General features: G+C 62.6%; 45 protein-coding genes and 3 tRNA genes (1 of these 48 running past the window's edge). 38 read left to right on the forward strand and 10 right to left on the reverse strand.

Annotated features, from left to right (window positions below; translation table 11 throughout):
- Positions 1 to 242: 242 nt before the first annotated feature.
- A tRNA-Lys gene (locus QRN04_RS05705) sits at positions 243 to 318 on the reverse strand.
- 130 nt (positions 319 to 448) lie between these two features.
- Positions 449 to 1,231, reverse strand: a complete 783-nt coding sequence (locus QRN04_RS05710; protein WP_284975195.1) for a sunset domain-containing protein — start codon at positions 1,229 to 1,231, stop codon at positions 449 to 451.
- Between the two features lie 190 nt (positions 1,232 to 1,421).
- Between QRN04_RS05710 and ilvD the strand changes: the two genes are divergently transcribed.
- The 16 genes from ilvD to QRN04_RS05790 all read left to right on the forward strand — a co-directional run bounded on the left by ilvD (position 1,422) and on the right by QRN04_RS05790 (position 21,153).
- Entirely contained in the window at positions 1,422 to 3,143 is a 1,722-nt protein-coding gene (gene ilvD / locus QRN04_RS05715) for a dihydroxy-acid dehydratase (protein ID WP_284975196.1), read from the forward strand.
- A 298-nt stretch (positions 3,144 to 3,441) separates the two neighbouring features.
- The gene (locus QRN04_RS05720; protein WP_284975197.1) at positions 3,442 to 5,349 is read left to right on the forward strand and encodes an acetolactate synthase large subunit; all 1,908 of its coding nucleotides are present in this window, start codon (positions 3,442 to 3,444) and stop codon (positions 5,347 to 5,349) included.
- A gap of 2 nt (positions 5,350 to 5,351) precedes the next feature.
- Complete coding sequence (ilvN, locus tag QRN04_RS05725) at positions 5,352 to 5,864, forward strand: acetolactate synthase small subunit (RefSeq protein ID WP_284975198.1); 513 nt, start codon at positions 5,352 to 5,354, stop codon at positions 5,862 to 5,864.
- Positions 5,865 to 5,971: 107 nt separating this feature from the next.
- Positions 5,972 to 6,997 (forward strand): ketol-acid reductoisomerase, encoded by a 1,026-nt coding sequence (ilvC, locus tag QRN04_RS05730; RefSeq protein WP_284975199.1) that lies wholly within the window; start codon positions 5,972 to 5,974, stop codon positions 6,995 to 6,997.
- 249 nt (positions 6,998 to 7,246) lie between these two features.
- The gene (serA, locus tag QRN04_RS05735) at positions 7,247 to 8,842 is read left to right on the forward strand and encodes a phosphoglycerate dehydrogenase (protein ID WP_284975200.1); all 1,596 of its coding nucleotides are present in this window, start codon (positions 7,247 to 7,249) and stop codon (positions 8,840 to 8,842) included.
- Between the two features lie 213 nt (positions 8,843 to 9,055).
- On the forward strand, positions 9,056 to 11,887 hold the full coding sequence (locus QRN04_RS05740) for an ABC transporter permease (RefSeq protein WP_284975201.1): 2,832 nt from the start codon (positions 9,056 to 9,058) through the stop codon (positions 11,885 to 11,887).
- A complete protein-coding gene (locus QRN04_RS05745) occupies positions 11,884 to 12,639 on the forward strand; it encodes an ABC transporter ATP-binding protein (RefSeq protein WP_284975202.1) in 756 nt (251 codons plus the stop codon). The genes QRN04_RS05740 and QRN04_RS05745 overlap by 4 nt, the downstream gene beginning before the upstream one ends.
- A gap of 34 nt (positions 12,640 to 12,673) precedes the next feature.
- Positions 12,674 to 14,233: a methionine--tRNA ligase gene (gene metG / locus QRN04_RS05750; protein ID WP_284975203.1), complete on the forward strand. Its 1,560-nt coding sequence runs from the start codon at positions 12,674 to 12,676 to the stop codon at positions 14,231 to 14,233.
- 93 nt (positions 14,234 to 14,326) lie between these two features.
- Positions 14,327 to 15,379: a 3-isopropylmalate dehydrogenase gene (locus tag QRN04_RS05755; RefSeq protein ID WP_284975204.1), complete on the forward strand. Its 1,053-nt coding sequence runs from the start codon at positions 14,327 to 14,329 to the stop codon at positions 15,377 to 15,379.
- A gap of 113 nt (positions 15,380 to 15,492) precedes the next feature.
- Positions 15,493 to 16,605, forward strand: coding sequence for a branched-chain amino acid aminotransferase (locus QRN04_RS05760; protein ID WP_284975205.1), 1,113 nt, complete (start codon positions 15,493 to 15,495; stop codon positions 16,603 to 16,605).
- Positions 16,606 to 16,683: 78 nt separating this feature from the next.
- A complete protein-coding gene (locus QRN04_RS05765) occupies positions 16,684 to 17,499 on the forward strand; it encodes an MBL fold metallo-hydrolase (RefSeq protein WP_284975206.1) in 816 nt (271 codons plus the stop codon).
- 48 nt (positions 17,500 to 17,547) lie between these two features.
- Positions 17,548 to 18,324, forward strand: coding sequence for a fumarylacetoacetate hydrolase family protein (locus QRN04_RS05770; protein WP_284975207.1), 777 nt, complete (start codon positions 17,548 to 17,550; stop codon positions 18,322 to 18,324).
- Positions 18,325 to 18,455: 131 nt separating this feature from the next.
- A complete protein-coding gene (gene gltX, locus QRN04_RS05775) occupies positions 18,456 to 19,976 on the forward strand; it encodes a glutamate--tRNA ligase (protein ID WP_284975208.1) in 1,521 nt (506 codons plus the stop codon).
- Between the two features lie 11 nt (positions 19,977 to 19,987).
- Positions 19,988 to 20,728, forward strand: coding sequence for an HAD family hydrolase (locus QRN04_RS05780; RefSeq protein WP_284975209.1), 741 nt, complete (start codon positions 19,988 to 19,990; stop codon positions 20,726 to 20,728).
- Positions 20,729 to 20,870: 142 nt separating this feature from the next.
- Positions 20,871 to 20,942: transfer RNA gene (locus tag QRN04_RS05785), tRNA-Gln, on the forward strand.
- Between the two features lie 138 nt (positions 20,943 to 21,080).
- Positions 21,081 to 21,153, forward strand: a tRNA-Glu gene (locus QRN04_RS05790).
- 133 nt (positions 21,154 to 21,286) lie between these two features.
- Here QRN04_RS05790 and QRN04_RS05795 read toward each other — a convergent pair.
- Both QRN04_RS05795 and QRN04_RS05800 read right to left on the reverse strand, forming a co-directional pair.
- Complete coding sequence (locus QRN04_RS05795) at positions 21,287 to 21,823, reverse strand: DUF1697 domain-containing protein (protein ID WP_284975303.1); 537 nt, start codon at positions 21,821 to 21,823, stop codon at positions 21,287 to 21,289.
- Between the two features lie 25 nt (positions 21,824 to 21,848).
- Complete coding sequence (locus QRN04_RS05800) at positions 21,849 to 22,568, reverse strand: IclR family transcriptional regulator (RefSeq protein WP_014922101.1); 720 nt, start codon at positions 22,566 to 22,568, stop codon at positions 21,849 to 21,851.
- Between the two features lie 148 nt (positions 22,569 to 22,716).
- Here QRN04_RS05800 and leuC point away from each other — a divergent pair, with 148 nt between their 5' ends.
- The 6 genes from leuC to QRN04_RS05830 all read left to right on the forward strand — a co-directional run bounded on the left by leuC (position 22,717) and on the right by QRN04_RS05830 (position 29,337).
- Positions 22,717 to 24,168, forward strand: a complete 1,452-nt coding sequence (gene leuC, locus QRN04_RS05805; RefSeq protein ID WP_284975210.1) for a 3-isopropylmalate dehydratase large subunit — start codon at positions 22,717 to 22,719, stop codon at positions 24,166 to 24,168.
- Positions 24,169 to 24,177: 9 nt separating this feature from the next.
- Positions 24,178 to 24,777, forward strand: coding sequence for a 3-isopropylmalate dehydratase small subunit (gene leuD / locus QRN04_RS05810; RefSeq protein WP_284975211.1), 600 nt, complete (start codon positions 24,178 to 24,180; stop codon positions 24,775 to 24,777).
- Positions 24,778 to 25,008: 231 nt separating this feature from the next.
- Positions 25,009 to 26,334, forward strand: coding sequence for a UDP-N-acetylglucosamine 1-carboxyvinyltransferase (murA, locus tag QRN04_RS05815; RefSeq protein WP_284975212.1), 1,326 nt, complete (start codon positions 25,009 to 25,011; stop codon positions 26,332 to 26,334).
- Positions 26,335 to 26,345: 11 nt separating this feature from the next.
- Positions 26,346 to 27,119, forward strand: coding sequence for a lysophospholipid acyltransferase family protein (locus QRN04_RS05820; protein ID WP_284975213.1), 774 nt, complete (start codon positions 26,346 to 26,348; stop codon positions 27,117 to 27,119).
- Positions 27,116 to 28,198: an NAD(P)H-dependent glycerol-3-phosphate dehydrogenase gene (locus QRN04_RS05825; protein WP_284975214.1), complete on the forward strand. Its 1,083-nt coding sequence runs from the start codon at positions 27,116 to 27,118 to the stop codon at positions 28,196 to 28,198. Before QRN04_RS05820 ends, QRN04_RS05825 begins: the two co-directional genes overlap by 4 nt.
- A complete protein-coding gene (locus tag QRN04_RS05830; RefSeq protein ID WP_284975215.1) occupies positions 28,198 to 29,337 on the forward strand; it encodes a D-alanine--D-alanine ligase family protein in 1,140 nt (379 codons plus the stop codon). Before QRN04_RS05825 ends, QRN04_RS05830 begins: the two co-directional genes overlap by 1 nt.
- Positions 29,338 to 29,405: 68 nt before the next feature.
- On the opposite strand, the gene QRN04_RS05835 is transcribed toward QRN04_RS05830, so the two are convergent.
- Positions 29,406 to 29,918, reverse strand: coding sequence for a DUF3515 family protein (locus QRN04_RS05835; RefSeq protein ID WP_284975216.1), 513 nt, complete (start codon positions 29,916 to 29,918; stop codon positions 29,406 to 29,408).
- 100 nt (positions 29,919 to 30,018) lie between these two features.
- Between QRN04_RS05835 and QRN04_RS05840 the strand changes: the two genes are divergently transcribed.
- The 4 genes from QRN04_RS05840 to rsmD are packed head-to-tail and all read left to right on the forward strand — an operon-like array spanning position 30,019 to position 34,991.
- Positions 30,019 to 31,032, forward strand: coding sequence for a thiamine-phosphate kinase (locus QRN04_RS05840; RefSeq protein ID WP_284975217.1), 1,014 nt, complete (start codon positions 30,019 to 30,021; stop codon positions 31,030 to 31,032).
- Between the two features lie 22 nt (positions 31,033 to 31,054).
- Positions 31,055 to 32,128: a DAK2 domain-containing protein gene (locus tag QRN04_RS05845; RefSeq protein WP_284975218.1), complete on the forward strand. Its 1,074-nt coding sequence runs from the start codon at positions 31,055 to 31,057 to the stop codon at positions 32,126 to 32,128.
- Positions 32,118 to 34,385, forward strand: a complete 2,268-nt coding sequence (locus QRN04_RS05850; RefSeq protein WP_284975219.1) for an ATP-dependent DNA helicase RecG — start codon at positions 32,118 to 32,120, stop codon at positions 34,383 to 34,385. Before QRN04_RS05845 ends, QRN04_RS05850 begins: the two co-directional genes overlap by 11 nt.
- Before the next feature lie 39 nt (positions 34,386 to 34,424).
- Positions 34,425 to 34,991 carry a 16S rRNA (guanine(966)-N(2))-methyltransferase RsmD gene (gene rsmD / locus QRN04_RS05855; protein ID WP_284975220.1) on the forward strand — a complete coding sequence of 189 codons (567 nt, stop codon included), beginning with the start codon at positions 34,425 to 34,427 and terminating at the stop codon, positions 34,989 to 34,991.
- Between the two features lie 9 nt (positions 34,992 to 35,000).
- On the opposite strand, the gene QRN04_RS05860 is transcribed toward rsmD, so the two are convergent.
- Together QRN04_RS05860 and QRN04_RS05865 are read right to left on the reverse strand one after the other, a co-directional pair.
- Positions 35,001 to 35,795, reverse strand: a complete 795-nt coding sequence (locus tag QRN04_RS05860; RefSeq protein WP_284975221.1) for a spermidine synthase — start codon at positions 35,793 to 35,795, stop codon at positions 35,001 to 35,003.
- 11 nt (positions 35,796 to 35,806) lie between these two features.
- A complete protein-coding gene (locus QRN04_RS05865; protein WP_284975222.1) occupies positions 35,807 to 37,030 on the reverse strand; it encodes an aminotransferase class I/II-fold pyridoxal phosphate-dependent enzyme in 1,224 nt (407 codons plus the stop codon).
- 35 nt (positions 37,031 to 37,065) lie between these two features.
- Here QRN04_RS05865 and coaD point away from each other — a divergent pair, with 35 nt between their 5' ends.
- The 7 genes from coaD to QRN04_RS05900 all read left to right on the forward strand — a co-directional run bounded on the left by coaD (position 37,066) and on the right by QRN04_RS05900 (position 42,007).
- On the forward strand, positions 37,066 to 37,566 hold the full coding sequence (gene coaD / locus QRN04_RS05870; protein ID WP_284975223.1) for a pantetheine-phosphate adenylyltransferase: 501 nt from the start codon (positions 37,066 to 37,068) through the stop codon (positions 37,564 to 37,566).
- A gap of 149 nt (positions 37,567 to 37,715) precedes the next feature.
- Positions 37,716 to 38,243, forward strand: a complete 528-nt coding sequence (locus tag QRN04_RS05875; RefSeq protein WP_284975224.1) for a YceD family protein — start codon at positions 37,716 to 37,718, stop codon at positions 38,241 to 38,243.
- A gap of 33 nt (positions 38,244 to 38,276) precedes the next feature.
- A complete protein-coding gene (gene rpmF, locus QRN04_RS05880) occupies positions 38,277 to 38,480 on the forward strand; it encodes a 50S ribosomal protein L32 (protein ID WP_011775139.1) in 204 nt (67 codons plus the stop codon).
- A 22-nt stretch (positions 38,481 to 38,502) separates the two neighbouring features.
- Positions 38,503 to 39,222: a ribonuclease III gene (gene rnc / locus QRN04_RS05885; RefSeq protein WP_284975225.1), complete on the forward strand. Its 720-nt coding sequence runs from the start codon at positions 38,503 to 38,505 to the stop codon at positions 39,220 to 39,222.
- 3 nt (positions 39,223 to 39,225) lie between these two features.
- A complete protein-coding gene (gene mutM, locus QRN04_RS05890; protein WP_284975226.1) occupies positions 39,226 to 40,194 on the forward strand; it encodes a bifunctional DNA-formamidopyrimidine glycosylase/DNA-(apurinic or apyrimidinic site) lyase in 969 nt (322 codons plus the stop codon).
- 69 nt (positions 40,195 to 40,263) lie between these two features.
- A complete protein-coding gene (locus QRN04_RS05895) occupies positions 40,264 to 40,950 on the forward strand; it encodes a hypothetical protein (protein WP_284975227.1) in 687 nt (228 codons plus the stop codon).
- A gap of 22 nt (positions 40,951 to 40,972) precedes the next feature.
- On the forward strand, positions 40,973 to 42,007 hold the full coding sequence (locus QRN04_RS05900; RefSeq protein ID WP_284975228.1) for a TolB-like translocation protein: 1,035 nt from the start codon (positions 40,973 to 40,975) through the stop codon (positions 42,005 to 42,007).
- A gap of 14 nt (positions 42,008 to 42,021) precedes the next feature.
- Here QRN04_RS05900 and QRN04_RS05905 read toward each other — a convergent pair whose 3' ends face one another.
- Positions 42,022 to 46,902 carry a DUF4082 domain-containing protein gene (locus tag QRN04_RS05905; protein ID WP_284975229.1) on the reverse strand — a complete coding sequence of 1,627 codons (4,881 nt, stop codon included), beginning with the start codon at positions 46,900 to 46,902 and terminating at the stop codon, positions 42,022 to 42,024.
- A gap of 356 nt (positions 46,903 to 47,258) precedes the next feature.
- Here QRN04_RS05905 and smc point away from each other — a divergent pair, with 356 nt between their 5' ends.
- Together smc and ftsY are read left to right on the forward strand one after the other, a co-directional pair.
- Positions 47,259 to 50,855 (forward strand): chromosome segregation protein SMC, encoded by a 3,597-nt coding sequence (gene smc / locus QRN04_RS05910; RefSeq protein ID WP_284975230.1) that lies wholly within the window; start codon positions 47,259 to 47,261, stop codon positions 50,853 to 50,855.
- Between the two features lie 20 nt (positions 50,856 to 50,875).
- Positions 50,876 to 52,084 (forward strand): signal recognition particle-docking protein FtsY, encoded by a 1,209-nt coding sequence (gene ftsY, locus QRN04_RS05915; protein WP_284975231.1) that lies wholly within the window; start codon positions 50,876 to 50,878, stop codon positions 52,082 to 52,084.
- Here the strand turns inward: ftsY and QRN04_RS05920 are convergent.
- A complete protein-coding gene (locus QRN04_RS05920) occupies positions 52,081 to 53,328 on the reverse strand; it encodes an MFS transporter (RefSeq protein ID WP_284975232.1) in 1,248 nt (415 codons plus the stop codon). The genes ftsY and QRN04_RS05920 overlap by 4 nt on opposite strands.
- Before the next feature lie 240 nt (positions 53,329 to 53,568).
- Between QRN04_RS05920 and QRN04_RS05925 the strand changes: the two genes are divergently transcribed.
- Entirely contained in the window at positions 53,569 to 54,897 is a 1,329-nt protein-coding gene (locus tag QRN04_RS05925; protein WP_284975233.1) for an ammonium transporter, read from the forward strand.
- Positions 54,894 to 55,232 (forward strand): P-II family nitrogen regulator, encoded by a 339-nt coding sequence (locus QRN04_RS05930; protein ID WP_284975234.1) that lies wholly within the window; start codon positions 54,894 to 54,896, stop codon positions 55,230 to 55,232. Before QRN04_RS05925 ends, QRN04_RS05930 begins: the two co-directional genes overlap by 4 nt.
- Positions 55,233 to 55,365: 133 nt before the next feature.
- Here the strand turns inward: QRN04_RS05930 and QRN04_RS05935 are convergent, their stop codons facing one another.
- Positions 55,366 to 56,886 (reverse strand): glucose-6-phosphate dehydrogenase, encoded by a 1,521-nt coding sequence (locus tag QRN04_RS05935; protein WP_284975235.1) that lies wholly within the window; start codon positions 56,884 to 56,886, stop codon positions 55,366 to 55,368.
- A gap of 30 nt (positions 56,887 to 56,916) precedes the next feature.
- Between QRN04_RS05935 and ffh the strand changes: the two genes are divergently transcribed.
- Positions 56,917 to 57,671 carry the 5' portion of a signal recognition particle protein gene (gene ffh, locus QRN04_RS05940; RefSeq protein ID WP_284975236.1) on the forward strand. Its footprint extends 826 nt past the window's final position, so 755 of the gene's 1,581 nt are visible here — the first part of the coding sequence; the start codon lies at positions 56,917 to 56,919; its stop codon lies beyond the right edge, outside the window.

A 57,671-nucleotide genomic window follows, 5' to 3' on the forward strand; every position in this document is an offset into this window, starting at 1 on the left:
CCGGAACCCATTGATTAAGAGTCAATTGCTCTGCCAGTTGAGCTAGAGGTGCAGCAATTGCTGGGGAATTCAAAGAATCAACATTCTTTATTGTCCCTCGCAACGACAAATAACTCTACACCACATCACGGGAACTCCCGACCATCCTCCAGCCGGGCGGGTGGGAAATTCGACAAGCACCTTTAGAAGAAAGAGCGGCCAAAAGAAAAGGCCGTGAAGCGAATTACGCTTCACGGCCTTTTTGGTGCACCCCCCGGGACTCGAACCCGGAACCCATTGATTAAGAGTCAATTGCTCTGCCAGTTGAGCTAGAGGTGCAGCTGTTGTTTGCAATCATTCCGGGGCTGTTATTTCTCCGGCGATCTCCGCAACGACAAGTAACTCTACACGAGTTCCAGCGAACTGTGAAATCGAGAGATGACGCTGTTCTTTGGCTGCTTCGTCAGGGCTAGCGCTTGGTGCGCCGAGGCGGCCGGAAACCCGCTGCTTCGGCATGTGCGGCCGACTCGAACCAGACGTCGGCGGCAACGTCCGGGTAGTCCGGAGCGTCGTCGTCGTTGTAGGTCATGGTGGTTGCGTTGGCTTTCACGGGATACCCGGGATCCTCAGTGCTGGAGGAGCCACCGCCGTAGGGATGGGCCGCCGCCAGGTGGCCCGAGCCGCCGGAATCCTCTGCTGCCGTGGCCTCTGCTGCCGTGGCCTCTGCTGCCGCGGTCTCAGCCCCGGGTAGCGTGGGGGAGTGGCTGCTGGTGTACTCCGAGTGATGGACAGGGGTGGCCGCATGTGCCGGGTGAGTCCTTTCGATGGGTTCCCCGCTGCCGCTGGTCCATGAGGATTCCCACTCCGCACCGTCGGCTGATTCGTCCGGACGGGTAACGTCGTCGGCTGTCACGCCATCCCCGAGCTCCGTGCCGCCGGCTGTGGGCTCCGTGTCACCTTCTGTGGGCTCGCTCGTTTCCGGTGCGCTGTCTTCGCGGCCCGGCTCGCCATGGTTGTCCATGCCGGCCAACCCTGCGACACCCATGGCGGCTGCGCCGGTATCGGGCATCGAGCCCGCATTGCTGGGTTGGGTCGCTCCCGGAGGGGTTCCGCTGGCGCGACCTGACATTGTCCCGGGACCCGAATCGCGGGCTGCTGATCCTGGAGAAACCTGCCCCTTGTTCCGCGTGGTAACCCACCAGATAACCGCAACGATCAACACGATGACAATGACCCAAATTAGCCAGTCCATGGAGATGCCCTTCTGCTCACTGGAGTGCAGTTTGTGGTGTTTCCGACGTTACGTGCCTGCTCAAAGACTGTCTAGCGATTTTGCTGCAAGGTGCGGCTAATTCTTCAGCGTCCTTAGTAACTTATTCAGCCTGCTTAGTAATACATGGTGAAAAGGGTCTGCGGGCATGTGGTGCACATAGACTTTGGTCATGAGTGAGGCGACCCGAATTAACACTGAGAACACGCCGGACATCAAACCACGCAGCCGGGTGGTAACGGACGGTATTCATGCGGCCCCTGCGCGCGGCATGTTCCGCGCCGTCGGCATGGGAGATGACGACTTCGCGAAGCCGCAAATTGGCGTCGCAAGTTCCTGGAACGAGATCACGCCCTGCAACCTTTCGCTGAACCGCCTGGCTCAAGGGGCCAAGGAAGGCGTTCATGCGGGCGGCGGCTTCCCGATGCAGTTCGGCACTATTTCCGTCTCCGACGGTATTTCCATGGGCCATGAGGGCATGCACTTCTCCCTTGTCTCCCGTGAAGTCATCGCCGACTCTGTTGAGACGGTGATGCAGGCGGAACGGATCGATGGCTCGGTATTGCTGGCCGGTTGCGACAAATCACTGCCGGGCATGCTGATGGCCGCTGCCCGCCTGGACCTGGCATCCGTTTTCCTTTACGCCGGCTCCATCATGCCGGGCTGGGTCAAGCTTGAAGACGGCTCCGAGAAGGAAGTCACGCTCATCGACGCCTTTGAGGCGGTAGGTGCCTGTGCGGCCGGCAAGATGAGCATGGAAGACCTCACCCGGATCGAAAAGGCCATTTGTCCCGGCGAGGGCGCGTGTGGCGGCATGTACACGGCAAACACCATGGCTTGCATCGGGGAGGCCCTCGGTATGTCCCTCCCCGGTTCGGCAGCGCCACCGTCGGCCGACCGTCGTCGTGATGACTTTGCCCGGAAGTCCGGCGAGGCAGTGGTCAACTTGCTGCGCTTGGGCATTACTGCCCGCGACATCATGACCAAGAAGGCATTTGAGAATGCGATCGCCGTGACCATGGCTTTCGGAGGATCCACGAACGCAGTCCTGCATCTGCTGGCCATAGCGCGCGAGGCCGAAGTCGAGTTGACGCTCGATGACTTCAACCGCATCGGCGATAAGATCCCGCACCTGGGCGACCTCAAGCCTTTTGGACGCTATGTCATGACGGACGTGGACAAGATCGGCGGTGTGCCGGTCATCATGAAGGCATTGCTCGACGCCGGCCTGCTGCATGGCGATTGCCTCACCGTCACGGGCAAGACCCTTGCAGAGAACCTTGCCGCAATCAACCCGCCGGACCTTGACGGCAAGATCCTCCGGGCGCTGGACAACCCCATCCATAAGACCGGTGGCATCACCATCCTTCATGGATCGATGGCCCCCGAGGGAGCCGTGGTCAAGAGCGCAGGCTTCGACGCCGATGTGTTCGAGGGCACGGCACGAGTCTTCGAGCGGGAGCAGGGTGCCCTGGATGCACTGGACAAGGGCGAGATCCATAAAGGCGACGTGGTGGTCATCAGGTATGAAGGTCCGAAGGGCGGTCCAGGCATGCGCGAAATGCTCGCCATCACTGGAGCCATCAAGGGCGCCGGCCTGGGCAAGGATGTCTTGCTGCTCACGGACGGCCGCTTCTCCGGTGGTACCACCGGATTGTGCATCGGTCATGTGGCGCCGGAAGCGGTCGACGGCGGCCCCATCGCCTTTGTGAGGAACGGTGACCGCATTCGTGTTGACATCGCAGCGCGCTCCTTCGACCTTCTCGTGGACGAGGCTGAGCTCGAAGCACGCAAGCAGGGCTGGGAGCCGTTGCCGGCCAAGTTCACTAAGGGCGTCCTGGCCAAGTACGCCAAGCTCGTCCACAGCGCCTCCACTGGCGCCTATTGCGGCTAGTTCCGACGCCGGACTTCGCCTTCGTGAGACGGCGGAGTCCGGTGGGCGGACGCCGCTGTCCAAATAGTGAGATACCCGGGTGCTCAATTGACACCTATCTCACTTTGAGGGAACACTGAACGCATGATCACATTCGTTACCGTCGGCGTCGTCGTCCTTACCAAGCGCGTGGCTTAGCCCGACTGGTAACGAACCGTCACGCGCAAACCCCTCGAAGAGCCGGAAGGCTGAGGGGTTTTTTTATTTTCCTTGCACCACCACACGAAGTTCCACTGAAGATCCACTAAGGAAGAGTCCGATGAGCAAAGGATCGCCGATCAGCCCCTCGCTGATGGCTGCAAAGTCCGCTGGAGCCCAGAAAGCTCCGGAAAAGGTCGACCGTACGGCTGAGTCCGTCGCTGTCGACGCTGCTGCTGCACCTCTCTCTCCTGTCCTTGGGCCGAACAACGTTGTACCCCCAACGGTGATGACCGGCTCGCAAGCAATTGTCCGTTCGCTCGAAGAACTCGGCGTGGACGACATTTTCGGTTTGCCCGGTGGCGCAATCCTGCCCACCTACGACCCCTTGATGGCCTCCAGCATGAATCACATCCTGGTCCGTCACGAACAGGGAGCCGGCCACGCCGCGCAAGGCTACGCCATGGTTACCGGACGGGTTGGCGTTTGCATCGCCACCTCGGGACCCGGAGCCACCAACCTCGTTACCAGCATCATGGACGCCCACATGGACTCCGTGCCGATGGTCGCCATCACTGGCCAGGTCGCCAGCGGCGTCATCGGTACCGATGCGTTCCAAGAGGCGGACATCGTGGGAATCACGATGCCCATCACCAAGCATTCGTTCCTGGTCACTGACCCCAACGACATTCCGCATGTCATGGCGGAGGCCTTCCACCTGGCTTCAACTGGCCGTCCGGGCCCTGTCCTCGTGGACATTGCCAAGGACGCCCAAGTGGGCCAGATGACCTTCTCCTGGCCTCCCAAGATCGACCTTCCCGGGTACCGTCCCGTGGTGCGGGGCCACAACAAGCAGGTGCGCGAAGCCGCGAAATTGATTGCTGCCTCCCGTAAGCCGGTTCTTTACGTGGGCGGCGGAGTCGTCAAGGCCCACGCGTCGGCCGAGCTGATGGAGCTTGCTTTGGCAACGGGCGCGCCAGTGGTCACTACGCTGATGGCACGCGGTGCTTTCCCGGATTCACACCCACAGCATGTTGGCATGCCGGGTATGCATGGCTCGGTTTCTGCCGTCACGGCCCTTCAGCAGGCCGATCTGCTCATTACCTTGGGCGCCCGGTTTGATGACCGCGTGACAGGTGTGCTGAAGACCTTTGCCCCGTACGCCAAGGTCATCCACGCGGACATCGACCCCGCGGAAATCTCCAAGAACCGAACCGCGGATGTTCCGATCGTGGGCTCGGTCAAGGAGATCATTCCTGAACTCACCGAGGCCGTGAAAACGCAGTTCGAACAGAGCGGCACCCCGGACCTCGGATCCTGGTGGGCGTTCTTGGGAAACCTGCGCGATACCTACCCCCTGGGGTGGACCGAGCCCGAGGACGGACTCACGGCTCCGCAGCGCGTGATCAGCCGGATCGGCGAACTGACCGGGCCCGAAGGTATCTACGTGGCAGGGGTGGGCCAGCACCAGATGTGGGCTGCCCAGTTCGTCAAGTACGAACGTCCCCACGCCTGGCTGAACTCCGGTGGTGCAGGCACCATGGGGTACGCGGTCCCGGCAGCAATGGGCGCCAAGGTCGGCGCTCCGGACCGTGTGGTGTGGGCGATCGATGGCGACGGTTGTTTCCAGATGACCAACCAGGAGTTGGCCACCTGCGCCATCAACAACATCCCTATCAAGGTCGCCATCATCAACAACTCCTCGCTGGGGATGGTCCGCCAATGGCAGACCCTCTTCTATGAAGGCCGCTACTCCAACACGGACCTGAACACCGGCCACGACACAGTCCGGATTCCGGATTTCGTCAAACTGGCGGACGCCTACGGCTGCGCCGCGCTACGGTGTGAGCGGGACGAGGACATCGACGCAACCATCCAGAAGGCACTCCAGATCAATGACCGTCCCGTGGTGATCGACTTTGTCGTCAGCCCGAACTCGATGGTGTGGCCTATGGTGCCGTCGGGGGTCAGTAATGACCAGATCCAGGTTGCACGCAACATGACGCCCGTCTGGGAAGAAGAGGACTAATCATGACCCGTCACACACTTTCCGTCCTGGTTGAAGACAAGCCCGGTGTGCTGACCCGCGTGGCGAGCCTCTTCGCGCGGCGGGCCTTCAACATCAACTCGCTCGCAGTGGGTCCCACCGAGGTCCCGGGCATGTCCCGCATGACCGTCGTCGTCGACGCCGACGGCGACCTCATCGAGCAAGTCACCAAGCAGCTCAACAAACTGGTCAACGTGATCAAGATTGTGGAGCTGACTCCCGAGTTTTCCGTACAACGCGACCACATCCTGGTCAAGGTACGTGCGGATGCCGCAACACGCCTGCAGGTTACCCAAGCTGCAGACCTGTTCCGTGCCGCCGTCGTCGACGTGTCTACAGACTCGTTGGTGCTGGAGGCAACCGGTACCCCCGAAAAGCTTGCCGCGCTGCTCTCAGTGCTTGAGCCATTCGGCATCCGTGAAATCGTGCAGTCCGGCACCCTGGCCGTTGGGCGGGGATCCCGCTCCATGAGTGACAGGGCGCTACGCTCCGCGTGAATGAGGCAAGCGGAGCCGCCGTTCGGTGGCTCCGTGAGCCGAGCGTTGCGTCCAGTACCGCAGCACCAATCAATAACTAAGAAATCCACTCAAGAGGAGTTACGCAAGTGACTGAAATGTTCTACGACGACGACGCAGACCTGTCGATCATCCAGGGTCGCAAGGTAGCCATCGTCGGCTACGGTTCCCAGGGCCACGCCCACGCGCTCAACCTGCGCGATTCCGGCGTCGAGGTCGTCATTGCGCTCAAGGACGGTTCCAAGTCCACCGCCAAGGCCCAGGACGCAGGCTTCACGGTCAAGAACGTTGCAGACGCCGCCGAATGGGCAGACGTCATCATGATCCTGGCTCCGGACCAGCACCAGCGCGCCATTTACAACGACTCCATCAAGGACAAGCTGACCGAGGGCAAGGCCCTTGCCTTCGCGCACGGCTTCAACATCCGCTTCGGCTACATCGAAGCTCCTGCCGGCGTCGACGTCATCCTGATCGCCCCGAAGGCCCCGGGCCACACCGTGCGCCGCGAATTCGAAGCCGGCCGCGGTATCCCGGACATCATTGCCGTTGAGCAGGACGCGTCCGGTTCGGCCTGGGACCTTGCGAAGTCCTACGCCAAGGCAATCGGCGGCACCCGCGCCGGTGTCATCAAGACCACGTTTACCGAAGAGACCGAGACCGACCTCTTCGGCGAGCAGTCCGTACTCTGCGGCGGTGTTTCCCAGCTCGTCCAGTACGGCTTTGAAACCCTGACCGAAGCTGGCTACCAGCCGCAGATCGCCTACTTCGAGGTACTCCACGAGCTCAAGCTCATCGTTGACCTGATGTGGGAAGGTGGCATCGCCAAGCAGCGCTGGAGCGTTTCCGACACCGCCGAGTACGGCGACTACGTCTCGGGCCCCCGTGTTATCACCCCTGAGGTGAAGGACAACATGAAGGCTGTCCTCGCGGACATCCAGAGCGGTGCTTTCGCCAAGCGCTTCATCGACGACCAGGACAAGGGCGGCGTGGAGTTCAAGGAACTCCGTGCCAAAGCTGAGCAGCACCCGATCGAAGAGGTCGGCCGCGAACTGCGCTCCCTGTTCTCCTGGCAGCAGCAGGACGCCGACTACGTCGAAGGTTCAGCTGCACGCTGATCCCCTTCAACACAGGCACTAGCCACACGCCCGTCCGGCCACCACGCCGGGCGGGCGTTGCCATTTTCCGCGCCGACCGCGGCCTGTGAAGTTCTTCACAACAGCCCCGACGGCGACGTAACATCCAGACCGGGCACCTGAATCGCAGCCCAGGTTCGATATTCTGGGCTGGTCCCGGCGCTGTGCCCGGGCCGCGCATCCGCTCCTTGTCCAGTTCCGTTTCCGTTGTCCAAAGTAAGGTGCCACCCCGTGTCAGCAACAAAACCCGTCGTCCTCCTCGCCGAGGAACTTTCGCCAGCAACCGTGGAGGCATTGGGCCCGGACTTCGAGATCCGGCAGACCGACGGGGCGGACCGCTCCAAGTTGCTGTCCGCCATCGGCGACGCTGATGCCATCCTGGTACGTTCAGCCACCCAAGTGGATGCAGAGGCCATAGCCGCGGCGAAGAACCTCAAGGTGATCGCCCGCGCCGGAGTCGGGCTGGACAACGTGGACATCAAGGCCGCCACCCAGGCAGGCATCATGGTGGTCAACGCGCCGACGTCGAACATCGTCTCTGCTGCCGAGCTGACCGTTGGCCACATCCTGAGCCTTGCCCGCCACATCCCGCAGGCAAGCTCCGCGCTCAAGAACGGCGAATGGAAGCGCTCCAAGTACACGGGCATCGAACTCTTTGAGAAGAAGGTCGGTATCATTGGCCTGGGCCGCATCGGCGCCTTGGTCGCGGCCAGGTTGCAGGGTTTCGACACTGAGATCCTGGCCTACGACCCCTACATCACTTCCGCGCGCGCTGCCCAGCTGGGCGTGAAGCTCGTAACTTTGGATGAATTGTTGGAGAACTCCGACTTTGTCACCATCCACATGCCAAAGACACCGGAGACCGTAGGCATGCTGGGCGCGGATGCGTTCCGGAAGATGAAGGAGACCGCCTACGTCGTCAACGTAGCCCGCGGTGGACTCGTCGACGAAGAAGCGCTCTACGTTGCCCTGAAGGAGGGGCAGATCGCCGGCGCCGGCGTTGACGTCTTCGTCAAGGAGCCGAGCACGGACCTGCCGTTCTTCGAGCTCGACAACGTTGTGGTGACCCCCCACCTGGGTGCTTCCACCGATGAAGCCCAGGAAAAGGCAGGCGTATCCGTGGCTAAGTCGGTTCGACTCGCCCTCGCCGGTGAGCTCGTCCCTGACGCTGTGAACGTCGCTGGGGGAGTCATTGCGTCCGACGTCCGTCCCGGCATTCCTTTGATTGAAAAGCTGGGCCGCATCTTCACGGCGCTGACCCACGCTTCCCTGACGCAGATCGACGTCGAAGTCGCCGGTGAAATCGCTGCCCTCGATGTCAAGGTACTCGAGCTGGCCGCCTTGAAGGGCGTCTTCGCGGACGTCGTCACCGAGCAGGTTTCCTACGTCAACGCCCCGGTCATCGCCGAACAGCGGGGCATCAACACCCGCTTGATCACCACACCGGATGCCGAAGATTACCGAAACGTGCTGACCATCCGCGGGGCGTTGAGCGACGGGTCGCAGATTTCCGTTGCCGGCACCTTGACCGGGCCCAAGCAGGTAGAGAAGCTCGTGGGCGTCAACGGCTACGACGTCGAGATCCCCATTAGCGAACACCTTGTGGTCGTGGCATACGCGGACCGCCCCGGCGTGATCGGCACCATCGGCCACATCCTGGGCATGAACAACATCAACATCGGCGGGATGCAGGTGGCGCGCCAGACTGAGGGCGGCCAGGTCCTCGCGCTCCTGACCATCGACAGTTCCGTTCCGCAGCAGGTTTTGGAAGCGATCAAGGCAGGCATTGGCGCCGACATGGTTCGGGAAGTGGACCTGGAGGACTAGGGCTGATCCCCACCAGCCCGGATCGCGTGCCTGCGACACACCCATAGGCACGTAGGAGTGGCCGGTCTGCGTACAATGGCTGGGTCCGTGATTCGGACCCGGCAGCAGGCCGGCCAATACTTTTTCGCACATGAGGCCCACGATTCCAACGATCTTTGACGGGAAATCGCGGACCATGTGTGCGTGCCCGCAATCAAGGTCTCAGGGAGCCCAATGAACGCCGTCCAAAGGTTCATCAGAAGCCGTGTGCTGCTGCTGACCGCGGCCATTTTGATCGTCGCAATGTGCCTGTCCGTGCTGGTTCAGAGCCAGTCGCAGGCTGCCCTGAACAGGACAGTCGATCAGAACTCCCGTGGACTCTACGACATCCTCGTCCAAGCGAAGCCGCAGGCATCCCAAGCGAACGGCGGCCAGTCGCAGGGCGGCGACGGCGGTGCGCTGATCCAGCCGGATATCGCCAATGGCCAGGGTGGAATCAGCTTTGACCAGCTGGACAAGATTCGTGGGATGGGACAGACGGCTGTCGCAGCTCCCATCAGCATGGTCTCCCGCGTGACGCAAAACCTGGAAGCGCCCAAGCTCAATGCCATGGATTACCTCGGGTACAACGCAGGCCTTGCCGGAACCGCAACAGCGGGAGACCCTTCAGCTTTGGACGCCAGCAAGTGGCCGGCCGCTGAATCGGTGTTGTCCGACACCCCGAAAAAGTATCGGCTCACGGCCTCAGCCACCAGTTCGGACGGGGTAAACACCCAGACGCTCTTTACGACCAGTGCAGAGGGGACCCTCGGCAAGGGCCAGCTGGTGCAGGAGAAAACTCCCGGTGGCACAAGCGTGCGGATCGCCGGCCCTAATGGGGAAACGGGCATCAAGTTTCCGGATCCTGCCCTGGGGTCCGAACACAACCTCTTCAACCTTTCGGTGGCCCTTCCCATGGCACCAGAGGTGACCGAGTCCGTCGTCGCGGTTGACCCCGCCTCGGAACGGGCCCTTCTTGGCTCTGCCGGTGATTTCCTCGCCCCCCTTGAGAAGGCCCCGCCTGCCGATGCACGGAATGCCGGAGCCATCGGACGGAGCTTCGAGAACCTTTTCACCACAGGGCTCACCATGGACCAGCTCAATCAGGGCCCCGATTTCCTCGGGGTCAAGCTTAAATATTGGGCACCCCTGATGACGCAGTATCAGCAAGCAAAGCGTGACGGGCTGCTGACGGCTGACTCCCAAGCCATCCCCCTGATCGTTCGGACTGGTACGTCGTTGGACCTGCAATACTCGGTGAAAATCGAGGAAATCGATGCCAGCGGCAAGGTGACCAAGGACGTTGGCACGGTGACCCGCTCCCTGGATAAGGACTACCTGCCTTTCGTATCCAAGGCACCGTTCGCCCTGAACTGGCCTGGGTCAACCGACCACAGCTCGCTGCTGGGCAATACGGCGTCGTTCGGGCAAGGGCTCTACGATCCCGCTACCTGGAGCACGGCCTTCGCGGCTGCGCCGCAGTACAAGGACGGTAACACCGAGGCCAACGGCGCCACCGACAAGAGCGCGACGCCGGGGGACTGGGTAACAGTGAACCGCTTGCCTGAGAAGTCGGCACTTGGTACGCCTGTGGACCAAACGCAACGCAAACCCGTGGACGAACGTTCCTACCGCCAGAACCTCGCGACTGGCAAGAAGCCCGCTACTCCACTTCCGATGGTTTACGGCACCTTCGATCCCAAAGCTGTCCAAGCGGCTGCGGGCGACGTCAACAAGCTGCCCCTCGGCGGCTACGATCCCACGCCCATGACGCTGAGTAAGGACGCCGCCGGTAACGCTGCCGGCAACGCGCAGCTGAAGCCCTCCCTCAGCGCTACCGGACTGGTGAGCCAGTCCGCTGGTGCGATCACCGACTACTACGGACTGGCCGCGGCCCGTGGATACGACAAGAACGCCAACGTCATCGATGCCGTCCGCGTTCGAGCCAAAGCCGCCGGTAACTGGAAAACGGCGCAGCCGGATGTCGAAAACCTCGCGACGCAAATCCGTGCACTCGGCCTGGAAGCTACGGTTGTTGCCGGCTCCGCACGCGAGGATGCCAATATTTTCGTGCCCGGTTACAGCAAGGACGACGCCGGCAAGGAATCCCCGCTGGGCACGGTCCAGCAGTCCTGGGTCCGGCAGAACGCCGCGGATGCTGTTTCCGGTTCCCTAACGGGAACCAACGTCACCCTTTTGTTCCTGACGCTTTTGGGCGCAACCCTGCTCACGGGTGCTTCGACGGTCAGCTACATCCGTCAGAGACGGAGTGAAGCCGGTATCCTGCGGGCCATGGGCTGGACCCAGAAACGTATCCGGTCCTGGGTTCTTGAAGAGTTTGCCGTCGGTGCCGCGGCATTGGCTGCTGCCGGGTTGGTGCTCAGCCTGCTGAGTTGGAACCTGGCCACGGTGATCGTCTCCGCGACCATGTTGGTCATTTACGTTGGTGCAGCCCTCTTGGCGGCCCAGCAGCTGCGTCATCGCGTGGTGGTGGACCAAGAGCCGCAGCACGATGAACGCCTGGTACTGGTGGACTCCCCGCTGACGTTTGCCAACCGGCAGCTCACCACCAACCGATTCAACTCGATCGCCTTGGCTGTGGCCGTGGGCGTGTTCGGGGCAGCAGTGGGAGCATTGATTGCCTTGCTCATCGACATTCCAAGGACGGCCGGTGCCAGTGCGCTCAGCGGGCTCGCCGCCGCTACGATCTCGCTGCCAAGCCTGATCCTCGCGATCTTCGGCGTGATAGTGAGCCTGCTGCTGACACTCGTGACGGGCCGGTTTGAACTCCATGCCAAGCGTGAGTACCTCGGTACTCTCCGTGCCATGGGGTGGAACCCTGACATGTTGGGGCAGGTGCGGTTCTTTGAGAACGCGCTGGTCGGCACCGTCGCCCTTCCCCTGGGTGTCCTCGGCGCCCTTGGACTAGGCCTGCTCTTGGCCCCCTACGCGACTCTGTGGGCCGGATTAGCCGGCCTCCTGGCCGTAATTTGCTGGATTCCGATTGCAACGAAAGTAGTCAAATGACTGACACTCCCAACCCTGAGCTGACGCCCACTCCGGAATCCACGGAAGAGTCGTTGCAAACACGCGCCAACACGATCGTCAGGGCGACAGACCACGCCACCCCCTTGGAACTGAACCGGGTCACCATCCATTACGGTGGCGACAAAGGCGGAGCCGAGGAAGTCGACGTCGTCGACGATTTCAACCTAACCCTCCACGCCGGTGAGATGCACTGCGTTGCCGGCCGAAGCGGTTCGGGCAAGACCAGCATCCTCACGGTGAGCGCAGGACTGACACTGCCGACATCGGGCACGGTGCTGTGGGAGGGCCAGCCGCTGGACTCCATGGGCGAGGACGAGATCGCCGATCGCCGGCGTGCACTGATTGGCTATGTGGACCAGGGCGGCGCCTTGATCGACGGCATGAGCGCTTTGGAGAACGTTTTGCTTCCGGCCGTGCCGGACGGCGAAGTGGAGCAGCGCACCGAGATGGCCAAGGACCTTTTGGACCTGGTGGGCTTGGGGCGCCGCATGCGCCACCGGCCGGCCCAGCTTTCCGGCGGTGAGCGTCAACGCGTAGCTATCGCGCGCGCCTTGATACTCGGTACGCGGGTTCTCGTGGTCGACGAGCCGACGGCCAGCCTCGACCGCGCGGCCGCCAACCGCATCATCGGAATCCTCAAGGACACCACCAGCGATGGCATTGCTGTCCTGGTCGCTTCCCACGACCACGAGCTGGTCCGGCTCAGCGATACGCTGACCGAACTTAACTAAGCTATTTCATCCGAAAAAAAGGTAACTTTTTAGAGTGACGTCTGCAGAGAAATCCCCGTTCTACATCACCACCGCAATCAGCTATCCCAACGGTGTGCCGCACATCGGCCACGCCTACGAGGTCATTGCGACCGATGCCATGGCGCGCTTCAAGCGCCTGGATGGCCATGAAGTTTTCTTCATGACCGGAACGGACGAGCACGGACTCAAAATGCAGCAGTCCGCCGAGAAGGAGGGCATTACCGCCAAGCAACTCGCTGATCGGAACTCCGCTGCGTTCAAGCAGATGAGCCTGGACCTGGGCATCTCCCACGATCGCTTCATCCGGACCACGGACCAGGACCACTACACTGCCTCCCAAGCCCTCTGGAAGAAGATGGAAGCTAACGGGGACATCTACCTCTCCAAGTACGAGGGTTGGTACTCGGTCCGCGACGAAGCGTATTACGTCGAGGATGACACCGTGGTCAAGGACGACGGCGCGCGGTACTCCAAGGAAACGGACACCTTGGTTACCTGGACGGCGGAGGAGAGCTACTTCTTCCGGCTCTCCAATTACCAGGACAAGCTCCTGGCCCTCTACGAGGCGCAGCCGGAATTCGGTGCGCCCCAGTCCCGCTTCAATGAAGTCATCAGCTTCGTCAAGCGCGGTTTGGAGGACCTTTCCATCAGCCGTACCACGTTCGACTGGGGTGTCCCGGTTCCGGGCGACGAGAAACATGTGATGTACGTCTGGGTCGACGCCTTGACCAACTACCTGACAGGTGTCGGTTACCCGGACGTTGAGTCGGAAGCATTCAAGAAGTTCTGGCCGGCTGACGTTCATGTCATCGGTAAGGACATCTCGCGCTTCCACGCTATTTACTGGCCCGCCTTCCTGATGAGCGCCGGACTTGAACTGCCGCAGCGCGTGATGATCCATGGCTTCCTCACCAACAACGGGATCAAGATGTCCAAGTCCCTGGGCAACGTGGTAGCTCCCCAGGACTTCGTGGCGCAGTACGGCCTGGACCAGTGCCGGTACTTCTTCCTCCGGGAAGTTCCTTTCGGCGCGGACGGCAACTACAACCACGAGGCCATCGTGGGCCGGATGAACTCGGACCTGGCCAACAACTTCGGAAACCTGGCCCAGCGTTCACTGTCCATGGTCGCCAAGAACTGTGAGGGCAAGGTCCCTACACCCGGGGTGTTCACCGCGGAGGACGAGGCACTCTTGGCCCAGGCCGGTGCGCTGCTGGAAACGGCACGCTCCGCCTTCGGCAAGCAGGAATTCAGCCGGGCACTGGAAGCCATCTGGACGGTGCTGGGCGACACCAACGCCTACTTCGCCGAGCAGGCGCCATGGGTACTCCGGAAGACCGACGTCGAACGCATGAACACGGTTCTGTACGTCACTTTGGAGGTTGTCCGGATCGTGGCGATCCTCGCTCAGCCGGTCATGCCGTCGTCGTCCGCGAAGCTCCTGGAGGTCCTCGGCCAACCGGAAGGCGAGCCGCGGCAATTCGCCGCCATCGCCACGCCGATCGTCGCCGGCACGGAACTGCCTGCACCGGTACCGGTCTTCCCGCGTTACGAAGAGCCCGCCGAGGCTTAGCCTCCTCTCGGCTGACAGCAAGATCGAGCGTTAGTTTGTTCGACTGGTGAGACGTTTTTGACCAGCATGTGGATTTCTTGGCTAGATGGATCCATGAGTGCAACGTCGATCAATCTTGCTGTCATCCCGGGCGATGGCATCGGCCCTGAAGTTATCACCGAAGCTATCAAGGTGCTGGAAAAGGCCGTGGCCGCCGAAGGCGTCACCCTTGAGCAGACCCATTACAAGCTCGGCGCCCAGCACTGGCTTGAGACAGGCGAGACGCTGCCGGATGAAGTTCTTGCCGACCTCCGTACCCGGGATGCCATCCTCTTCGGCGCTGTTGGCGCCGCCCCCGGCGATACCCGGATTCCCTCGGGCATCATCGAACGCGAGATGCTGCTCAAACTCCGTTTCAGCCTCGACCACTACGTAAACCTGCGCCCGTCGCGCCTGTACGGTACCGTGGGCAGCCCTTTGGCCAATCCGGGCGCCATCGATTTCGTGGTGGTCCGCGAAGGCACCGAAGGTCCCTACGTCGGCAATGGTGGCACGCTGCGCGAAGGTACTCCGCATGAGGTGGCTACCGAGGTATCCCTCAACACCGCCCACGGCGTGGAGCGGGTTGTGCGCGACGCATTCCGACGCGCCAGCGAGCGTCCCCGCAAGCACGTGACCCTTGTCCACAAACACAACGTCCTTGTTTTCGCCGGACACCTGTGGAAGCGCACCGTGGAAGCAGTGGCCACCGAATTCCCCGATGTCACGCACGACTACCTCCACATTGATGCGGCAACCATCTTCATGGTGACGAACCCGTCGCGGTTCGACGTCATCGTCACCGACAACCTCTTCGGTGACATCCTCACCGACCTCGCCGCTGCCGTCACCGGCGGCATCGGGTTGGCGGCATCGGGCAATATCAATATGGACCGCACCGCACCGTCCATGTTCGAACCCGTTCACGGCTCGGCGCCGGACATCGCCGGCCAGCAGAAGGCAGATCCCACCGCCGCTATCCTCTCGGCAGTGCTTCTCCTGGACCACCTCGGCTACACCACGGCGGCCCGCAAGATCGAAGCGGCAGTAGTGGCCGACGTCGAAAACCGCACCGGAGAACCGCGCAGCACCGCTGCGATTGGCGACGCCATTGCTGCAGCGCTTTAGGCCCGCCAGCCGGGCGTAAGCTTGTGTTGAATTATTTACCTGCTTCCCTGGTCCATCGTTGAATCAGATCCTTCGGGACAGTTCGGCGCCAGGTAGCTGACAGTGGAGGAATCATGACTCAGACTGCCCATGGCGTCGAATTCAGCCAGCAGCTTTCGGAAACCCCGAAGTCTGCTGAGGAGCGTGCAGCCGTCCTGGCGAACCCGGGTTTCGGCGACTACTTCACCGACCACACCGCCGTCGTCGACTATAAGGTCGACGTCGCTGGCGAAGGCGGTTGGCAGAACGCCCGAATCGAACCCTACGGTCCCATCTCGCTGGATCCCTCAGCCGCAGTGCTGCACTACGGCCAGGAGATCTTCGAGGGCCTTAAGGCCTACCGTCACGCCGATGGTTCTGTGTGGACCTTCAGGCCCGAGGCCAATGCCGCCCGCCTGAACAAGTCCGCCCGGCGCTTGGCCCTCCCGGAACTGCCCGAGGAGTACTTCATCGGAGCCATTCGCGAGCTGGTGCAGGCGGACCAGGAATGGGTTCCGTCCGGCGATGGCGAAGCCTTGTACCTTCGTCCGTTCATGATTGCCACCGAGGCGTTCCTGGGCGTCCGGGCCGCACGCGAAGTCTCTTTCAGGGTCATCGCATCCCCGGCAGGTAACTACTTCGGCGGCGAACTCAAGCCCGTTTCCATCTGGATCTCCCGTGAATTCGCACGCGCCGGTCGTGGCGGAACCGGGGCAGCCAAGTGCGGTGGGAACTACGCCGCATCATTGATCGCACAGCAGGAAGCCGAAGCCAACGGTTGCAAGCAGGTGCTCTTCCTGGACCACTTCAACGATGACGCCGTGGAAGAACTCGGGGGCATGAACGTATTCTTCGTCATGAAGGACGGCTCGCTGGTGACCCCTGCCCTCAGCGGCACCATCTTGGAGGGCGTCACCCGGATGTCCGTCATCCAGGTAGCCAAGGACATGGGTCGGGAAGTTTCCGAACGCAAGATCACCTTGGTTGAATGGCGCGATGGCGTCTCTTCCGGTGAGATCACTGAAGTGTTCGCTTGCGGGACCGCCGCTGTGATCACACCCATCGGCGTGCTCAAAGACGCCACCGAGTTCATTGGGTCCGAGGACGCTACGGCGGGGGAGACCACCATGGCCATCCGCGAACAGCTGTTGGGTATCCAGACCGGCAAGGTCGAAGACACCCACGGTTGGCTGACGCGCCTGGTCTAGGCACCTCACAGCCCAACGCGCCCGTTGACGGCCCCTCTGCTCGTTTTTCCAGCGGAGGGGCCGTGCCATTATTGGGTAGTGACTTCTGAATCAACGGCGAGTTCCGGTAATACGCCGGCCGGTGACTCCTCCGGCCTGCGGCGCAGCAGTGAGCTGACCCGATTCCGGCTTGCGCCCAACCCCGGTCCCATGAGCCTGGACGGCACGAATTCCTATGTCATCAGCGCTCCGGGCTCCAGCCGCGTGGTGATCGTGGACCCCGGACCCGCTGACGAGCACCACCTGGCAGCCTTGGCAGCATCAGGGGTGGTGGAATTGGTCCTCATCACGCATCGCCATGCTGACCACACCGAGGCGTCCGCGCGTTTCCACGAGCTGACCGGCGCTCCCGTTCGTGCCGCATCCGCCGAACATTGCCACGGCGGTGAACCTCTTACGGATGGCGAAGTCCTGAACGCTGCCGGCGTCGAGATCCGCGTTGTGGCCACACCGGGCCATACGTCGGACTCGCTCTGTTTCCACCTGCCGGGGGACGGTCCCACTGGCTCCGTCCTCACGGGCGACACCATCTTGGGGCGCGGGACCACCGTTTTGGATTACCCGGATGGAAAGCTGGGGGACTACCTGGCAAGTTTGCAGCGCCTCGAGGCCTTGGGCCCGGCGATCCTCCTGCCCGCCCATGGTCCTGTGCTGCCGGCGCTGGATGAGAAGTGCCGTGAGTACCGCGAGCACCGCGAGCAAAGGCTCGATCAAATCAGGGCAGCACTGCAACGGCTTGGCCAGGGCGCGTCCGTTGGTGCGGTCACCGATGCCGTGTACCCCGACGTCGACCCTTCCGTTAGGTGGGCGGCCGAGACTTCCGTAGCTGCGCAGCTGGACTACCTGCGGAACTGAGCTGTTCGCGTCACAGGGCATCCGGTGGCTGGCGGTAGGCTTGAGCCCATGCGTATCGCCCGGTTTGTAGTTGATTCTGATCCCCTTTACGGCGTTGTGGAAGGCGAGCCTGGCAGTGAGGAAATCACTGTCATCAACGGCGATCCTTTCTTCAACGGCGTCGTACCCACCCACGTGAAGCACAAGCTTGAGGATGTCCGGCTTTTGGCCCCCATCATCCCGCGCAGCAAGGTGATCGGCGTCGGACGGAACTTCGCCGAGCACGCCGCCGAACTGGGCAACGAGGTTCCACAGCAGCCGTTGCTGTTCCTCAAGCCCAACACCTCGGTGATCGGCCCGAACGATCCCATCATCCTTCCCGAGTTCTCCGAGGAAGTTTCCTTCGAAGCTGAGCTGTGCGTGGTCATTGGCCGCATCTGCAAGGACGTTCCCGAAGACCGCGTGGACGACGTCATTTTCGGATACACCTGCGGCAACGACCTCACGGCCCGGGACGTCCAGAAAACCGACCTGCAGTGGGCGCGTGCCAAGGGCTTCGACACCTCCGCGCCGCTGGGACCGTGGATTGAAACCGAACTGGACCACGAAGACCTGTCCATCCAAGGGCGGCTCAACGGTGAACTGCGCCAGGACGGCAGCACGAACCAGATGATCCGGGGTGTACGCGAACTCGTTTCGATCGTCTCCCACGCCTTCACCCTGCTCCCCGGAGACGTCATCATGACCGGGACCCCGGCAGGTGTCGGCTTGGTCAGTGAGGGGGACCGCTTCGAGGTGGAGATCGAGGGCATCGGCCGGCTCTCCAATCCGGTGGTCCGCCGCTAGGCTCCCAGCCCGAGGCAGTAAGAGCCACGCCCGACGGCGGTCCGCGCCTTTCCCCCGAAAGGTGCAGGCCGCCGTCGGGCGTTTCAAAGCGGGAACCCACCGCGGTGCCAAGCGGTAAAGTTGGAACCACTATGACTACTGCTTCTGCGTCGAATACTGCCTCCAGCGCCATCCCCGCCGTCAACGCCGAGACCCAGGTCCGCGTCCGTTTCTGCCCCTCGCCCACAGGAACCCCGCACGTCGGCTTGATCCGTACTGCCCTGTTCAACTGGGCATACGCACGGCACACGGGCGGAAAGCTGATTTTCCGCATCGAGGACACTGACTCTGCCCGCGACAGCGAAGAGAGCTACCACCAGTTGCTGGACGCACTCAAGTGGCTTGGCATCAACTGGGACGAAGGGGTTGAGGTAGGCGGCCCGCACGAGCCGTACCGCCAGTCCCAGCGAGGTGACATCTACCAGGATGTCATTGCCAAGCTCAAGGCCGGTGGCCACGTCTATGAGTCCTACTCGACGCCCGAGGAGATCGAAGCACGTCACAAGGCCGCTGGCCGTGACCCGAAACTGGGTTATGACGGCTTTGACCGTCACCTGACAGAGGAGCAGCTCGCCCAGTTCAAGGCCGAGGGCCGCGAGGCCGTCCTGCGGCTGCGGATGCCGGACGAGGACCTGACATTCAATGACCTTGTTCGCGGCGAGATCACGTTCAAGGCCGGCTCCGTGCCGGACTTCGCAGTGGTCAGGGCCAACGGCGCCCCTTTGTACACGCTGGTGAACCCGGTGGACGACGCACTCATGGGCATCACCCACGTCCTCCGCGGCGAGGACCTGCTCAGCTCCACCCCCCGGCAGATCGCACTGTACCGAGCGCTGTATGCCATTGGGGTCGCCGAGTACATGCCGGAGTTCGGCCACCTTCCCTACGTCATGGGTCAGGGCAACAAGAAACTGTCCAAGCGCGACCCCGAGTCGAGCCTGTTCCTGCACCGTGAAAGGGGTTTCATTCCCGAGGGCTTGCTCAACTACTTGTCGTTGCTGGGCTGGTCCCTGAGTGCCGATGAGGACATCTTCACAGTGGAGCAGCTCGTGGCCAACTTTGATATCCACGATGTCCTGGGTAATCCGGCTCGTTTCGATATCAAGAAAGCCGAGGCGATCAACGGAACCCATGTTCGGATGCTTGCACCGGAAGACTTCAAGGAACGGCTGGTTCCCTACCTCCGGGCAGCCGGTTTCGTGGGGGAGATCCTGACGCCACGGCAGGAAGAGATTCTGGCGGAAGCAGCCCCGTTGGTGCAGGAGCGAATCACCCTCTTGGGCGAGGCCCCGGAAATGCTGGCATTCCTCTTCAAGGAAGATGATGCCATCGATGTTGCCGACGACGCCCGCAAGGGCCTCCCGGATAATTTGGCAGAAGTGCTTGATGCAGCCCTTGCAGCCTTGGAGCCGGTGGAGGACTGGACGGCAGAGAACATCCAGGCAGCACTGAAGCAGGCCCTGGTCGAAGATCTCGGCATCAAGCCCCGGATGGCATTCGGACCGGTACGTACCGCCATCTCCGGCCGCCGCATCTCCCCGCCGCTCTTCGAGTCCATGGTGATCCTGGGCAAGGATTCCTCGCTCGCCCGCGTGCGGGCCTTCCGGGCCTAGTAGCGGCAGTCATGGCTATCGCACGTTCCTTCGGAATCATCCGCGGTGTCCTGTTCGACATCGATGACACCTTGGTGGACCTTGAGTACGCCATGACTACTGCCTTGCGCGATGTCAGCGAACATCTCCTGCCCGGCCTTGACCAGGCCGGGTGGGCGAAGTTCGGCCGAATCTTCACCCACGAAACCACCCACTTCTATGACCGCTATCTGGCTGGCGAGTTGACCTTCAACGAACAACGCCTGCTCCGCGGACGTGCGGCGTTGGGCCACTTCGGGGTGGATCTTGGCGACGACGACGAGTCGCAAGCGTGGGTGGCGGCCTACCACCAGCGCCAAACGGCCTACGTCCGGGCCTTTGACGACGTCGGCCCAGTGCTGGACGCCCTTGATGCTGCCGGAATCCCGTATGGAGCCGTCAGTAACAACGTGCACGACTACCAGCGGGCAAAGCTGGATGGGGCGGGTCTGTCAAGGATCAAGGTCTTGGTGGGGACAGACACGGTGGGCGTGCCCAAACCAGACCCCGCCATCTACCGTGAAGGGGTGCGGTTGTTGGGCACCGATGCCGCCCGGACGATGTACGTGGGAGACAACCTGCTCCTGGATGCGGAGGGTGCCACGGCGGCAGGCTTGGTGGGGGTGTGGCTGAACAGGACCTCGCAATCCGCGGAGGGTTTCAGTGGCCGGCAGGTGGAGTCCCTGCTGGGCTTGTTGACCCCCGAATCGGTAGGTTCGCCGCTGGACGTGTGACGCAGGCATCTGTGACGCAGCTAACCTCGGGGCGATTTGTGCCGGTAAGAAGACTCGGGTAGAGTCATTACTCGTGCTGAGGGGCACGGAGGAAAAAGCCGCGGTAATCCGGGGCGCTGACCTCCGGTCCGGAAGTCGCCTTTGGGATATGGTGTAATTGGCAACACAACGGTTTCTGGTACCGTCATTCTAGGTTCGAGTCCTGGTATCCCAGCTCTGAAAATCCGCGCCACGGCGCCGGAAGATCAGGAAGTCCGAGTCGCCTGAGCGATTTGGACAAGGGTTGAAAGTGTGAAATACTCATTCAGCTTCTTCGCCGGAAACGGCAAAGGTTAGTACAAAAACAGTGCAAGGCCCCATCGTATAGCGGCCTAGTACGCTGCCCTCTCACGGCGGTAACGCGGGTTCGAATCCCGCTGGGGTCACAAATAACCCCCGGAAACCAGCAGGTTTCCGGGGGTTTTTTCTTTGGGTAATAGTGCGGAGCCGGCGTCGTGCCTTAGCCGTTCGAGTCTGTTTCCGTTCGAGTCTGTTCCCCCGATTAGGGCCCCGCGAGAGTCAGGACGCGGCCGCAGCGTCCCGGACCTTGATCAGGGTCCGCAGGTTCCTCGTGGTGGTGGTTGCCTTGAAGCGGGCTTTCGCGGAGACCTTGCTGACAGGGCTTTCGAGGGTGCCACCGGCCGGCGCCAACCACGCCAAGGCTTCCGGCCCGAGCCGCACTTTCTCGACGCTGCCTATAGCTTGGGCGGTATCCACCAGTTCGTCGAGCATTGCGCTGTCCGAGGCAAGGGTGATGTACGCGTGGGTCGATTTGTCGTCAGCAGGATACGGGCAGGCCTCCACGAGTTCGGCGATCCTGGACGCCGTCAGCACCACCACCCAGGCATCGTAGCCAAAGGCTTCCCGCAGGCACTTCTCGAACTGGCCTTTGACGTCGGCAGCACCCAGCTCGGATTGCAGCACCACATTGCCGCTGGCCAATAACGTCTTGACCTTGCTGAACGGATAGCCGGCCAGTGCGTCTTTGAGGTCCGCCATCTTGATATTGATGCCGCCAACGTTGATACCCCGCAGGAAAACGGCATAGCTGGTCAAGGCCGCTCTCCGCACCTCAGGTTTATCAGTCATTGTTCTTCCGGAGCGCCTCGGTAAGGACCCGTGCTGCGTTGCACACAACTTCAGCGTGCAACCGGCCCGGCTGCCTGGTCAGCCGCTCGATCGGACCGGATATCGATACTGCGGCGATGACGCGACCGGACGGCCCGCGTACGGGCGCCGACACGGAGGCGACCCCGGGCTCGCGCTCCCCGAGGCTCTGTCCCCAGCCCCGGCGTCGTACACCTGCAAGGACGGTGGGCGTAAAGCGGGCGTTCTGCAGCCCTTCGAGCAGGCGGTCGTGGTCTTCCCAGGCCAGCAGCACTTGGGCGGCGGAACCTGCCTTCATGGACAGCTGGGTGCCTACCGGAATCGTGTCGCGCAGGCCGATCGGGCGCTCTGCCGACGCCACGCACACGCGCCAGTCACCTTGACGGCGGAAGATCTGCGCGCTCTCACCGGTGGCGTCGCGTAGTTGAATGAGGACCGGGCCGGCAGAGGCGATCAGCCTGTCTTCTCCGGCGGCCGAGGCGAGTTCCACCAAGCGGCTGCCTAGAACGAAGCGCCCTTGGATGTCACGGCTCACCAAGCGGTGATGGACCAGTGCCAACGCCAGCCGGTGGACCGTGGGACGGGCAAGGCCGGTGGCGGCTACCAGCTGCGCGAGAGTGGTTGGTCCGGCCTCGAGGGCGTCGAGCACCTGGGCCGCTTTATCGATGACGCCGACGCCACTTGAATTGTCCATGTAATGATATTGCCGTCTCAATATCTGAGATGCAAGTTCTTCCGCTGGCTTATTCCGCGATCATCCTGCTTCAGTGGATAGAGAAACAGTCCAATGCCTCTGAAATCCGGTGAGGCAGGGCACCAGCCGCAGTGAAGGGAGCATGGCCGTGGGAAAGACACTGGCCGAGAAGGTTTGGGACGCACATGTGGTGCGAAAGGGTGATGGCGAAGGAGCCAACGCACAGCCCGACCTTCTCTTCATCGACCTTCACCTTGTTCATGAAGTCACGTCGCCGCAGGCTTTTGAAGGCCTCCGCTTGACCGGCAGGAAGCTGCGTCGGCCGGATCTCACCATCGCCACGGAGGACCACAACACTCCCACGTTGGACATCGACAAGCCTATCGCGGACCTGACCAGCCGCACGCAGATCGAGACCCTACGCGCCAACTGCAAGGAATTCGGCGTCCGGCTCCACTCCTTGGGGGACAAAGAGCAGGGCATCGTGCACGTGGTGGGTCCGCAACTGGGCCTGACCCAGCCGGGCATGACAGTAGTGTGCGGCGACTCGCACACGTCCACCCATGGGGCATTCGGTGCCTTGGCAATGGGCATCGGCACCTCCGAGGTCGAGCACGTCATGGCCACCCAGACCCTGTCCCTGAAGCCGTTCAAGACCATGGCCATCAACGTCGAAGGAACGCTTCGCCCGGGTGTCACGGCCAAGGACATCATCCTCGCCGTGATTGCCAAGATCGGGACCGGCGGCGGCCAGGGCTACGTTCTTGAATACCGAGGGTCAGCCATCCGTTCGCTGTCCATGGATGCCCGTATGACCATCTGCAACATGTCCATCGAAGCCGGAGCCCGCGCCGGGATGGTTGCACCTGACCAGACCACGTATGACTACATGCACGGCCGGCCGCACGCGCCCGAGGGCGCTGAGTGGGACGCCGCCGTCGAGTATTGGAACACGCTCCACACGGACGCCGACGCCGCTTTCGACGCCGAGGTGGACCTCGACGCCGACACCTTGGAACCGTTCGTCACATGGGGAACCAACCCCGGGCAAGGTGTTTCGCTTTCCGCCAAAGTTCCTTCGCCTGAAGATTTTGGTGACGAGAACGCCAAGGCCGCCGCCGAACGTGCCCTTCAGTACATGGGCTTGGAAGCCGGCACTCCCATGAAAGATATCCGGGTGGACACTGTCTTCCTCGGCTCATGCACCAACTCCCGCATCGAGGATCTCCGGACCGCTGCGGACATCATTCGCGGACGCCAAAAGGATCCCAACGTGCGCATGCTGGTGGTTCCGGGCTCGGCCAGGGTGCGCTTGGAGGCCGAAGCTGAGGGCTTGGACAAAGTCTTCAAGGACTTCGGTGCTGAGTGGCGCTTTGCCGGTTGCTCCATGTGCTTGGGCATGAACCCAGACCAGTTGGAGCCGGGGGAGCGTTGCGCTTCAACGTCCAACCGCAACTTCGAGGGCCGGCAGGGCAAGGGCGGGCGCACGCACCTGGTCTCCCCGGTCGTAGCTGCAGCAACAGCCATACGCGGGACACTCAGTTCACCGTCGGACCTCGAGTCTGCTTCTGCGGGCACGCTGACCGGAATCGCAGTCTAGGAGGACCCCATGGAAAAATTCACCACGCACACCGGAATCGGCGTCCCGCTGCGCCAAAGCAACGTTGACACCGACCAGATCATCCCAGCCGTCTACCTCAAGCGCATCACCCGCACTGGCTTCGAGGACGCCCTGTTCGCCGCTTGGCGTAAGGACGAGTCTTTCATCCTGAACCAGGCTCCGTTCCGCTCCGGTTCGGTCTTGGTTGCCGGGCCTGATTTCGGTACCGGCTCATCCCGTGAACACGCCGTCTGGGCCCTGAAGGACTACGGGTTCAAGGCCGTTCTTTCCTCGCGTTTTGCTGATATTTTCCGCGGCAACTCAGGGAAGCAGGGGCTTCTGGCTGCCGAGGTTGCCCAGGACGATATCGAACTGATCTGGAAAGTCTTGGAGAACAATCCGGGTGCCGAGGTCAAGGTGGACCTGGTGTCCAAGACCGTGGAGTGCGGGAACGTGGTAGCCCCGTTCGAGATCGATGACTACACGCGGTGGCGGTTGTTGGAAGGCTTGGACGATATTGGCTTGACCTTGCAGCACGAGGAAGACATCACGGCCTTCGAAGCCACGCGGCAGTCGTTCAAACCGAGGACGCTCCCCGCGAAGAGCTAATAAGCAGTAACCTTTGCATATTGGCCCAGGCCACTGCAGAATCGGACCGGTAGGCCCCGTTGATCGCGGGGCCGCCGGTCCCTTTTCGTAGGTGCCCCCAGCGGGTGGGGATCAGCTTCGATCACCCTCACCGGGATCGCGCCGCATTTCAGTTCGGTAACACGAGCTTCTATGCTTAGCTGGAGCCTTTGTAAGTTTGGGGTGCGAGTAGTCGTGAGGAAACCGGTATAGATGAGTAGTGTTCTGACAATCCGCGGTGGCGTCCCGTTGACCGGACAAGTAACCGTCCGCGGTGCCAAGAACCTTGTGCCCAAAGCCATGGTGGCTGCCCTGCTGGGCAGCGAACCATCGGTGCTGCGCAACGTCCCGGAGATCAAGGACGTCGAGGTAGTAACGAGCCTGCTGAAGCTTCACGGTGTCACGGTGGCCAAAGACCCGGAGACCGGCGATCTCACTTTGGATCCCAAGGATGCCAAGACCGCTTCGAGCACGGCCATCGATGCGCATGCCGGTGATTCCAGGATTCCCATCCTGTTGTGCGGGCCCTTGATCCACGCCATTGGTGAAGCCTTCATTCCCGACCTTGGCGGTTGCAAGATCGGCGACAGGCCTATCGACTACCACCTGGATGTGCTGCGCCAATTTGGTGCCGTGGTGGAAAAGCGACCCGGTGGGATCCACATCTCGGCGCCGCATGGACTGCAAGGGGCCAAGATTTCCTTGCCCTATCCCTCGGTGGGTGCCACCGAGCAGGTCCTCCTGAGCGCTACCCGCGCCGAAGGCATCACGGAGCTCAGCGGCGCAGCCACGGAACCGGAGATCGTCGACCTTATCGCCGTCCTGCAGAAGATGGGCGCCATCATCAGCGTCCAGACGGACCGCACCATCCGGATCGAAGGAGTCAAGGACCTGCGCGGTTACAACCACCGCGCCCTTGCTGACCGCAACGAATCGGCGTCGTGGGCTTCCGCTGCCCTGGTGACCCGCGGCGATATCTTCGTCCAGGGTGCCTCGCAGCGGGACATGATGACCTTCCTGAACACGTACCGCAAAGTCGGTGGCGGCATGGACATCGGCGACGACGGCATCCGCTTCTACCACCAAGGCGGCAAGCTCTCACCCTTGGTGTTGGAGACCGACGTGCACCCCGGTTTCATGACCGACTGGCAGCAGCCGCTGGTGGTCGCCCTGACCCAGGCCGACGGTGTTTCGATTGTCCACGAGACCGTCTACGAGAACCGCTTTGGTTTCACGGAGGCCCTGGCGCGTATGGGCGCCAACATCCAAGTCCACCGGGAATGCTTGGGCAGTGTCCCGTGCCGGTTCGGGCAGCGCAACTTCCTCCACTCCGCGGTGATTTCCGGATCCACACCGCTCAGGGGCACCGACATCGATATCCCCGATCTCCGGGGCGGCTTCAGCCACCTCATCGCGGCGCTGGCTGCAACCGGTACCTCCCGGGTGACGGGCATCGACATCATTAACCGCGGATACGAGCGCTTTACCGAGAAGCTGGCCGGCCTGGGCGCCGATTTCGACATCACCAGCACCAAGTAGCGGGGGATCCTTTGAAGGAATCGGCCAAGAGCCGGGCCACGTTCATTCTGCTCGCCGGGCTCGCCCGGCCGTTGATGAACGCCCTGATGGCCAAGAAGTGGGAAGGCACCGAAAAGCTTCCCCCGGGCGGGTTCATTGCCGCGCCCAACCACTGCACGGAAATTGATCCCGTGGTGATCGGCCACCTGGTCTATAACCTCAAGCGTCCACCGCACTTCCTTGCCAAGGCGGGGCTCTTCAAGGTGCCCCTCTTGGGTGCCTTGCTAAGGGCCGCACGGCAGATTCCGGTTGAACGCTCGACGGCGGGTGCGCACCGTTCCCTGCAACTGGCACGCGAAGTGGTGGACGCCGGCGGCGCCATCATCATCTACCCCGAGGGAACGCTGACCCGGGACCCGGACCTCTGGCCCATGAAGGGACACACCGGAGCCGCCCGGCTTGCCCTGCAGACCGGAGCCCCGGTGGTTCCCATGGCTCATTGGGGCGCCCAGGAAGTCTTTCCACGATACGCCAAGCGTTTTCATGTCTTTCCGCGGAAGACCGTCAGGGTCCTCATAGGGGACCCGGTTGACCTGAGTGCCTTCGCCGACCGCCCACTGGACCGGACCACGCTGAATGAGGCGACCGACCTGATCATGGACGCCATCACGGAACTTTTGGCAACCCTCCGGAATGAAACTCCCCCCGCCCAGCGCTGGGACCCCGCCGTGCACCAACAGTCCAAGCATGGACGGTTCGATGAGCCTGAATCCACGGACGCACCGGAGCAAGAGGGCGGGAAATGACGGGACCGATCACCCAGGGTGAGGGGCTGGGTCAGGGCCTGAGCGAGGGCCAGGGCCTGAGCTCCATTGCAGTACTCGGAGCGGGTTCCTGGGGGACCACCTTTGCCAAGGTCCTGGCCGATGCTGCTTCTGCCACGGGCGTGACCCGGACCATCCGCATCTGGGGACGCCGCCAAGCAGTTGTTGACCAGATCAACTCCCAGCACCGTAATGAGCAGTATCTGAACGGCATCGACCTGCCTCCGGCCATCGAGGCCTCCACGGACGTCGCTGAGGTCCTGCGCGGGGCGAGCCTTGTGGTGCTCGCTGTGCCGGCACAGTCATTGAGGCCGCAGTTGAGCCAGTGGAAGCCGTTTCTCTCACGGGACGCTGTGGTGGTATCCCTGATGAAGGGCCTTGAGCTGGGTACTGACGCCCGAATGAGCGAAGTGATCTCCCAGGAGCTTGGCCTCCCGGAATCCAGGGTGGCTGTGGTGTCCGGGCCCAACTTGGCCATGGAAATCGCCGGCGAGCAGCCGACCGCGTCGGTGGTGGCCTGCAGTGATCCTGACACCGCCGCAGCGATTGCCCTGTGCTGCACTGCGCCCTATTTCCGGCCTTACACCAGTACCGATGTTGTCGGCGTCGAAATCGGCGGCATCGTGAAGAACGTCATTGCGCTTGCGGTCGGCATCTGCGAGGGCCGGCAAATGGGAGATAACACCAAAGCTTCCGTGATCACCCGTGGTCTCGCGGAGACATCCCGGCTGGCCTTGGCTCTGGGAGGCGAAGCCCACACCATGGCCGGACTGGCTGGCCTCGGTGACCTCGTTGCGACCTGCTCGTCGGCCCTCTCACGCAATCACACGGCCGGAAGGCTCCTCGGGCAAGGGCTGAGTCTGGAGCAGGTTGCCGTGCAGATGACCCAGACCGCCGAAGGCATCAAGTCCGGTCCGGCGGTGCGGGAACTCGCCGGCAAACTGAACGTTGAAATGCCCATAACGGCCGCTGTGGTGGCCGTTCTCGAAGGCAAAATGTCCGTTGATGACCTAGGGCCGCGATTGCTGGCCCGGGCCCTGAAGTCTGAAGGCGACTACTGATGGTGACAGAAGAATCCACACCCGCACCTGGACGCCGGCTCCGCGTGGCGATCCTGTTTGGCGGCCGCTCCAGCGAACACGCGGTCAGCTGCGTCACGGCTGCTGGCGTGATGGGCGCGATTGATCAGGACAAATACGACGTCGTCCCCATCGGCATCGCGAAGTCGGGCCAGTGGGTCTTGGCGTCCGGCGACACCAGCGAGTGGTCCCTGAGCTCCTCGGCACTTCCAGAAGTGCAACCTTCCGGCCAAACGGTGACCCTCGCCGAGGTCGGTGGTACCCATCAGCTCGTGGTGACTGAGCCGAACGCGATTCCGAAGGAACTTGGCTCCGTGGACGTCGTCTTCCCGCTCCTCCACGGACCATGGGGTGAGGACGGGACAGTCCAAGGCCTCCTCGAGCTCTCGGATACCCGCTATGTCGGTGCCGGTGTTCTCGCTTCAGCGGTGGGGATGGACAAGCACTACATGAAGGTAGTCTTTGAAGCCGCAGGCTTGTCTGTGGGTCCCTACATTGCGGTGACCGACCGGGACTGGCTCACCGATCCCGAGGCGGTTCGGAAGCGGGTGGACAAGCTCGGTTTCCCAGTGTTCGTCAAGCCGGCCCGGGCAGGTTCGTCGATGGGTATCTCCAAGGTTGATTCGATCGAGGACTTGGACGGAGCGATTGAGGAAGCGCGCCGCCATGACTTGAAGCTGGTCATTGAAGCGGGCATCGTTGGCCGGGAAATCGAATGCGCAGTCCTGCAAGGACGAGGAATCGCCGCGCCACGCACATCAATGCCGGGTGAAATCGCCGTTGCTGAGGGCGGCCACCAGTTCTATGACTTCGCAGCCAAGTACGTCGAGGACGGCGCCGCGTCCCTGAGCTGTCCTGCCGACATTCCAGACGAAGCCATCGCCCGGGTCCGCGAACTGGCCGCGGTCGCCTTCGACGCGGTAGGGGGCGAGGGTTTGAGCCGGGTGGACTTCTTCTACACACCCTCCGGCGAGCTCATCATCAACGAGATCAACACCATGCCAGGGTTCACGCCGAAGAGCATGTACCCGCAGATGTGGGCGGCATCGGGGATGTCCTATGCGGAGTTGATCGACGAACTCCTCCACCTTGCGCTGACACGCAAGACCGGCCTTCGCTAGTCCCCTTGAGGGCAGCGTCTGTGCCTGCGCGAAGTCGCGGGCACGGACGCTGCCTTTTAGTTTGGTGGTTAGTTTGGTGGAGTGCTGGCACCGGAGGACGGCAGGTTTTGCAGGTCCTCTTGGCCCACGCACTTTCCGGTGGCCTTGATCTTGGACGCCGCAGCAGCCAAGTCCGCGAGGACCGTGGCGGAGCTGATCTTGTTGGGGTCCATCAGAATCTCGGTGGCAGGGTTGCGCCCAAATGTCGTCAGGGTGTAGATCGGGTTACCCTCTTTGATGACCCAGTCGACGCCGTTGACGGTGACGCAGCGGTCGGTCGTCGGCCCGGGGACGTTGACGCCGCAGCGCAGGATTACTTGCGACGGGTCTCCCCACGCGGCAGTGGCCTGGCTGTTGGTCTTGCGCAGGGCAGAATCGCCAATCTGGTCCGGCAGCGCCACCATCATCGCAGCGCAGGCAGGGTTGGCGGCGTCGGCGGCCGCACTCACATCAACGGTGGCCGCACAGCCGGACAGGGCCAGGGCCGACGCGGCCACGAACATCGTGGTCACGGCGGACCGGCGGAGGGTCTTTTGGAGCATCCACCAAGCCTATCCCGCATGGACCTGCCTCGTGATCCCCCCCAGGGCCACCAGCCGAACCCCGCACTATCGTGTCAGTGGATCGCGATAGCGTAGTGCCGTGCCCGAAGAACAGTTAGCCGTCAGTGACCTTTCAGAGCCCGAACTCCTTGCCCGGATTTTTCCACGGCTTAACTCCAGTTCCAGCATGTTGTTGGGTCCTGGGGACGATGCTGCACTGATCGCGGCACCGGATGGGCGCACCTTGATCTCCATTGACACCCAAACCCAGGACCAGGATTTCAGACTTGAGTGGAACAACGGCTACCGGACCACCGGGTTCGACGTCGGATGGAAAGCGGCCGCCCAAAATCTCAGCGACATCAATGCCATGGGCGGCAGGGCTATCTCCCTTGTAGTGAGCCTGACCCTGCCGCCGGCCACGCCGGTGGGCTGGGTTGAGGAATTCGCTGACGGACTCACCGCGGCGATTGCGGCTCTAGGTGCCGAGGAATGCTCCGTTGCCGGCGGGGACCTTGGCCGGGGCCGCGAAATAACGGTTACTGTCGCCGTCGTCGGTACGCTCTCAGGAGGAGAACCGGTGCTGCGCTCCGGCGCCGTACCCGGCGACGTCGTAGCGGTTGCGGGAACTTTGGGCCGCGCTGCGGCCGGATGGGCGTTGCTGGAGAGCAGCGTGCCCGTGGAACGGCTGACCGCAACGGACCGGGCCTTGATTGATAGGCAGTGCAGGCCCGAGCCGCCGTTGCAGGCCGGACCATTGGCTGCCCGGGCAGGTGCCACCGCCATGCTCGATATATCCGATGGGCTTCTCCGGGATGCAGGCCGGCTCGCGAAGGCTTCGAATGTTGTTCTGGATTTCGATCCGAAGGCCTTGGCGCTTCATGCCCGGCCATTGGAATCGGCAGCGGTTCTTCTCGGCGTCGAGCCGATGTCCTGGGTTCTTGGTGGGGGAGAAGACCACGGACTCCTTGCCACGTTCCCAGCAGGAATTCAGCTGCCGCAAGGCTTCACTGCGATAGGCTCGGTTCAAGCCGATGTCATGCCGTCAGGCACCGGCGTCCGGATCGCCGGGCAAGCTGCCGACACCGTTGGATGGGATCACTTTGCAGACTAAGATCGCCGCGAATGCGCACGCCATGAGACGTTGGCTCGGCAAGGCGGAAGTAGTCCTAGGCAACCACAGCGACCGTCTCAACGCGATCAATATCTTTCCCGTGGCCGACGGCGATACCGGCACCAACCTGTATCTCACCGTCCGGGCAGCCGTGGCTGCCGTCGGCGGCACCGCGCCGGAGACCGGCGAAACAAGCAACGACGTCGGGGCGGTACTTTCACGCGCCGGGCAGGCAGCCATGGAGCAGGCCAGGGGCAATTCAGGGACCTTGTTCGCTGTGTTCCTCTCAGCCGCCGCTGAGCCGCTGGCCGGGAAATCGAGGCTCAGTGCGCCATTGCTGGCCGCCGCACTGAACCGTGCCCAAATTCGGGCGTGGTCGGCCCTGAGCGAGCCTGTTGCCGGGACAATGCTTTCGGTCCTTGAGGCCGCTGCGAAGGCCGCTCAGGCCACGGATGCTTCCCAAAACGGTGATGACAGCAACCATGCCCTGGGCTTGGCCCTGGACGCGGTTGTTGAAGCCGCTGTCCAGGCAGTGGTGCGCACCGAGGGCGAGCTCGCGCAACTACAGGCGGCCCGTGTAGTGGACGCCGGAGGCGTGGGCATGTTGCTGGTGCTTGACTGCCTTCGCTCGGCGGTCCTCGGCGAAGAACTGCAGGATGAGCTCCTTGACGGACTGCACGGCTATAAGCTCCAAGACCCGCACATCCACGAGCACATGCCTGCCGACGACGGCGTGGAAGTCATGTGCACCATCGATTTGTCGCCGCTCAATGCAGCCATCCTCAGGCAACGCTTGGACGAGATGGGTGATTCAGTGATCATGAGCCAAGTCGGGGCAGCTGCGGGAAACGACGACGACGATGACGACTCGGCGGTTGAAAAGAGCTACCGGTGGCGAGTCCACGTCCATGTAGCCGATCCCGGGCCGGCCGTGGCACTGATCCGTTCGCTGGGGGACCCTACGGACATAGCCGTGAGCGAGTTGGCGCTTCCCCGCGACCCCGGGCAGGTCAGTCCTGGGCAGGTCAGTACTGACCAGGTCAGCCCCGGTCAGGGGAGCCCCGGGCAGGAGGACCTCCCGCCGCATGAATACTGAGCTCGAGCTGCCCCTTGAACGCAGAATTGGAAAGCGCTCCGCCGCCGTCATCGATAAACATCTGGGCCTGAAGACTACCGGTGCACTGCTGAACTACTTTCCCCGCCGATACCTGAGGCGCGGTGAACTCACTCCCATCAGCAACCTTCCGTTGGATGAGGAGGTGACGCTGATTGCCCGTGTCCTTTCCAACAGCACACGGCAAATGCGGGCCAGGCGAGGTTCCATCACAGACGTCGTGGTCACCGATGAGACTGCCGCGAGCGGTGTTCCAGGGCAAATGAAGGTCAGTTTTTTCAACGGATTCCGGGCAAAAGCGGAGTTGATGCCCGGGCGCCGTGCCATGTTCTCGGGCAAGGTCAGCCGTTACGGGGGATCCTTGGGGCTGACCAACCCGGACTTCCTGTTGTTGGATGAAGACCCTGATACCGAGGGTTCCATGGACCCCGAAAAGCTGGCGGCCATCCCCATCCCGGTTTATCCGGCAACCGCCAAACTGACAAGCTGGTCCATCCACAAAGTGGTCACCGCTTTGCTTCAGACCCTTGACCTGGATGCCCTGCAGGACCCGCTTCCTCCGGCGATCGCAGGACGGGACCGTCTGATGAGCGTCGCCGATGCCTACCGGCTGATCCATTCTCCGGAGACCGATCAGGATTGGCGGAGGGCACAGGATCGCTTCCGCTACCAGGAGGCGCTGGTCCTGCAGACAGCCTTGGCCCGGCGACGGTCCCAGTTGGCAGCCGAAGAGGCGACCGCCCGCCGTCGGGTCAGCGGGGGCTTGTTGGAGAAATTCGATGGCAACCTGCCGTTCACCCTGACGGCGGGACAGTCCGCTGTCGGTAAGACCCTTTCAGAAGAGCTGGCTCGGGATACACCGATGAACCGCCTACTGCAAGGTGAAGTAGGGTCCGGTAAGACCATCGTCGCCCTCCGGGCCATGCTTCAGGTGGTGGACGCAGGTGGCCAAGCTGCGTTGCTTGCGCCCACGGAGGTCCTTGCCGCCCAGCACTACGATTCCATCCGGCGGACCTTGGGCTCCCTGGCACGCGACCAGATGTTCGGCGGCACCGGGATGCTGGGCGTGGACTCCGCCCAGCAAGCGGTCCAGGTTGCCCTGCTGACCGGCTCCATGCCCACGGCTGCCCGAAAGCAGGCCATGCTGGACGCCGCCTCCGGGAACGCGGGGATCATCATCGGAACCCACGCACTGCTCAGCGATAAGACGAGCTTTCAGGATCTTGGCCTGATCGTCGTGGATGAGCAGCACCGATTTGGCGTGGAACAACGCGACGCACTGCGGGCCAAGGCGCAGCGGCCACCGCACCTGCTGGTCATGACGGCCACCCCGATTCCCCGGACAGTGGCCATGACCGTCTTTGGAGACCTGGAGACCTCGGTGCTGGACGAGCTCCCAGCCGGGCGGGCGCCCATTTCCACGCATGTGGTGGGACTGGCGGAGAATCCGGCGTGGGCCGACCGTATTTGGAAGCGTTCCCGCGAGGAAGTTGACGCAGGCCATCAGGTCTATGTGGTGTGCCCGAAGATCGGAACGGACGACGACGGCGACTTCAGCCCCGGCGAAGCGGAACCACATGATCCACTCGGGCTAGATGGGGCCGGGGATGATGGACCGGCGAGGGAGCTTGCGTCGGTGACCGCCGTCGTCGAGAGTTTGCTGGCCGAGCCTTCCCTGGCGGGTGTCGCTGTGGCGCCGTTGCATGGGAGGCAGGACCCGCAGTTGAAGACCGAAACCATGCAGTCATTCGCGTCCAACCGAACCAAAGTCCTGGTGTCCACCACGGTCATCGAAGTGGGTGTGGATGTCCACAATGCCACGTTGATGGTGATCTTGGATGCTGATCGTTTCGGCATCTCCCAGCTCCATCAGCTCCGTGGCCGTGTGGGGCGTGGCGGGCTGCCGGGAACCTGCCTGTTGGTGACGACCTTGGAGCCGGGCCATCCGAGCCGCCGGAGGCTGGAAGCCGTGGCGTCCACCACGGATGGCTTTGAGTTGAGCCAAGAGGACCTGAAGCTTCGCCGGGAGGGCGACATCCTGGGTGCCTCGCAGTCCGGGGGACGTTCCACCTTGAAATTGCTGCGAGTTTTGGAACACGAAGACATCATCGCCCGTGCCCGCGCGGACGCCCAGGCGTTGGTGGCCGAGGACCCCACTCTGCAAAACCAGCCGGCCCTTGCCGCGGCAATCGACGAGTACTTGAATCCCGAAAAGGAGGCGTTCCTTGAACGCGGATAGGCCCATGGCAGGATCGATCACCGGGAACGGATCACACCGATGAGCCGTGTAATTGCCGGCGTGGCCGGTGGCAATCCGTTGATCAGCGTGCCGGGCACGGCCACACGGCCTACCACGGATCGTGTCAAGGAGGCCTTGTTCTCCCGCTTGGAATCCTTGGCTGTTATCGACGACGCGCGGGTGCTTGACCTCTACGCAGGCTCCGGTTCCCTGGGTGTTGAGAGCGCCAGCCGGGGTGCCCGCAGTGTGGAACTAGTGGAATTTGACGCAAAGGCCAGCGATGTCTGCCAACGCAATGCCCATATGGTGAACCAAATCCTGGGCGCCCGACGGGTCTCCGTGCACCGATCCAAAGTGGAGTCATTCCTTGACCGTGCAGGGTTGGAGGGCAGTTGGGGCCTGGTTTTCCTCGATCCGCCGTATCCGTTGGACGAGCTGGCGCTGAGCTCGGTACTGGCCAAGTTGGCGCCGCACTTGGACGAAGATGCCGTGGTGGTCGTGGAGCGAAGCTCACGTAGCCCGGAACCTACGTGGCCGGAGGGCCTGGAATCGTTTGCGGAGAAGAAGTACGGCGAAACGAAGCTGTGGTTCGCCGAACCGTCCTAGATGAGCTCCCTAATGAGGTGAAGGCCGGCCCGTAATCCGGTCCAAGTCCACACCGTTAAGGACGCTCGCCGGATGAGGTCCCCTCGCCAGGAGTTCGGCGGTCCATTCTTGGGGCCACGGCCCCAGTGTGCCCACCAGGATGATGTTGCCGGGATATTTTCCGGCGAACATCCCTGTCTCGGCGAACGCTGCAACGTCCGGCATAGCCTCGCGCAGGGCGGCTACCTGGCTCCGTACAAGCGAAAGGGCTGGTTCGTCGCCCACGTTCACGATCAGCACGCCGTTTGGATTCAGGCGGGCCGCGGCCTCCTCGTAGAAACCCCTGCAGGCTATATGCGGCGGCGCCTCAGGACCGGAAAAGATATCGAGAATTACGACGTCGAACCGCGCCTCCGCGGGCAGGTCATTCAGCGCTGCACGGGCGTCCCCGATGTACTGGTGCAGCGCGGTTCCTGCCGGCATGGGCAGCCTTTGGAGTACAAAGTCGAGGAGTTCACGTTCAAGTTCAACGGCGTATTGCTCCGAGCCTGGCCGCGTGGCTTGGATGTAGCGGGCGAGGGTCAGGGCACCGGCTCCCAAGTGCAGGGCTGTCACCGGCGCTGAGGGCGCCGCAGCCAGGTCAACTACATGGCCTATCCTGCGCAGGTATTCGTAGAAGATTTCCGCGGGTTGCGCGATGTTGACGTGGGACTGCGCTGCCCCGCCAATGCTGAGGATGTAGCTGCCTTCAACTAGGGAGTCGGCGCTGATGGTGGCGTGTTGGCCGGTGGTCCGGAGGAATCGGCTGCCTTCGTGGGGGTCCATGCCGGTGCCGCTCAGAGCCGGTCCTTGAGTGTAGCCAAGCGTCCGGCTGCTTCTTCCAGGACTTCGGTTTTCTTGCAGAAGGCGAATCTCAACAGGCTCCGTGTTCGCTTGGCTCCTTCGGCATGGCAAAAGACGGGCACTGGGATGGCAGCTACGCCGACCAGCCCGGGGAGGCGCCGCGCCAGGTCCACTGAATCCTCGATCCCCAGGGGAGCGGTATCAACGTTGATGAAGTACGTGCCGCTGGGGAGGTAGACATCGAATCCGGCGGCTCGCAGTCCGGCGGCAAGGATGTCGCGTTTGTTCCGCAAAGAGGCCGCGATACCGGCATAGAACTCATCCGGAAGGGCCAGGCCCAAGGCAATGGCGGATTGGAAAGGCGTCCCCGAGCTGTAGGTCAGGAATTGCTTGACTGTGCGGACTGCTGCGACCAGGTGCTCCGGCCCGGTAAGCCACCCGATCTTCCATCCGGTGAAGGAGAACGTTTTTCCCGCCGATGAAATCGTCAGGGTACGTTCGGCGGCTCCGGGCAGGGACGCGATTGGTATGTGGCGGGCATCAAACGTGAGGTGTTCGTAGACCTCGTCGCTGATGATGAGCGCGCCGTGTGCAGCAGCGAGAGCCACGATCCTTTCGAGCACCTGCCGGGGGAACACGGCACCGGTGGGGTTATGCGGGTTGTTCAAGAGAACTATCTTGGTGCGGCTGCTGAAGGCGTCGGCCAAGACCTCGGGGTCCGGGAGGAAATCCGGCGCCAGTAGGGGCGCGGTCACGTGTGTTGCTCCGGACATGGCAATGATGGCGCCGTACGAGTCATAGAAGGGCTCGAAAGTAAGCACCTCATCGCCGGGTTGGGCAAAAGCCAGAAGTGCAGCAGCGATCGCCTCGGTGGCGCCCGTAGTGACCAGGACTTCGGTTTCCGGATTTACTGCCAACCCGTAGAACCTCTCTTGGTGCGCGGACACAGCTTCGCGGAGCACGGCGATACCTTTACCGGGCGCGTACTGGTTTGCTCCCGAAGCTATGGCGGCCTGTGCTGCAGCCTTGATCTCAGCGGGGCCGTCTTCGTCCGGAAATCCCTGGCCCAAGTTGATGGCGCCGGTGGAGGTGGCCAACGTGGTCATTTCCTCGAAGATGGTGACTCCCAACTGGCCGTCGGGGGACAGGAGGTTTGCGCCAAGGGCGGCTCGCTGCCAGGGTTCGCTGTTGCTGCCTCGGGATGCCATGTCAGTCATGGTATCCCGGCGTTTCCATGGGGTAGGTTCGATTCATGAGACGCGCGGTATGCCCAGGATCCTTCGACCCCATTCACAACGGACACCTTGAAGTTATTGCCAGGGCGGCCGGGTTGTTTGACGAGGTCATAGTGGCCGTGTCCACCAACTACGCAAAGAAGTATCGGTTCAGCCTCGAGGACCGCATGGAGATGGCACGGGAAACCTTGGCCTCCTTGCGGGGCATCATCGTGGAACCGATGGGGGAAGGGCTCCTTGCAGAGTACTGCCGGCACCGTGGAATCTCTGCCATAGTCAAAGGCCTGCGCTCATCCTCGGACTTCGATTACGAGTTGCCGATGGCCACCATGAATCGGCAGTTGGCCGGCGTCGAAACGGTCTTCCTGCCAGCTGAAGCCCACTACCTGCACCTTTCATCCACCTTGATCAAAGAGGTCAATGTGCTGGGAGGGGACATCTCGGATTTCGTCCCCAAATCAGTGCTGAAGAGGTTGCTGGCGAGCGAGCCTGCGAAGGAACCGCCGCGTAAAGGGTAGGCTTGTTGGGTACCTCGTTCATTAGTGCATCTAACAGTGCCTTTTGGCCGCCCGGAGTCAGTTTGAGTCCTCAAGCGTGATCAGGCTAAGATGGTACGTCGGTCATATGTTCTACAGGAGTTCTCATTAAGCGAGATGCAAGTTCGCCCTTGGCGCTGGTAGTCAAGGACCTTGGACGCAGTCCAGGGACCATGCGGACACTCAACGAACATGTACCTGCGCCAAGTGACCTTGGTGTGGCGCTCATTGGCGTAAAGGAAGGCTCGGACATCGAGCTCGATCTTCGTCTCGAGGCCGTACACGAAGGAATTCTGGTATCTGGGACTGTCGTCGTCGAAGTAACCGGCGAATGCGGTCGATGCCTGGATCCCCTTGCGTATGACCTTGAGGTCAATGTGCAAGAACTTTTCTTCTATGAAGGTCTTGAACTTTCAGGTGAAGAAGACGATGAAGAGCAACGTCGAGTCGAGTACGATCTGATCGATCTTGAACCGGTGTTGCGGGACGCAGTGGTTACCATGCTGCCGTTCCAGCCGGTGTGCCGGGAAGACTGCCAGGGCCTTTGTTCCGAATGCGGAGCACGCCTGGAAGACGAGCCGGGGCACCACCACGAGGTCATTGACCCTCGCTGGGCTGCCCTAGCTGATCTGGCTAAGACTGACCGGCAAACCGATTAGTAAGTGTTCGTCTAAGAGAGAAATGAGATAGCCGTGGCTGTTCCCAAGCGGAAAATGTCTCGCGCAAATACACGCGCCCGCCGTGCCCAGTGGAAGGCAACTGCCCCCAACTTGGTCAAGACCATCGAAAACGGACAGGTTACCTACAGCCTGCCCCACCAGGCAAAGGTCGTCACCGACTCCGCCGGCACCGCGCTGTTCCTTGAATACAAGGGCCGCAAGGTCGCAGACGCCTAATCTGCCGCATAGGCTGATAAGGATGTCTTCAACTGAAGAGCTTCTGAAGCGTCTCGGTGTCTCCATTGACACCGAGACGCTTCGTCTTGCCCTGACGCACCGCTCGTATGCGTACGAGAACGGCGGGATCCCCACGAATGAGAGACTCGAGTTCCTCGGAGACTCCATCTTGGGGTTTTCCGTCACTGACTCGCTCTACCGTGATAACCCGGACCTCCCCGAGGGTGAGCTGGCCAAGCGGCGTTCCGCCGTCGTCAGCACCCGCGCCCTGGCTGGAATCGGCCGGGAGATCGGCGTCGGCGAGTTCATTTACCTTGGGCAAGGCGAGAAGCTGACCAATGGCAAGAACAAGGCCTCCATCCTGGCGGACACCATGGAAGCCCTGATCGGGGCAACCTACCTGTCCAATGACATGGAAACGGCCCGCAAGTTGGTAATGCGCTTGGTGGGACCCCTGTTGAAGGACGCTGGTGCCCTGGGCGCGGGGACGGATTGGAAGACGAGCATCCAGGAGCTTGCTGCCAGCAGGCAATTGGGTGCGATCCACTACGCGGTGGAAGGTTCCGGCCCCGACCATGCCCGTACTTTCGAGGCTGTGCTGAACATTGGCGGCGTTCCCTACGGCCGTGGTGGAGGCCATTCCAAGAAAGAGGCAGAGCAGGAGGCCGCCGCGGATGCTTGGCGGGCACTCTCCGTGCCGTCTGAAGCATTGGATCAGGCCCCGGCCGGACCCACTTCCTGAGCCATGCCGGAGCTTCCTGAAGTAGAGGTGGTGCGCCGCGGGTTGGCCCGCTGGGTCCGCGGCCGCACCATCACCGGCGTCGAGGTCCTGGACGTTCGCTCCATCCGCCGCCATCTGCTGGGTACTGAGGACTTCGTCGGTAACTTGGAGCAGGCCACAGTGCTGGATGTGGTCAGGCGGGGCAAGTTCCTCTGGATGCCGTTGGCAATGGAGAGCGCAGACGGCATCAGCGCCCCCAGTGAAGACGCGCTCACCAGGGTAGCCCTCATGGCCCACCTTGGAATGAGTGGGCAGCTCCTCATGCAGGATCCTGATGTCCCGGATGAGAAACACCTCAAAGTCCGGCTGCGGCTCAGTCCCTCAGAGGGAATGCCGGAGCAGTTGCGGTTCGTGGACCAACGCATTTTCGGTGGCCTGTTCATCGCAAACTTGGTTCCGACCCTGGACGACGGCCCGGGCGGCTTGGGAGAAACTCCACTGCCGGAGATCGCCGCCGAAGCCGCGCACATCGCGCGCGATCCCTTGGACCCGTACTTCTCCTTCGAAGCGTTCTACCGGAAGATCAAAAGCCGGAAAACAGGCCTCAAGCGGGCCTTACTGGATCAATCGGTCATTTCGGGCATCGGAAACATCTATGCCGATGAAGCGCTGTGGCGCGCCCGCATGCATTACGCCCGTGCTACCGACACCTTGCGTCGCGCGGATGCCCAGCGGCTCGTGGACTCGGTGAAAGAAGTCATGGACGCGGCCCTGGCGGCGGGAGGGACGAGCTTCGACTCGCTCTACGTCAATGTCAACGGTGACTCCGGCTACTTTTCCCGTTCACTGAACGCCTATGGAAGGGCCGGCGAGTTGTGTCCCCGCTGCGAATCGCTGGGATTGCGAAGCAGCATCAAGCGGGAACAGTTCATGAACCGGTCTTCTTACACCTGCCCGGCGTGCCAACCCCGGCCGCGGAATGGTCGTTGGTAGGGCGAAAACTGTTCCCCAATTCGGGCAGCGATGGCAGACTGTCCCCATGCGGAGCTTGACGGAGAGGCCATGACGGCGAGGCGGCTTGTCCTCGCGGGGATCTGCCTCGCGCTCGTGATAGTCGCCGCGGCCTTGGTACTGGACCAAATGGGTGGCCGCTCCACACCGGTTTCTGCTCCTACTAGCCGCGGAGCTTCAGGTGCTCCCGCCAAGCAAGGGAACGCCAGTACCACGGCGTCGGGGAGCACCGCCGCTGGCGGGAACAGCCCGGGTACCACGGGTAGCACTGCCAACCCGGGTAGCACTGCCAACCCGGCCAAGCCCTTGGAAGTGCTTCCACCTGTTGCGGAAAGTCCCACCGGTTTGCCCGCACCGTCCGCGCCCGCACCCCTTATCACCGGAGCCCTACCGCCAGCGGCGAAGGCAACCGGAGCAGTGGTCGCAGGGTGGCCGGACGGGGTTTTGACCCTTCCCCCCGGGACCGCCATCGGCTCTACTTCGGTGTCCGGGTCCGGCACCGTTCTGCAGCTCGCCGCAGACGGAGTCCTTTCCGCATCCCAGGCGAATGTTTTGGGCTCGTTCCGCCAATCGTTGGCCGCCCACGGCTTCTGGTCCGAAGACGCACCGGCCACGAACGGATCGGTGGCGGCTCGATTTGTCCGGGGCGCAGATGTGGTCACAGTGTCGGTGTCCACCACCGGAACCGGTGATTCACGGTTCGAGCTTCTGGGTAGCCTGCACACGGCGGCGGGTTAGGGGAACGCATGAACGGGGTGGCGTGAGGGGGAGCGGGACACCAAGCGGCGGGAAGCTGCGATGGGGCATTCTCCTTGTGGTCACTGCGTTGGCGCTGGTGGGTGCGGGCGCCTATGGAGTTGGTGCCTACCAGCGATTTGAAGAAAGCCGAACGGCAACATCATCGGGCGGTGTCACCACCGGACAGCACCTTCCTAACGCGCCGTTCGTGCTGTTCCGGAACACCGCCTCTGGCGCAGGATACGGTGACGCGGCAACCGTTCCGTTGTCCGATCCAAGCGGCGCGCGCGACTTGAGCGGTCAGTCCTGCGATCGGGTGTACGGAACCAGGTCAAGTGTTGTGTGCCTCAGGACGGACCGGGGGGTACAGACATCATTCCAAGCGGTCACCTTCAATGGCCAGTGGGAGCAACAGCGCTCGTGGCCGCTCCCCGGAATTCCCAGCCGGACGCGGATCAGCCCGGATGGATCGATGATTGCGACGACGGTTTTCGTCACGGGCCATTCATATGGATCCACCGGCTTCTCCACCACAACCGAGATCACGGTCCCGTCCGGAAGCACAGGAAACCTCGAGGATTTTGCGCTCCTCGTCAACGGTTCACGGCTCCAAACCGAGGGCAGGAACATCTGGGGAGTGACATTCGTGCCTGGCCAGGCTGACACTTTCTACGCCACCGCTGCAGCCGAGGGCCGCATCTGGCTGGTTCGGGGCAGCCTGTCCGGAAGAACCCTCACGGCCGTCCACGACAACGTGGAGTGCCCCTCGATCTCACCGGACGGCACCCGTATCGCGTACAAGAAGAATGTTGGCGGGACCCAAACACCGCACTGGAATGTCGCGGTGCTGGAGTTGGCTACCGGAAAAGAAACCGTCCTTTCCGAGAAACACAGCGTGGACGACCAAATCGAGTGGCTCGACAACCAGAACCTTCTCTACGGCCTACCTGACGCGACCAACGAGGGCGACAGCAACATTTGGAAGCTAGGGACGGATCCAACGTCCCAGCCGAGCGAATTCATCGCCCACGCCTGGTCGCCCGCGGTCGTTCGCTAGCCGGAGAGCCTGGGTTAGGGTTTCGGCGTCGGCGAGGCAGTATCCGTGGGCGAGGCGCTGGGCGCAGCAGTGTCGGTTGGGGTCGGGGTCGGGGTCGGGGTTGGGGACGCCGACGGCGGTATCGATGCCGATGGAGACGCGAGCGGCTGGGCCTGCGCCTGGCTGGTTGTCGAGTAGACCACATCCACGAAGTAGTTGGTCGCGTTCCAGGAATTCGCAGGCACCACGCCGCCGGAGCCGTACTGGTACAGGCCATTATTTGGCCCGCTTGCCGTGAATACTCCGCTCGTCCAGGTCTGATTGAAGAAGGCCGAGGTGTAGGAGTAGTTCCCGTTCGGCGCCAGATAGGAGACCACGTACGTCTGTCCGGTAGCCAGGGCAACGGGAGCGGAAAGGGTGGCAGTCTGCCAGCCGGTGGCCGTCTCATTGGTGAAGGTCACCTGTGCCAGCCGTGTCCCGGAGGAGTCCCAGAGCGATCCGACATGCGTTCCGGTGTTCCCCGTGCCCTTGTAGAAGCGGATCCCCGTGACGCTGCCGGCCTGGGAAACGCTGAAGGCTGTGCCGAGCTCCACGGAGCTTCCATCGGCGGCTGACGCCACCTGTGGCGCAGAAGACCCGAAGATCGTCGACAGCTGCGCTGAGGCGTCGGCCGTGGTGAATTGCCAGGTGGTGGCCGGGAAGCTTTGGCCTTGGGCGGACACCACGTTCGACACATTTGCTGTCACTACGGTGCTGTTGGGGAGTGCCGCCGCTGGAGTGAAGGTCACCGTCTTGTGGTCAGCTGACAGTGCCGCGGTCCCCGCAACCTGGGCGCCGTTCGCCGTGAGGGTGAACGACGCGCCACTGTTGATGGCTGACGAGAAAGTCAGGGATGGAGCGACGTCGGTGGGTATGCCAGTGGCGCCCGGCGCAGGTACCTGGCTCATAATTGCCAACGGGGGAGTGGTTACCGCGAAGAGCAGATCAACCATGTAATTGGCGCTGGAGGAAGCACTCGGGAAGTCACTGTTGTAGGCGAAAGCCCCTGAGTCCGAGGCTGTGCGCAGCGGTCCGCTGGTCAAACCGGAGCCGAACCCACCCGCAGTGTAGGAGTAACTACCTGTGGGTGACTTGTACGCCACCACATATTCCGTATTGGCGGTGATGGATACCGGCTGGCTGAACATGGCTGTCTGCCACCCGGAGCTGGACTCGTTGGCGAAGGTGACAGTTGCCAGCAGTTGGCCGGATGTGGTGTACAGCGAGCCGGTGTGCGTGCCCGTGTTCCCTGCCGCCTTGTAGAACCGGACCCCGGTGACTTGGCCTGCCGTGTCGCTGGCAAACCGGACTCCCAAGGACAGCGGGATACCGTCGGTGGCGTCCGGCGTCGAAGGCGTTACGGTGTCCTGGAACAGCGTGCAAGGACACGTTCCGGGAGTCCTGGGCGTGGGAACCGTGGTGAACGCCCAGGTGCCGCCGCTGGACATCGGCTGTCCTGACACAGCGGTGGCGGTCACCGTGGCTGTGTAGGAAGTCCCGGCAGCCAACGGCGACGATGGTGTGAACGTGACTTTCCGGGCCGTCTGGTCATAGCTGGTGGTGCCGGCTACCGAAGCGCCGTTAGTGACCTTGAGGTCCAGGGAAACGCTTGACGCTACCGCAGCCTCAGAGAGTACTGCGCTGACGGCCGTATTCAGCGGGACGCTCGATGAGCTCGGAAGCGGTGCCTGCGATCCAACGGTGAATGGTGGGTTGGGAACGGTGACGATGACATCCACCAGATAGCTCGCGGTCGAATGTGAGGCGGGGAAGGTACCGCTGTAGGTGTAGGCGCCCGCGTCCGAGGCAGCCCGCAGCGGGCCAACGCTCATACCCGAACCGAATCCATTGCTCGTGGCCGAGTAGGTACCCGTGAGTGACTTGTAAGCGACGATGTAGTCAGTATTTGCGGCCATCTGCACGGGCTGGCTGAACATGGCAGTCTGCCAACCGGAGGAGCTCTCATTGGTGAAAGTCACAGTGGCCAACTGCTGGCCGGCGGCGGTGTAGAGGGCTCCATTATGGACATCCGTGTTGCCGGTGGACTTGTAGAACCGCATACCGGTTATCTGACCGGCAGAGACGCTGGAGAACCGCACACCCAAAGTCAGTGGAACCCCCTCCCGCAATTCGGCAATGCCAGGGGTCACGGAATCGTCAAAGAGGCTGCACGGGCACGCGCCCGGAACCGGAAGCGTCGCCGCCGTCGCAAAGGACCATGTACCGCCGGAGGTCACAGGGCCGCCGATCGCATCGGTGCCGCTCAACGTCGCGGTGAACTGCGTGCTGAAAGCGAGATCGTTCGACGGCGTGAACGTCGCCCGCCGCGTGGTGGGGTCGTAAGCCGTTGTTCCGGCCACAGGTCCGGATGCGGACTGCAGGCTCAGCTGGACACTGGAGGCTGTGACCGGCTTGGAGAACACTGCGCTCACCGTCGTCTTGACGGAAACGCTCGACGACGACGGGAACGGGGTTTGACTCGTGGCGGTCATGGGCGTGGTGTCCACCGTGCTGAAGATAGCGTCGGCGAAGTAGTTGGCTCCGTTGAAGCTGGACGTGGGGAACCCGGCAGAGGTGTTGTAAACACCCGCTGGCTCAGCTCCGAAACCGCCAGCCACGGTCAGCGGGGTATCGCTGGATCCGAAAATGGCCCACTGGTAGTCCTTACTGGCGTAGTGCCCGTTGGGCGCCCAATAGGACACCGTATATTTCTGGCCGGTCGAGACCGGGACTGCCTGGCTGAACAGCGCTGATTGCCAGCCCGTGGCCGTCTCATTGGTGAAAGTCACCTGGGCCAAGCGCTCGCCGGTGGAGCTCCACAACGAGCCGATGTGCGTTCCGGTGTTGGCCGCGCTCTTGTAAAAGCGGACACCGGTAATGAAGCCGTCCGCTGAGGCGGTGAAGCGCAAGCCCATCTCATAGGCGCCGCCGTCGCCGGAATCGGCGAGTGCCGGAACCGTTTGTCCGAAGACGCTGTAGGGGCCGTTCACGGTCAGGTTCACCGTTGAGGCCGTTCCGATGTTGGCGCTGTCGTCAATGGCCCGGACCATGATGGTTGCTGTGGATATGCCCTTCTGTATGTAGGTGTAGCTCCACGTTTGGCGGCCCTGGGCGGGGTGCCACGTTTTTCCGCCGTCGGTTGAGGCCTCGACCCCGGCAACCATGCCGCCGACGTCGGCTGCCGTGCCCGTGACTGTGACGCTGCTGCCTTGTGCCAAGGTCGAAGGGTTGGCCGGAGCGTTGATGGTCACTGTTGGTGCGGTCTTATCGCTGCTGGCTGTGGCGGGGACGAGGCCAGCGGCCAGAGTAGCTGGTTGGGCCCCCATGTCTGCCAGGAGATTGACCTGGGCTTGGCGCATTCGAGGATCGGCCGGGGCACCGTTGCCGTCGTGGTTTTGGTCCAGTCCCCACGTCCACTGAACACTTCCTGCGGAGAAGACCAAGGCGCCGCTGGCGGCTTTGTAAAGGGTGGTGTGGTGGGTCGTAGTGCCTGGAGCCACTGTGTTGCCAAAGTCCTGTAGGTATTCGGGAACGCTGCCCACCGTGGTGGATAGGTCAATCAATCCGGCAGGGCGGAAGCCGTTGTCCAGGTCCTCGTCAGATTCGTAGCCGACAGTGTGGGGGGCCAAGGCCGCGGTGGTGCCGGCGGCAAGCGTGGTCAGGGATGTGTTGCGCCAGAGCCGGTTCTTGCCCTCATCGGAGGAGACGGTGACGGCCAGGTCCGAGTGGTTGGACATGTACAGCGTGCCCGTCACTGCATTCTCGGGGAGTCCTGCGCCGTTCGCTTGGGAAGCGAAGCGGGGATCACGCCACGTGCCTGTCCACGTCGTGCTGGGATCGATCTTGGCGTTGGCCCACGTTTCTTTGTAACAGGTCAAGGTACGGTTTGCTGTCCCGTCCACGGAGGATGGTTCAAACCGGGTGTGCCAGTACATCTCATTGCCGGAAAGGAACTGCAGGTTTACTCCGGCGTCCCGGGCTGCCGTGACGTTGGCCCGTTGCGGTCCTGACCAGTATTCATCGTGGCCCACGGACAGGTACACCTTGTGGTTGAGCAACTCCGCACCATTGCGGTCGGCATCGAGCCCGCTGATGTAGCTGACGTCGTAGCCGTTTTGCTCGAGGAAGCGCACCATCGGGTACTCATTGGAGAAATAGAAATCCCTGCCTCCGACCCCGTCCCGGGTGGTAACGGGACGGTTGTAGCTGGCCTTGTATGAGCGCCCGTTTGCAGCGCCTTGGTAGAAGTCCGAGCCGCCGTAGGTGTTGTAGGCCTGCCACGATTCGTCTGCGGTTTGGAAAACCACAGCTGAGTGGTTGCCGTCGTTGCGCACGATGAAGGTGATGTGGCTCTTTGCACCGGTATCCGGACGGGTGAGAAGCGCGATGTAGACCCCGGAGACCGCGGTGGCGGGAACCTGCCAGGTGGCAGATACTGCCCACGTGCCACAGTCGTAGAGTTCGGTGGTGACATCGGTGCGGCATGCCGGTTGCCTCTGGCGCAGGACCGTGGGCGTGACATCCGCTATTTTGCGGGCGCCATTCCCGCCGTACCACCCCGTGCGGTAGATACCGATGGTGTACGTTGCCGCGGTGGTATCGATCTTGAAGTCGAGGGGTTGGCCTGCGTTAACGCTGATGTCCGTGGAGAAGCCTTGGATGGTGTCGTCCCCGGCGCCGTTGATGTCCCATTCCGACTGCGGATTGCCCGGTTTGGAGTTCTCACATGCAATGGGGTTTACCACCGGAGCGCACGGCCCCGCTGCCAGGGCCGGGGGTGCTGTGAGGGGCAGCATGGCAATGACCGTGGCGATCACGGCGGGCATAAGGAAGCCCTTGATGATTGGCCGGGGCCGGACAGCTGAAGAACCGTGCATCAGAACTCCTGGGGTGGTACGCCAATTGCGAATACGGGTCCGCGTTTTTGACGCACGGTCCCTGCTTGCCGCTCCCCAGCCAGGGTCAAACCAAGATCTTCAGTTATGGAACTACGGGCACTTTTCCTGGTTTGTCGTTCCGAAGATCTGGACCGTATCCGGCGAGGGATCGACTGTCATTTCGAAGCCGACGCCGGATTACCGGAACGCATCCGCCAAATAACCCTTGGCAGGAGTGTAGGTGGGGTGCCCTCCCAGCCGCAAGACCTTCCGGCAACGGATCCGCGGTTATCAGCCAAACAGCAGTAGATTTAGGGGACACACACACCCGGACCAGCCAGGAGATCCGAAGCGCCTTGCATTTGAAAAGTTTGACTGTCCGCGGATTCAAGTCCTTTGCGTCGGCTACGACGTTCGACTTCGAACCCGGCGTCACAGCGGTGGTGGGTCCCAACGGCTCGGGCAAATCCAACGTTGTGGATGCCCTTGCCTGGGTCATGGGGGAGCAGGGTGCAAAGACATTGCGCGGCGGCAAGATGGAAGACGTCATTTTCGCCGGCACATCCGGCAGGCCGCCCCTGGGGCGGGCGCATGTCTCCTTGACCATCGACAACGCCGATAACGCACTGCCCATCGAGTACAGCGAAGTCACGATCGCCCGGACCCTGTTCCGCACAGGCGGCTCCGAATACGCCATCAACGGTGCACCCTGCAGGCTCTTGGACATCCAGGAGCTCCTCTCCGATTCGGGCTTGGGCCGGGAAATGCACGTCATCGTCGGGCAGGGCCAGCTTGATCGGGTATTGCATGCCACCCCCGAAGACCGCCGCGGATTCATCGAAGAAGCGGCCGGAATCCTCAAACATCGCCGCCGCAAGGAAAAGACGGTCCGCAAGCTCGAAGCCATGCAGGCCAACTTGGCGCGGCTCGGTGACCTCACGGCGGAAATCCGGCGCCAACTCACGCCCTTGGGCAAGCAGGCGGCGATCGCCAGGCGCGCGCAAACGGTTCAGTTCGATGTCAGGGACGCCCGTGCCCGTCTCCTCGCCGATGACCTGGTTCAGTTGCGAACCACCTTGGAACGGGACGTTGCCGATGAAACGGCGCTCAAGGAACGCCGCGGGGTCGTTGAGGAGCAACTCGCCCTGGGCCGGCACAGGCAAGCTGCCCTGGAGCTTCGGGCTGCGGAGGCAACGCCGCGCCTTAACGCCGCCCGGGACCACTGGTACCAGCTCTCAGCAGCAAGGGAACGGCTCCGATCGCTGGGATCGCTGGCGACAGAACGCCGTCGTCTCTTGGGCTCCTCCGATTCCGCGCCGGATCCAGGCAGGGACCCGGAACAGCTCGAACGCCAGGCAGCACGGGTCCGCGCAGAACAAGCCGCACTCGAGCTGGACATCCAAACCAAGCAGGCAGCACTTCTTGAAGCAACCGTGGCCAAGGACGCGGCCGAAGCGATCGCCGCGGCCGAAGACAAACGGCTCACAGCAATGTTGCGGGCCGCCGCTGATCGCCGGGAGGGCCTGGCCAGGCTTGCCGGCCAGGTTGCCGCAGCCAGGTCCCGCGCGGAGGCTGCGGAGGCTGAACTCGGACGTTTGCGGGAATCGCTCACGCAAGGCGACGAACGCCGTCGTAAGGCCCAGAGCGAATTCACAGCCCTTGAGTCGCAAGTGGCCGGAGCGGAGGATGGCGAGGAAGGCTTGGACGCGGAGTACGAGGACGCCAATGCAGCCCTCGACGCGGTGCTCGCCGAAATCGAAGAACTCAAAGCAGCCGAACGGGACGCAGTCCGTGAGCGCGATGCCCTCGCTGCGCGGCGGGACGCACTGGAACTTGGAATGAGCCGCAAAGACGGTTCCCAGCACCTGCTGTCCGCTGGCAGCCAAGCGATCCTCGGGGCGCTCGCAGGGCAAGTGGCGATTGAGCCGGGGTACGAGGCGGCCATAGCAGCCGCGCTTGGCAGCGCATCGGATGCGTTGATGGTGGCGGACCTGGACGGCGCTGTTGCAGCCCTGAGGATCTTGAAAGACGACGACGCCGGACGCGCGGCGCTGCTGCTGGCCACCGGTCCGAATCCCGAAGTCCGGGAACAAGGGAGCACCCTACAAGCCAGCCCGCTTCCGGCAGGGTGCCGGTGGGCCGCCGACGTCGTCACCATTGCGGATCCCGCCGCCCACGGTGCGCTGGAGCTCCTTGCCCGGACGGTCGTCGTCGACGACGTGGCCGTCGCTGCTGAGGTGGTGCGCGAGCAGCCGCACCTCATCGCTGCCACGCGCGAAGGGGATATCTTCACCGCTTTGACGGTCACGGGTGGTTCGGCAACCGCGCCTTCCGTGCTGGAAATCCAGGCGGCAATGGACGACGCCGCTGCCCGCCTTCAGGAGGTCACGGCACGTCTGGAACGGGGTCGTTTCGCCTTGGCCGGTGCGCAGTCGCGCCGCGCCGAAGCGCAGGAGCGAGCTGATGCGGCCTTGGAACGGCTGCACGAATCCGATGCCCGCCTCGCTGCCGTTGCTGAACGCCTGGGCCACTTGAATTCGGTCCTTCGCAGTGCCGTTGGGGAAAGTGAGCGGCTTGCTGCGTCCATGGCCAAAGCCGAGGAGAACATTGCTACGGCCCAACTGGACCTGGAAGTCGCAGCCGAGCGCCTGGCCGCGGCCCAGGAAGCCCCGGAGGAGGAGCCGTCCACCGATCAGCGCGACGAGCTCGCAGCGCAGGCACGGGTTGCGCGCTCCCGTGAAACAGAAGCCCGCCTGACTCTTCGAACCGCCGAAGAGCAAGTAAGCGCCTTGGTGAATCGGGCCACATCCCTTGAACGGGCCGCAGCCACCGAACGCCGTGCCCGTGAAGAAGCGGCGAGGCGTGCCCAGCGACGCCGGGCCCAAGCCCAACGCGCAGCTGCCGTGGCAGCCGCGGTGGAGCGGACACTCCTTTTCGCGGACATTTCCTTGGCTGAGGCCGGACGTGAACGCGACCTCGCCGAGGAACGGCGCGAACTGGTGGACAAGGAACTGACCGAGGTTCGGGCGGGAAACGAGGCCTTGGCCGGTGAGCTTGCCCGCTTGACCGATTCGGTGCACCGGGATGAGATGGCCCGTACCCAACAGCGCCTGCGCATCGAGGCGTTGGAAAGCAGATCCATCGAAGAATTGGGGCTTTCCGCCGAGCAGCTCGTCACCGATTACGGTCCTGACCTGCCCGTGCCTGCACTGCCGGTTTCGACCCCCGACAAATGGGCGGAACTCCGGGTCCCCGTCGATGAGCACGGCGAAGCAGTGGTGGAGGGAGTTCCGTTCGTGCGGGCGGAACAGGAGAAACGCCTGAAGAAAGCTGAACGGGAATTGGCTGCCTTGGGGAAAGTCAATCCATTGGCCTTGGAGGAGTTCGCGGCCCTTGAGGAAAGGCATCAGTTCCTCAGCTCCCAGCTCGAGGATCTCAAAGCCAGCCGAAAGGACTTGTTGGACATCATCAAAGAGGTCGACAACCGCGTCGAACAGGTTTTCAGGGAGGCATTTGCCGATACGGCGGCACAGTTCGACCACGTTTTCGCCAGGCTTTTCCCGGGTGGAGAAGGACGCTTGGTGCTTACGGACCCCGATGACATGCTGACCACCGGCATCGAGGTTGAGGCCAGGCCCGCTGGGAAAAAGATCAAGAGGCTTTCGCTCCTGTCAGGGGGTGAGCGTTCACTGACAGCCGTCGCTTTGCTCGTGGCGATCTTCAAGGCCCGCCCCTCGCCCTTCTACGTCATGGACGAGGTTGAAGCCGCGCTGGATGACACCAACCTTGGCAGGCTGATCACCATCTTCGAAGAACTCCGTGAATCCAGCCAGCTGATCGTCATCACCCACCAGAAACGGACCATGGAGGTCGCTGACGCGCTGTACGGGGTGACCATGCGGGGCGATGGCGTCTCCACCGTGATCAGCCAAAGGCTCGGTGCCCGCGCATAGCTTTATGAGAGGGTAGTGGGGTGAACGATTTCCTACCCATAATTCTGTCCATTGTCGCTGCGCTCGTGGTGGTCGGCGGACTCGTGCCGGTCCTGGTGAAGGCCCGGAAGTCCGGGGCCACGTACTCCGGAACGCGTGATTCCAACGATCCCGTCCAGTCGTCGGCAGCAGGCGGCGGAACCCTTGTGGAGGACCGCCCCGATTCGGTGACTGCCCCCGCTCCCACCACCTTCGATGGCGCCACCGAGGGCGTCGACGTTCCCGATGACGCCGCCGGGTTGGAGACCATAGCCAGGGATACTCCGGCGCCAGTGGATGGCAGGCTCACCCGCCTCCGTGCCCGGCTGGTCAAGTCCAACAACATCCTGGGCAAAGGCCTCCTGGCACTCCTGTCCGGTGACAAGATCGACGAGAACGTCTGGGACGAGGTGGAGGAGACCCTCCTGATGGCCGACCTCGGCACCGAGCCCACCATGGAACTTGTGGACGCGCTGCGTGAAAGGGTCAAGGTCCTCGGCACCCGCAGCCCCGAACATGTCAAGGCGATGTTGCGCGAAGAGCTGGTCAAGCTCGTGGATCCGGACATGGATCGGTCCCTCAACGTGACACGCAAGGCCGACCGTCCCGCCGTCGTGCTTGTTGTCGGAGTTAACGGCGTTGGCAAGACCACCACGGTGGGCAAGCTCGCGCGCGTCCTCGTGGCCGAAGACAAAGATGTGCTGCTTGGCGCCGCCGATACTTTCCGTGCAGCCGCTGCCGAGCAGCTGGCTACCTGGGGCCAGCGCGTAGGCGTCCCGACCGTGAAGTCCGACGTCGACGGCGCCGACCCTGCCTCTGTGGCTTATGAAGCCGTCAAGGCGGGCATCGACCAGGAAGTGGACGTAGTGATGGTCGATACCGCGGGCCGCCTGCAGAACAAGACCGGCCTGATGGATGAGCTCGGCAAGGTCAAACGTGTCATCGAGAAGCTCGCCGAGGTAGATGAAGTCCTGCTGGTCCTCGATGCAACCACAGGACAAAACGGCCTCAACCAGGCACGTGTGTTCGCTGAAGTGGTCAACATCACCGGAATCGTGCTGACCAAGCTCGACGGCACGGCAAAGGGCGGGATCGTGGTGGCCATCCAGAAATCGCTGGGTGTCCCCGTGAAACTCATTGGCTTGGGCGAAGGTCCGGATGACCTCGCCCCCTTCGACGCAGAAGGCTTCGTGGACGCGCTGCTGAACTAACCCAACGAACCCGTTGTGGATTTAGGCTGTGGGTTCCTCAGCGGTTCGCGGGCCATCAGCCAGGCGGCAGCCGTCAGGATCAGCACTCCGCCGGTGATGCCGAACGCCCACCCGTAGCCGAGGCGATCGGCAAGGAGCCCGGCCACAACGGGGCCGATGATGGCGCCGGTGTCAGAAGCCATTTGAAAGACGGCCAGCACCTTTCCTCCGGAGCGGCCACGGCCAATGACATCGGCGACGGCGGCCTGCTGGGCCGGTCCGAGCAGGCCCGAGCCGAAGCCTGCCACCGCCGAAGCCGCGAGGAAGGCTGGCACACCGGACGTCAACCCGATGACTCCGGTTGCCAGCCCGGTCACAAGCAGGCCGGGGATCAGGAGGGGCTTGCGTCCCCAGGCGTCGGCAAGACGTCCCGAAAAGGTCAGGGACAGGGCGTTTCCCAGGGCAAAGACGGCCAATGCCCAGGCTGCTGTCCCGGGACCGGATCGCAGTGCGGCAGCGGCGAACAAAGGAATGGTGGCCATGCGAACGCCAAAAGTCACCCAGCCGTTGCCAAAGCTGGAGAACACCGCCGCGCGGTAGGCAGAGTCCGCCAGCGCCTCCTTCAGGTTCATCGCCGGTGCAGCAGGCCCTTCCCTGGAGATCTTTCCTTCTCCGCTAAGGCTCGTGCGTACCACGAGGGCCGCCACCAACAATGCACCGGCATACGCGAGGAAGGGAACGCGGAGCCCGAACCCGGCCAAGAGGCCCCCCACCACGGGGCCGAGTACGCTGCCGATGAGGAACGAGGAGGCGTAAGCACCTGAGACCTGCCCCCGCCGTTCGGGCGGGGCAAGTTTGATGAGCAGGCCCATGGCGGCAACAGTGAACATCACCGAACCAGCCCCGCCCAGGCCGCGGAAGATCAGTAGCTGCCAATAGTTTTGGGCGAACGCGCAGGCAGCGGTGGACGCTGCCACGATCAGCAGACCGGACACGTAGACGTTCCGCTCGCCAAAGCGGCCGATAAGGGCGCCACCCGCCGGGGCGAAAATGAGCCGCATGAATGCAAAGATGCTGACGATAACGGCGGCAGCAGTGGCGCCGACGTCGAACGTCGTGGCGAACTGCGGCAGGACCGGAGCGACAAGTCCGAATCCCAAGGCGATGAGGAACGCGGCGACGAGCATCACCTTGATGTCCCGGGGTAGCTGGACTTTTGCGGTCCGGGCCCCTTCAGCCATGCGGGATTCGGGACTGGTGGTCATCGCGGTGTGGTCCTTTGGCTGGCTCGGAAGGTATGGACGGGACTGAAGGTGCGGACGGGACTGACGAAACATATCCGTAACACGTGTGATATGCACCATTTACGTTGGAGAAGTTCTTGTAACAGCCCTGCAATCTAAAACCTTCGCAGGTGAAACACTGCGCAACCAAACTCTTCTGTAGAACGCAAATGCGTTGGGACAGGCGGCTTAGCCCGCATCTTAAGCAGAGAGGACGCAGACATGGACTTCACCGCCGGTCTCGTTTGGCTCCTGGTCGCTTCAGCATTCGTGCTGTTCATGACCCCGGGCCTGGCATTCTTCTATGGTGGCATGACCCGCGCCAAAGCCGCCTTGAACATGATGATGATGAGCTTCATCGCCATCGGCACAGTGACCCTCGTGTGGGTGCTGTGGGGTGCCTCGATGTCCACCAGCAACACGGATAATTTCTTCCAGATTTTCGCGAACCCGTTCAGCCACTTTGGCTTGCACAACTTCACGGACCCGGCTGACCTCCTCCACGTTGGATACGCTGCCACGTTCGCGATCATTACGGTTGCCCTGATCTCCGGTGCGATCGCCGACCGCGCCAAGTTCTCGGCGTGGACCTTGTTTACCCTCATCTGGGCCACGCTGGTCTACGCACCCATGGCCTACATGGTGTGGGGCGGCGGGCTCTTCTCCAAGGATGGCTGGTTCGGACAGACTTTCGCGCCGGTCATCGACTTTGCCGGTGGAACCGTGGTTCACATCAACGCCGGTGTTGCCGGCCTGATCCTGGTCCTGATCATTGGCAACCGCAAAGGCTTTGGCCGCGACCCCAACCACCGCCCGCACAACGTTCCGCTGGTCATGCTCGGTGCAGCGATCCTCTGGTTCGGTTGGTTCGGCTTCAACGCCGGGGCAGCAGCAAACGTCCAACAAGCAGGGCTCATCTGGATCAACACGCTTGCGGCACCTGCAGCGGCGATGCTCGGTTGGTTGATTGTTGAACGAATCCGCGACGGACACCCCACCTCGCTCGGAGCTGCCTCCGGTGTTGTTGCCGGTCTTGTGGCCATCACTCCGGCTTGCGCGAACGTGTCCCCGCTCGGTGCCATTGCGCTCGGCGTGGCAGCAGGCGTTGCCTCAGCCCTGGCCGTCGGACTGAAATTCAAGCTTGGTTATGACGACTCGCTCGATGTTGTCGGAGTCCACCTGGTGTCAGGCGTCATCGGAACGGTTGCCATCGGTTTCCTTGCGACCCCCACCCAGGGTCCCGCAGGAGTGTTCTACGGCGGCGGAACCACCCAGTTGGTGGCACAGTGCCTTGCAGCCCTCTGCTCCATCATCTTCACCGGAGTTATGACGTTCATCATTGCCTACCCGATCCACAAGCTCATGGGCTTCCGTATCAGCGAACGCCAGGAAATCGCCGGTGCAGACCTCAGCCTGCACGCAGAAACGGCCTACGAGTTCGGCGTCGGGGGCCACGGCGGGAGCTTCCAGCCCCTCCACGACCTCATCACCGGCAAGGTGACGGCCGAAGCCGAAGCACCCGTCTCAGGCAAGGAGAGTGTCCAAGCATGAAACTCATCACGGCGATCGTACGGCCCGAGAAGTTGGACGCCATCCGGGAAGGCTTGGAGGCCTACGGGGTGCAGGGACTGACGGTCAGCGCGGCCAGCGGCTATGGCCGGCAGCGTGGTTACACCGAGGTGTACCGCGGTGCTGAGTACAGCGTGGACCTCCTGCCCAAGATCCGAGTAGAAGTGCTGGCAACCGATGAGCAAGCCGACGATATCCTCGACGTCTTGATTGCGAGCTCCAACACTGGCCGTGCCGGCGACGGTAAGGTCTGGACCGTGGACGTGCATGAGGCCATCAGGGTTCGCACGGGCGAGCGCGGCGCGGCAGCCATTTGAGTTCGGCAGCCATTTGAGTTCTGCCTCACGCTAAACCAAACGAACGTAGAAACGACAAACGGACCGGGTGCCGATCAAGGTGCCCGGTCCGCTGTGCGTTCCGACGACGAGGGCCGCCGGGTTTCCGACGAAGTCAGCCAGCCACCGAGGTGGGCCAGTCAGCGGGCCCGGCACTGCCGGCGTCGTACTCTTCCAAGGGAACCGTGCCCCGCTCCCAGGCCCGGAGGACAGGTTCGATGATCCGCCAGCAGTCCTCGGCGGTATCGCCGCGGACGGACAGCAGGGGATCGCCAGCCAAGATGCCCTCCAAGACTTCTCCGTAGGGCAGCAACTCGCTGGCGTTCAACTCAGCGATGAGGTTTGCGCGATCCAGGCTAAAAACGTCGCCGGGGCCGTTGACGTCGACGTCGAGCTCAAGGACATCCGGGCCGAACCCGATCCGGAGCTGGTTGGGGGAGTCCACGCCGGTGAAGCCGTTGGGGAGGTGGGGGACCGGGCGGAAAGTGATGACGGCTTCTTTCCGTTTGGGGCCGATGGCCTTGCCCGAGCGAAGAATGAAGGGGACACCCTTCCACCGCCAGTTATCGATGTCCACTTGGACCTCGGCGAGGGTTTCAGTGTTCCGTTTGGGGTCCACCCCGGCTTCGGCGGTGTAATCGGGGACCGTCCGGCCAGCGAGCTTGCCTGCTGTGTAACGGGCCCTGTGCGTGGAGCGGGCGTAGGGGGCCTTGATGCTGCTGGCCCGCAGGACGGTGGCGACGGCGTCGCGCAAGTCCTGCGCGTTGATGCTGGCCGGGGCGTCGATGGCCAGAAATGCCATGATGTGGAGCAAGTGGCTCTGGATCATGTCGCGGAGTGCACCGGCGCCGTCGTAATACCGGGCTCGGCCCTCCAAAGCCAAGTCCTCGTCGAACACGATCTCTACCTTTTCGATGTGTTCCCGGTTCCACACCGGCTCCAGGAACCTGTTGGCAAAGCGCAGTCCCAGGATATTGAGCACGGTGGCTTTGCCCAGGAAGTGATCCACGCGATGGATATGGTCCTCGGGAACCAGGGCGGCCAGGGTCTTGTTCAGCTGATGCGCTGACTCGGTTCCGGATCCGAACGGTTTCTCCATCACCAGCCGCGTGCCCGCGGGCAACTGATCCCGATGCAGGACCTCGCACGCCTTCTGGCTGATGTGGGGTGGCAATGCGAAGTACACCGCCACGGGTCCTTCCAGCTGCGCAAGGAGCTCTGCCAACGGACCATTGGCAGTGACATCGACTTGGTGGTAATCGGTGGATTTCACAATGCCGGCAAGGGCCTTCCGCCCGGAAGCATCCGCGGCATCGGACGCTTGCTTGAAAGCGTCCGTGACCCTTTCCTGCCACTGATCCGTGGTCCACGCGTCCGATCCGGCGCCGACCAGCTGAAGTCCTGGCGCCCTGCCGCTGGCCAGGAGCCCCGCAAGTCCGGGCAGCAGGAGCCTGCCTGTCAGGTCCCCGGACGCGCCGAGGATGAGCAAAGTTTTAATGCTTGTTTTGTCGGTCACCTTGCCAGCATGCCATCTTGCAGGCCCGGCTTGGTACCCTAGATAGTCGAGTCCCGTAGTTGAGACATATTTGTTGGGGCAAGAATCGTCAAGACTATGGCGTGCCGCATTGGCCGCCATTCGTAGACCATCGAAAGAAGTGCACGGCGCGTGTTCAATTCACTCTCTGACCGGTTGACAGCAACCTTCAAGAACCTTCGTGGCAAGGGGCGGCTCTCGGAGGCCGATGTCGATGCCACCGTCCGGGAGATCCGCCGCGCCCTGTTGGACGCGGACGTTGCCGTATCTGTGGTCCGTGAGTTCACATCGCGCATCCGCGAACGTGCACTCGGTGCGGAGGTCTCTGGTGCCCTGAACCCCAGCCAGCAGATCGTCAAGATCGTCAATGAGGAACTCGTGGAGATCCTTGGCGGCGAAACCCGGCGTATCCGCTTGGCCAAGACAGGCCCCACGGTCATCATGCTCGCGGGTCTCCAAGGTGCGGGTAAGACCACCCTTGCCGGCAAGCTGTCCAAGTGGCTCAAGGCCCAGGGCCACAGCCCCCTGCTGGTCGCTTGCGACCTCCAGCGTCCCAACGCCGTAACCCAGTTGCAGGTAGTTGGCCAACGCGCCGGTGTCCCGGTGTTCGCACCACACCCGGGCGCCACGTCCGAGCTTGAGCACCCGGCCGGGGACCCTGTTGCTGTCGCCAAGGCCGGCGTCGAAGAAGCGCGCCAGAAGCTGCACGACGTCGTCATTGTTGACACCGCCGGGCGCCTCGGCGTCGACGCGGAGATGATGGACCAGGCCCGCCGGATCCGCCAGGCGATCATCCCCAACGAAGTCCTGTTCGTGATCGATTCCATGATCGGCCAGGACGCCGTCAACACGGCACTGGCGTTTGACGAAGGCGTTAACTTCACGGG

The organism is Arthrobacter sp. efr-133-TYG-104, from assembly GCF_030208915.1.
Lineage (GTDB): Bacteria > Actinomycetota > Actinomycetes > Actinomycetales > Micrococcaceae > Arthrobacter.

What these genes read in the sequence shown, in the direction of transcription:
- QRN04_RS05895 (WP_284975227.1), top strand. Translation starts at nt 40,264, where the DNA reads ATGACGGCGAGGCGGCTTGTCCTCGCGGGGATCTGCCTCGCGCTCGTG.
- QRN04_RS05825 (WP_284975214.1), top strand. Translation starts at nt 27,116, where the DNA reads ATGACGGGACCGATCACCCAGGGTGAGGGGCTGGGTCAGGGCCTGAGC.
- QRN04_RS05710 (WP_284975195.1), bottom strand. Translation starts at nt 1,231, where the DNA reads ATGGACTGGCTAATTTGGGTCATTGTCATCGTGTTGATCGTTGCGGTT.
- ilvN (WP_284975198.1), top strand. Translation starts at nt 5,352, where the DNA reads ATGACCCGTCACACACTTTCCGTCCTGGTTGAAGACAAGCCCGGTGTG.
- QRN04_RS05865 (WP_284975222.1), bottom strand. Translation starts at nt 37,030, where the DNA reads ATGACTGACATGGCATCCCGAGGCAGCAACAGCGAACCCTGGCAGCGA.
- QRN04_RS05800 (WP_014922101.1), bottom strand. Translation starts at nt 22,568, where the DNA reads ATGGACAATTCAAGTGGCGTCGGCGTCATCGATAAAGCGGCCCAGGTG.
- mutM (WP_284975226.1), top strand. Translation starts at nt 39,226, where the DNA reads ATGCCGGAGCTTCCTGAAGTAGAGGTGGTGCGCCGCGGGTTGGCCCGC.
- ilvD (WP_284975196.1), top strand. Translation starts at nt 1,422, where the DNA reads ATGAGTGAGGCGACCCGAATTAACACTGAGAACACGCCGGACATCAAA.
- QRN04_RS05760 (WP_284975205.1), top strand. Translation starts at nt 15,493, where the DNA reads ATGACTCAGACTGCCCATGGCGTCGAATTCAGCCAGCAGCTTTCGGAA.
- QRN04_RS05780 (WP_284975209.1), top strand. Translation starts at nt 19,988, where the DNA reads ATGGCTATCGCACGTTCCTTCGGAATCATCCGCGGTGTCCTGTTCGAC.
- QRN04_RS05935 (WP_284975235.1), bottom strand. Translation starts at nt 56,886, where the DNA reads ATGGCGGCCAATGCGGCACGCCATAGTCTTGACGATTCTTGCCCCAAC.
- QRN04_RS05905 (WP_284975229.1), bottom strand. Translation starts at nt 46,902, where the DNA reads ATGCACGGTTCTTCAGCTGTCCGGCCCCGGCCAATCATCAAGGGCTTC.
- QRN04_RS05860 (WP_284975221.1), bottom strand. Translation starts at nt 35,795, where the DNA reads ATGGACCCCCACGAAGGCAGCCGATTCCTCCGGACCACCGGCCAACAC.
- leuD (WP_284975211.1), top strand. Translation starts at nt 24,178, where the DNA reads ATGGAAAAATTCACCACGCACACCGGAATCGGCGTCCCGCTGCGCCAA.
- QRN04_RS05930 (WP_284975234.1), top strand. Translation starts at nt 54,894, where the DNA reads ATGAAACTCATCACGGCGATCGTACGGCCCGAGAAGTTGGACGCCATC.
- QRN04_RS05720 (WP_284975197.1), top strand. Translation starts at nt 3,442, where the DNA reads ATGAGCAAAGGATCGCCGATCAGCCCCTCGCTGATGGCTGCAAAGTCC.
- QRN04_RS05850 (WP_284975219.1), top strand. Translation starts at nt 32,118, where the DNA reads ATGAATACTGAGCTCGAGCTGCCCCTTGAACGCAGAATTGGAAAGCGC.
- coaD (WP_284975223.1), top strand. Translation starts at nt 37,066, where the DNA reads ATGAGACGCGCGGTATGCCCAGGATCCTTCGACCCCATTCACAACGGA.
- QRN04_RS05830 (WP_284975215.1), top strand. Translation starts at nt 28,198, where the DNA reads ATGGTGACAGAAGAATCCACACCCGCACCTGGACGCCGGCTCCGCGTG.
- rsmD (WP_284975220.1), top strand. Translation starts at nt 34,425, where the DNA reads ATGAGCCGTGTAATTGCCGGCGTGGCCGGTGGCAATCCGTTGATCAGC.
- QRN04_RS05835 (WP_284975216.1), bottom strand. Translation starts at nt 29,918, where the DNA reads ATGCTCCAAAAGACCCTCCGCCGGTCCGCCGTGACCACGATGTTCGTG.
- rnc (WP_284975225.1), top strand. Translation starts at nt 38,503, where the DNA reads ATGTCTTCAACTGAAGAGCTTCTGAAGCGTCTCGGTGTCTCCATTGAC.
- murA (WP_284975212.1), top strand. Translation starts at nt 25,009, where the DNA reads ATGAGTAGTGTTCTGACAATCCGCGGTGGCGTCCCGTTGACCGGACAA.
- QRN04_RS05740 (WP_284975201.1), top strand. Translation starts at nt 9,056, where the DNA reads ATGAACGCCGTCCAAAGGTTCATCAGAAGCCGTGTGCTGCTGCTGACC.
- QRN04_RS05770 (WP_284975207.1), top strand. Translation starts at nt 17,548, where the DNA reads ATGCGTATCGCCCGGTTTGTAGTTGATTCTGATCCCCTTTACGGCGTT.
- QRN04_RS05925 (WP_284975233.1), top strand. Translation starts at nt 53,569, where the DNA reads ATGGACTTCACCGCCGGTCTCGTTTGGCTCCTGGTCGCTTCAGCATTC.
- gltX (WP_284975208.1), top strand. Translation starts at nt 18,456, where the DNA reads ATGACTACTGCTTCTGCGTCGAATACTGCCTCCAGCGCCATCCCCGCC.
- QRN04_RS05745 (WP_284975202.1), top strand. Translation starts at nt 11,884, where the DNA reads ATGACTGACACTCCCAACCCTGAGCTGACGCCCACTCCGGAATCCACG.
- QRN04_RS05755 (WP_284975204.1), top strand. Translation starts at nt 14,327, where the DNA reads ATGAGTGCAACGTCGATCAATCTTGCTGTCATCCCGGGCGATGGCATC.
- QRN04_RS05920 (WP_284975232.1), bottom strand. Translation starts at nt 53,328, where the DNA reads ATGACCACCAGTCCCGAATCCCGCATGGCTGAAGGGGCCCGGACCGCA.
- QRN04_RS05845 (WP_284975218.1), top strand. Translation starts at nt 31,055, where the DNA reads ATGAGACGTTGGCTCGGCAAGGCGGAAGTAGTCCTAGGCAACCACAGC.